At 58.9% G+C, this 57,671-nt stretch carries 47 protein-coding genes (1 of these 47 running past the window's edge); 16 read left to right on the top strand and 31 right to left on the bottom strand.

Annotated features, from left to right (window positions below; all coding sequences use genetic code 11):
- Nucleotides 1-51 precede the first annotated feature (51 nt).
- From AC6I1V_RS07690 to AC6I1V_RS07655, 8 genes are all read right to left on the bottom strand, one after another.
- The gene (locus AC6I1V_RS07690; protein ID WP_486854655.1) at nucleotides 52-471 is read right to left on the bottom strand and encodes a MarR family winged helix-turn-helix transcriptional regulator; all 420 of its coding nucleotides are present in this window, start codon (nucleotides 469-471) and stop codon (nucleotides 52-54) included.
- Between the two features lie 997 nt (nucleotides 472-1,468).
- Nucleotides 1,469-2,341 carry a DMT family transporter gene (locus AC6I1V_RS07685; RefSeq protein WP_486854654.1) on the bottom strand — a complete coding sequence of 291 codons (873 nt, stop codon included), beginning with the start codon at nucleotides 2,339-2,341 and terminating at the stop codon, nucleotides 1,469-1,471.
- Nucleotides 2,338-3,162 carry an AraC family transcriptional regulator gene (locus AC6I1V_RS07680; protein ID WP_302553479.1) on the bottom strand — a complete coding sequence of 275 codons (825 nt, stop codon included), beginning with the start codon at nucleotides 3,160-3,162 and terminating at the stop codon, nucleotides 2,338-2,340. Before AC6I1V_RS07680 ends, AC6I1V_RS07685 begins: the two co-directional genes overlap by 4 nt.
- Nucleotides 3,163-4,401: 1,239 nt before the next feature.
- Nucleotides 4,402-5,502: an ABC transporter ATP-binding protein gene (locus AC6I1V_RS07675; RefSeq protein WP_302553480.1), complete on the bottom strand. Its 1,101-nt coding sequence runs from the start codon at nucleotides 5,500-5,502 to the stop codon at nucleotides 4,402-4,404.
- 21 nt (nucleotides 5,503-5,523) lie between these two features.
- On the bottom strand, nucleotides 5,524-6,369 hold the full coding sequence (ugpE, locus tag AC6I1V_RS07670; protein WP_486854848.1) for a sn-glycerol-3-phosphate ABC transporter permease UgpE: 846 nt from the start codon (nucleotides 6,367-6,369) through the stop codon (nucleotides 5,524-5,526).
- Nucleotides 6,370-6,384: 15 nt separating this feature from the next.
- Nucleotides 6,385-7,278, bottom strand: a complete 894-nt coding sequence (gene ugpA, locus AC6I1V_RS07665) for a sn-glycerol-3-phosphate ABC transporter permease UgpA (protein ID WP_302553482.1) — start codon at nucleotides 7,276-7,278, stop codon at nucleotides 6,385-6,387.
- A 108-nt stretch (nucleotides 7,279-7,386) separates the two neighbouring features.
- Nucleotides 7,387-8,706 (bottom strand): sn-glycerol-3-phosphate ABC transporter substrate-binding protein UgpB, encoded by a 1,320-nt coding sequence (gene ugpB / locus AC6I1V_RS07660; RefSeq protein ID WP_302553483.1) that lies wholly within the window; start codon nucleotides 8,704-8,706, stop codon nucleotides 7,387-7,389.
- A 167-nt stretch (nucleotides 8,707-8,873) separates the two neighbouring features.
- On the bottom strand, nucleotides 8,874-9,719 hold the full coding sequence (locus tag AC6I1V_RS07655) for a glycerophosphodiester phosphodiesterase (protein WP_479859339.1): 846 nt from the start codon (nucleotides 9,717-9,719) through the stop codon (nucleotides 8,874-8,876).
- A 291-nt stretch (nucleotides 9,720-10,010) separates the two neighbouring features.
- Between AC6I1V_RS07655 and glpK the strand changes: the two genes are divergently transcribed.
- The 4 genes from glpK to ldhH all read left to right on the top strand — a co-directional run bounded on the left by glpK (nucleotide 10,011) and on the right by ldhH (nucleotide 16,257).
- Nucleotides 10,011-11,501: a glycerol kinase GlpK gene (gene glpK, locus AC6I1V_RS07650; protein WP_486849987.1), complete on the top strand. Its 1,491-nt coding sequence runs from the start codon at nucleotides 10,011-10,013 to the stop codon at nucleotides 11,499-11,501.
- A gap of 657 nt (nucleotides 11,502-12,158) precedes the next feature.
- Entirely contained in the window at nucleotides 12,159-12,410 is a 252-nt protein-coding gene (locus tag AC6I1V_RS07645; RefSeq protein ID WP_486854061.1) for a hypothetical protein, read from the top strand.
- A 1,052-nt stretch (nucleotides 12,411-13,462) separates the two neighbouring features.
- Nucleotides 13,463-14,050: a LutC/YkgG family protein gene (locus AC6I1V_RS07640; RefSeq protein ID WP_302554682.1), complete on the top strand. Its 588-nt coding sequence runs from the start codon at nucleotides 13,463-13,465 to the stop codon at nucleotides 14,048-14,050.
- 50 nt (nucleotides 14,051-14,100) lie between these two features.
- Entirely contained in the window at nucleotides 14,101-16,257 is a 2,157-nt protein-coding gene (ldhH, locus tag AC6I1V_RS07635; protein WP_302554681.1) for an L-lactate dehydrogenase (quinone) large subunit LdhH, read from the top strand.
- Between the two features lie 898 nt (nucleotides 16,258-17,155).
- Here ldhH and AC6I1V_RS07630 read toward each other — a convergent pair.
- From AC6I1V_RS07630 to acpS, 17 genes are all read right to left on the bottom strand, one after another.
- The gene (locus tag AC6I1V_RS07630) at nucleotides 17,156-17,470 is read right to left on the bottom strand and encodes a hypothetical protein (RefSeq protein WP_486854060.1); all 315 of its coding nucleotides are present in this window, start codon (nucleotides 17,468-17,470) and stop codon (nucleotides 17,156-17,158) included.
- Nucleotides 17,471-17,652: 182 nt separating this feature from the next.
- Nucleotides 17,653-17,994: a TIGR04076 family protein gene (locus tag AC6I1V_RS07625; RefSeq protein WP_486854059.1), complete on the bottom strand. Its 342-nt coding sequence runs from the start codon at nucleotides 17,992-17,994 to the stop codon at nucleotides 17,653-17,655.
- A gap of 185 nt (nucleotides 17,995-18,179) precedes the next feature.
- Nucleotides 18,180-19,568, bottom strand: coding sequence for a sigma-54 interaction domain-containing protein (locus AC6I1V_RS07620; RefSeq protein WP_302552111.1), 1,389 nt, complete (start codon nucleotides 19,566-19,568; stop codon nucleotides 18,180-18,182).
- Between the two features lie 190 nt (nucleotides 19,569-19,758).
- Nucleotides 19,759-20,694 carry a (2S)-3-sulfopropanediol dehydratase activating enzyme gene (hpsH, locus tag AC6I1V_RS07615; RefSeq protein ID WP_302552084.1) on the bottom strand — a complete coding sequence of 312 codons (936 nt, stop codon included), beginning with the start codon at nucleotides 20,692-20,694 and terminating at the stop codon, nucleotides 19,759-19,761.
- A 107-nt stretch (nucleotides 20,695-20,801) separates the two neighbouring features.
- Complete coding sequence (hpsG, locus tag AC6I1V_RS07610) at nucleotides 20,802-23,294, bottom strand: (2S)-3-sulfopropanediol dehydratase (RefSeq protein WP_302552085.1); 2,493 nt, start codon at nucleotides 23,292-23,294, stop codon at nucleotides 20,802-20,804.
- 726 nt (nucleotides 23,295-24,020) lie between these two features.
- Nucleotides 24,021-25,481: an acetaldehyde dehydrogenase AdhE gene (gene adhE / locus AC6I1V_RS07605; protein WP_337431904.1), complete on the bottom strand. Its 1,461-nt coding sequence runs from the start codon at nucleotides 25,479-25,481 to the stop codon at nucleotides 24,021-24,023.
- A gap of 151 nt (nucleotides 25,482-25,632) precedes the next feature.
- Nucleotides 25,633-25,929 (bottom strand): EutN/CcmL family microcompartment protein, encoded by a 297-nt coding sequence (locus AC6I1V_RS07600; protein WP_005024909.1) that lies wholly within the window; start codon nucleotides 25,927-25,929, stop codon nucleotides 25,633-25,635.
- A gap of 129 nt (nucleotides 25,930-26,058) precedes the next feature.
- On the bottom strand, nucleotides 26,059-26,337 hold the full coding sequence (gene eutM, locus AC6I1V_RS07595) for an ethanolamine utilization microcompartment protein EutM (RefSeq protein WP_005024910.1): 279 nt from the start codon (nucleotides 26,335-26,337) through the stop codon (nucleotides 26,059-26,061).
- 88 nt (nucleotides 26,338-26,425) lie between these two features.
- On the bottom strand, nucleotides 26,426-27,418 hold the full coding sequence (gene pta, locus AC6I1V_RS07590; RefSeq protein ID WP_486854058.1) for a phosphate acetyltransferase: 993 nt from the start codon (nucleotides 27,416-27,418) through the stop codon (nucleotides 26,426-26,428).
- Nucleotides 27,418-28,185: a cobalamin adenosyltransferase family protein gene (locus tag AC6I1V_RS07585; RefSeq protein ID WP_302552088.1), complete on the bottom strand. Its 768-nt coding sequence runs from the start codon at nucleotides 28,183-28,185 to the stop codon at nucleotides 27,418-27,420. The genes pta and AC6I1V_RS07585 overlap by 1 nt, the downstream gene beginning before the upstream one ends.
- Before the next feature lie 33 nt (nucleotides 28,186-28,218).
- Entirely contained in the window at nucleotides 28,219-29,145 is a 927-nt protein-coding gene (locus AC6I1V_RS07580; RefSeq protein WP_486854057.1) for a EutQ-related cupin domain-containing protein, read from the bottom strand.
- A gap of 92 nt (nucleotides 29,146-29,237) precedes the next feature.
- Nucleotides 29,238-29,642, bottom strand: a complete 405-nt coding sequence (locus tag AC6I1V_RS07575) for a BMC domain-containing protein (RefSeq protein ID WP_302552090.1) — start codon at nucleotides 29,640-29,642, stop codon at nucleotides 29,238-29,240.
- Nucleotides 29,643-29,660: 18 nt separating this feature from the next.
- Nucleotides 29,661-30,218 (bottom strand): BMC domain-containing protein, encoded by a 558-nt coding sequence (locus AC6I1V_RS07570; protein ID WP_009733378.1) that lies wholly within the window; start codon nucleotides 30,216-30,218, stop codon nucleotides 29,661-29,663.
- A gap of 61 nt (nucleotides 30,219-30,279) precedes the next feature.
- Nucleotides 30,280-31,617 (bottom strand): 4Fe-4S dicluster domain-containing protein, encoded by a 1,338-nt coding sequence (locus tag AC6I1V_RS07565; RefSeq protein ID WP_302552091.1) that lies wholly within the window; start codon nucleotides 31,615-31,617, stop codon nucleotides 30,280-30,282.
- Nucleotides 31,618-31,707: 90 nt separating this feature from the next.
- Complete coding sequence (locus AC6I1V_RS07560; RefSeq protein WP_302552092.1) at nucleotides 31,708-32,640, bottom strand: amidohydrolase family protein; 933 nt, start codon at nucleotides 32,638-32,640, stop codon at nucleotides 31,708-31,710.
- 601 nt (nucleotides 32,641-33,241) lie between these two features.
- Nucleotides 33,242-33,775, bottom strand: coding sequence for an ATP-dependent protease subunit HslV (hslV, locus tag AC6I1V_RS07555; RefSeq protein WP_302552093.1), 534 nt, complete (start codon nucleotides 33,773-33,775; stop codon nucleotides 33,242-33,244).
- Between the two features lie 36 nt (nucleotides 33,776-33,811).
- Complete coding sequence (acpS, locus tag AC6I1V_RS07550; RefSeq protein ID WP_302552112.1) at nucleotides 33,812-34,207, bottom strand: holo-ACP synthase; 396 nt, start codon at nucleotides 34,205-34,207, stop codon at nucleotides 33,812-33,814.
- A 167-nt stretch (nucleotides 34,208-34,374) separates the two neighbouring features.
- On the opposite strand from acpS, the gene AC6I1V_RS07545 reads away from it, so the two are divergent.
- On the top strand, nucleotides 34,375-35,703 hold the full coding sequence (locus AC6I1V_RS07545) for a UDP-glucose dehydrogenase family protein (RefSeq protein WP_486854056.1): 1,329 nt from the start codon (nucleotides 34,375-34,377) through the stop codon (nucleotides 35,701-35,703).
- Between the two features lie 994 nt (nucleotides 35,704-36,697).
- Here the strand turns inward: AC6I1V_RS07545 and AC6I1V_RS07540 are convergent.
- The gene (locus tag AC6I1V_RS07540) at nucleotides 36,698-38,956 is read right to left on the bottom strand and encodes a vitamin B12-dependent ribonucleotide reductase (RefSeq protein WP_486854960.1); all 2,259 of its coding nucleotides are present in this window, start codon (nucleotides 38,954-38,956) and stop codon (nucleotides 36,698-36,700) included.
- 439 nt (nucleotides 38,957-39,395) lie between these two features.
- A complete protein-coding gene (locus tag AC6I1V_RS07535) occupies nucleotides 39,396-39,578 on the bottom strand; it encodes a DUF8462 domain-containing protein (RefSeq protein ID WP_486854959.1) in 183 nt (60 codons plus the stop codon).
- Nucleotides 39,579-39,754: 176 nt separating this feature from the next.
- Between AC6I1V_RS07535 and AC6I1V_RS07530 the strand changes: the two genes are divergently transcribed.
- From AC6I1V_RS07530 to AC6I1V_RS07515, 4 genes are all read left to right on the top strand, one after another.
- On the top strand, nucleotides 39,755-39,991 hold the full coding sequence (locus AC6I1V_RS07530; RefSeq protein ID WP_302552097.1) for a hypothetical protein: 237 nt from the start codon (nucleotides 39,755-39,757) through the stop codon (nucleotides 39,989-39,991).
- A gap of 100 nt (nucleotides 39,992-40,091) precedes the next feature.
- Nucleotides 40,092-40,979, top strand: a complete 888-nt coding sequence (gene mutM / locus AC6I1V_RS07525; protein WP_486854958.1) for a bifunctional DNA-formamidopyrimidine glycosylase/DNA-(apurinic or apyrimidinic site) lyase — start codon at nucleotides 40,092-40,094, stop codon at nucleotides 40,977-40,979.
- Nucleotides 40,980-41,023: 44 nt separating this feature from the next.
- On the top strand, nucleotides 41,024-42,097 hold the full coding sequence (gene leuB, locus AC6I1V_RS07520; protein ID WP_302552099.1) for a 3-isopropylmalate dehydrogenase: 1,074 nt from the start codon (nucleotides 41,024-41,026) through the stop codon (nucleotides 42,095-42,097).
- Nucleotides 42,098-42,991: 894 nt separating this feature from the next.
- A complete protein-coding gene (locus AC6I1V_RS07515; protein ID WP_302552101.1) occupies nucleotides 42,992-43,792 on the top strand; it encodes a ZIP family metal transporter in 801 nt (266 codons plus the stop codon).
- Nucleotides 43,793-44,292: 500 nt separating this feature from the next.
- Here the strand turns inward: AC6I1V_RS07515 and AC6I1V_RS07510 are convergent, their stop codons facing one another.
- The 4 genes from AC6I1V_RS07510 to AC6I1V_RS07495 all read right to left on the bottom strand — a co-directional run bounded on the left by AC6I1V_RS07510 (nucleotide 44,293) and on the right by AC6I1V_RS07495 (nucleotide 50,599).
- Nucleotides 44,293-44,586, bottom strand: coding sequence for an integration host factor subunit alpha (locus AC6I1V_RS07510; RefSeq protein WP_302552102.1), 294 nt, complete (start codon nucleotides 44,584-44,586; stop codon nucleotides 44,293-44,295).
- Between the two features lie 1,636 nt (nucleotides 44,587-46,222).
- On the bottom strand, nucleotides 46,223-47,488 hold the full coding sequence (locus AC6I1V_RS07505; RefSeq protein WP_005024941.1) for a phenylacetate--CoA ligase family protein: 1,266 nt from the start codon (nucleotides 47,486-47,488) through the stop codon (nucleotides 46,223-46,225).
- Between the two features lie 104 nt (nucleotides 47,489-47,592).
- The gene (locus tag AC6I1V_RS07500) at nucleotides 47,593-48,978 is read right to left on the bottom strand and encodes a chloride channel protein (protein WP_302552103.1); all 1,386 of its coding nucleotides are present in this window, start codon (nucleotides 48,976-48,978) and stop codon (nucleotides 47,593-47,595) included.
- A gap of 571 nt (nucleotides 48,979-49,549) precedes the next feature.
- Complete coding sequence (locus AC6I1V_RS07495) at nucleotides 49,550-50,599, bottom strand: YIP1 family protein (RefSeq protein WP_486854514.1); 1,050 nt, start codon at nucleotides 50,597-50,599, stop codon at nucleotides 49,550-49,552.
- A 325-nt stretch (nucleotides 50,600-50,924) separates the two neighbouring features.
- On the opposite strand from AC6I1V_RS07495, the gene AC6I1V_RS07490 reads away from it, so the two are divergent.
- The 7 genes from AC6I1V_RS07490 to argB all read left to right on the top strand — a co-directional run.
- Complete coding sequence (locus AC6I1V_RS07490) at nucleotides 50,925-52,055, top strand: branched-chain amino acid ABC transporter substrate-binding protein (RefSeq protein WP_302552105.1); 1,131 nt, start codon at nucleotides 50,925-50,927, stop codon at nucleotides 52,053-52,055.
- Between the two features lie 199 nt (nucleotides 52,056-52,254).
- Complete coding sequence (locus AC6I1V_RS07485) at nucleotides 52,255-53,160, top strand: branched-chain amino acid ABC transporter permease (protein ID WP_302552106.1); 906 nt, start codon at nucleotides 52,255-52,257, stop codon at nucleotides 53,158-53,160.
- Nucleotides 53,157-54,158, top strand: a complete 1,002-nt coding sequence (locus tag AC6I1V_RS07480; protein ID WP_279140699.1) for a branched-chain amino acid ABC transporter permease — start codon at nucleotides 53,157-53,159, stop codon at nucleotides 54,156-54,158. Before AC6I1V_RS07485 ends, AC6I1V_RS07480 begins: the two co-directional genes overlap by 4 nt.
- Nucleotides 54,155-54,916, top strand: a complete 762-nt coding sequence (locus tag AC6I1V_RS07475) for an ABC transporter ATP-binding protein (RefSeq protein WP_009733393.1) — start codon at nucleotides 54,155-54,157, stop codon at nucleotides 54,914-54,916. The genes AC6I1V_RS07480 and AC6I1V_RS07475 overlap by 4 nt, the downstream gene beginning before the upstream one ends.
- Before the next feature lie 150 nt (nucleotides 54,917-55,066).
- Nucleotides 55,067-55,774, top strand: coding sequence for an ABC transporter ATP-binding protein (locus AC6I1V_RS07470; RefSeq protein WP_009733394.1), 708 nt, complete (start codon nucleotides 55,067-55,069; stop codon nucleotides 55,772-55,774).
- A gap of 343 nt (nucleotides 55,775-56,117) precedes the next feature.
- Complete coding sequence (gene hslU, locus AC6I1V_RS07465; protein WP_302552107.1) at nucleotides 56,118-57,419, top strand: ATP-dependent protease ATPase subunit HslU; 1,302 nt, start codon at nucleotides 56,118-56,120, stop codon at nucleotides 57,417-57,419.
- 17 nt (nucleotides 57,420-57,436) lie between these two features.
- Nucleotides 57,437-57,671: the 5' end (the start) of an acetylglutamate kinase gene (gene argB / locus AC6I1V_RS07460; RefSeq protein WP_308771871.1), read on the top strand. It continues 650 nt past the right edge of the window; 235 of the gene's 885 nt are visible here — the first part of the coding sequence; its start codon is at nucleotides 57,437-57,439; its stop codon lies beyond the right edge, outside the window.

Genomic DNA, 57,671 nt, shown 5'->3' with positions numbered 1-57,671 from the left:
TATTTTAGTTTGACATCGAACTAATTGAGCCTAAAAAAAGGCGTTTGCCCTTTAGCCGTTTACGCATTTGTCCAGAAGCCGATCCAAAAGTTCCGCCTCTTCTTTACTGAGCCGGTCAGTGATCAGCCGCTGCAGGCCGCTGGAAATCGTTTCAAAAGCCGGTTCCAGCGCGCGCCCCTTGTCCGTCAGGCGTACCAGCACCCCACGGGAATCAGCCGGATCCGGCATACGCAGGACATATCCGTTCCGCTCCAGTTTTTCCACCAGCGCCGTCACGGTGGATTTCGTCCGGCGCACCTGCTTGGCAAGCTCGCCCATGTTGCAGGTTTCGCAGGCCAGAAGCCGCACCAGAATGTCGCCGTGGCTGGGGGCGATGTCGCTGAGCCCGGCCTTTTCGAGTTCCGCAAGGATGAAACGGTTGCCCGCCTCGCGGAGCCGGCTGGCATGGGAGAAAATAGCGCTGTACGTCATGGAGGAACTTTTAGTTCGATATCGAATTATTGTCAAGTGCCCAAGAAGGGGACGCAGCCGAAAGTGGGACATTTTTTGTGTATACAATATAAACTAATAAATACAATGGATTAACTGCAATAAAAGGCAGTGTTAAAAAATGGTTGATGCTTCCTTGAAGTTCCAAAAGGATAACCGATAAAGTGCTTCGGGCATGGAGCCAGCCAACGGAAAAATCGGAGAAAAAGGCTGCATCATTACCGTATGGTGGAGACGAAACAGCCGCATTATGACGGGGCCGAATACAAGTTGTATTCCTTTCGGGAAACCCAAAAGCCGCTTTTCCTATAGGCTGTGTTTAAGTTTATGGTTGATACAAGATTCCAACTGGAAAGGAGATCTCTTTGGAGATTATCTGGAGGTCTCGCAACAATTCTTCAAAACTGGATTTCATGTAATGAACAAAAAATGAGAGAGGCCCACATCACCAGACGTGAAACGAGCTTTTATCTATTCATGATTTTCATTGAAAAAATCAGCAACCGTAAACTTAAACACAGCCTTCCTATATGGGAAAGGCGGCCGCAGGATGTGGCGGGGACATTTACTTGAAGGCTCTGTCATAGTACATGGTTGTTTTTGTTTCGGCAATATACTGAAAATATATGCTTTTTCTCCAAATTTTCCGCTGGTGGGCTTTGTGATTGGGGGATTTTATTGGTTATTTCTTTGGAATTTCAAGGAAATAAAGCATCAACCGTTTTCTATGACACAGCCTACCTGAAAAGGAAGAATACCGAGTGAAGGGGCCGTTTTCCAAGAAAAGCCCCATCTTTTTTGAACGGCTCTGTATAGCATATGGTTGTTTCATCTCCACAGCGCGGTGAAGATGCGGGCTTTTTCTCCAGCTTTCCCCTTGGCGGAATCCACGGCTAACGTATTTTGTCGGTTATTCCTTTTGAATTTCAAGGAAAAAACATCGGCCATCTTCTATGACGCAGCCTTTTGAAATCTTCCCTTACCGCTGTGAAAGGATGAGCCCCGTAAGGGTGAGGGCTGTCCCGGCAATGGCGAGGGGCGTGATCGTCTCGTGGAGGATGATCATCGAAGACACGACCGTCACCACAGGGACGAGGTAGATGTACACGGTAGTCTTGACCGCACCGAGAATCCTGACCGCCCAGTTCCACGTGACGAAGCAGAGGGCGGAAGCGCCGAACCCGAGATAGAGGAGGTTCAGCATATTGACCGGGGACGCGAAGCGTTCCGGCCCGATGCGGCAGTCAAAGATGAACAGCGCGGGAAGCATGAACAGCAGGCCGTAGAAGAACACCTTGCGCGTGCAGAACACCATATTCATGCGGAACGCGCCGATTTTCTTCATGAGGATCGAGTAGCAGGCCCAAACCACCGCCGCCAGCGTGGCGAGGATGTCCCCGACGGGGTTGAGCTTGAGGACGAAGTTGCCGTTCAAGCCGATGAGCACGATGCCCGTCAGCGCGGCGGCGAACCCGACGAAAAAGCGTTTCCGCAAGGGCTCGCCGTCCAGCAGCCAATTCGCCATGAGTGCGGTGAAGAACGGCGCGATTGAGATGATGACCCCCACGTTGGACGCGAACGTATAGGTCAGCGCGATGTTTTCCAGCAGGAAATAGAGCGTTACCCCGCACAGCCCCGCCGCCGCGAAGAACATCTCCTGCCGCAGCGTGCCGCAAGCGCCCTTTCGCGGATAGATGGCCCACAGCGAGAAGTAGCCGAGCGTGAACCGGAAAAACAGGATTTCGATGGGAGTGAACGCCTTAAGGAGCACCTTGGTCGAAACGAAAGTGGTGCCCCATATGATTATGGTCATGAGGGTCAGCACATGGCCGAGTATGGTTTCGTTTTTCATGCGTGCCTTCCGCCGAAGATTTCCGCGTATTGCCGGGGCGTGACCCCGATGAGCCGCTTGAAGAAGCGGGAAAAATGGCTCTGATCCGCAAAGCCCGTCTGGAGCGCCACCTCGATCATCGGCACGTTCCGTTCAAGCAGTTTCCGTGCCTTGGCGATGCGGATGGTTTCGAGATACCGGTACGGCGAGATGCCTTTCTGTTTGGTGAATGAACGCAGGAGGTAATACTTGCTCAGCCCCGCGACCTTGCCGAGCTGATCCAGCGAAACCGGCTCGGCGGAGTGCTCCTCAAGATAGGCGCATACGGCCCCGATGCCGGATTCGTCCCTACAGGCATCAGGCAGGGGCGATTCTCCGGCGTTGTCGCGCAGAAGCTGCCCCAAAAGCATCAGAAAGATTTCTTCCTTCCGAAACTCCTTGTCTTCCCGCACGATCATGGCGTGCAGGTCGCGCAGCGAACACGCCAGTTCGCTTTGGCTCAGGATGCGCTCACGGAATTGCGGCAGCATGGCCTGCCCCGTGATTTCCCGCATGGCCGCCCGCATGACGTCGGGCAGTACGCCGATGCCGCGGTAGCTGAACGGTTTTCCGTCATAGGAACGGCAGCCGTGCGGCTCGTGTGGGTTGAGGGTGAAGAGGTCGCCTTCAGTGGTGATGTATTTTTGTCCGCCGCAAGTCAGTTCCCGTGCCCCCTTCTCGATGAACCCGATCAGGTAGTAGTCGTGGAAATGATCAGGGAAGGGCTCCAGCACGTTCTGGAGCCAATAGGCTTCGATGGCGAGTTCCGCGTCGTAGTGTATGGTGCGTGTTTCTTTGATCATGGGCCTATGCTACTCGCCCCTGTCTTTGTGTCTTGCATGATATTGCGGTTTGGGAGGGGAAAAGAACCGGGGGAGAAACCTTTTCTTCAGAGAGGTTTCTCCCCCGGCTCCCTTTGCCAACGCCTTTCGGCTGCGGGGGAGCTGCACAGCGGGAATCCTGTGCCGGTGCCGTTTAGACAAAACAACAGCCAACCTTTCTTTTGAGCCGCATCATAGGAAATGGCTGATGCTTTATTTGGCCCTGCCATAGTCTGTTGTTTCATCTCCGCAGTGCAGTGAAGATACAGCTTTTTTCTTCAGCTTTTCCCTTGGCGGAATCCATAGCTAAGGCATTTTACTGTTTATTCCTTTGGAACTTCAAGGAAAAAGGCATCAACCACTTTCCATGACACAGCTTTTTTTGAAACTCTAACGGAATAAGCAATAAAGTGCTTCAGTTATGGAGCCCTTTAGCGGAAAAGCCGGAGAAAAAGGTTGCATTTTTCACCAAAAATGCAACCACATTTTATGGCAGGGCTTTTTTTCCAGTAACCCGCAAGAAAAATCAATCTCTTAATTATCAAGGAAAATGAAACAAGGAGACAAAGAAGGCCGCGTATCAATGATATATTGATACTTTTTGGCTCTGTTATCGTATGTGGTTGTTTCATCTTCACAGAGCGGTGAAAAATACAGCCTTTTTCTCCGGTTTTCCCCCTGGCGGAATCCATAGCTAAGGCATTTTGTCGGTTATTCCTTTGGAACTTCAAGGAAAAAGGCATCAACCACTTTCTATGACACAGCCTACTTTTTACTATATTAGGCTATGTCATAGAAAACGGCTGATGCGTTATTTCTTGAAATTCCAAAGAAATAAGCAATAGCATCCCCCAATCATGGAGCCCACCAGCGGAAAAATTGGATAAAATATATATTTTCAGTATGTTGCTGAAATAAAACAACCATATGCTCTGACAGAGCCATATGTTAAGCGGATAACCACCAAAAGGCCCCGTGCATGGAGCTCGCCGGAAGAACCGGCGAAAAAGGTTTCATCTCCACTACACTGTGAAGATGAAACAATCACACCCTCTGACAGAACCATCAAGGGAAATATATGCCTCTTTTCCCTACGCGGGGAAAGCCTGCATGGGGGATTCGATAAGGGCGAAAGTTTTAGGGGGATGGGGGTGGGGTTTGGGGAGGGGGAAGGGGGCCTTTTCCAAAAGGCTCCCTTCCCCCTCCCCAATCTTTTCCCCTCTACAAACAGCGCAAACCGCTGGCGGGATCGAAGACGTGGCCGTGGCCGGCACGGACGGAAAGGCGGATGACGTCGCCGGGCGCGGGGCGGCGCGTGCCGGGGAGACGCACGATGACGGAGCCCTGATCGGAAGCGCCGCCGCCCGCCTTCCCGGTGATGGGATGGCAGTAGGCCAGCGTGTCCGGGCCGAGCGCCTCGATGATGTCCACGGTGACCTGTACGGAACCTTCGGGATCGAGCAGCAGGTCTTCGCAACGCAGGCCGACGAGCACGTCCTTGGTGGGCGCGGCGGAAAGCCGGATGTCGGAGGCGGCGATGCCGGAAAGCGGCGTGCCGTCGGGCAGGATCAGCTTTTCGCCGTCCGTGGTCGCGGGGATCATGTTCATGGACGGGGAACCCATGAACTGCGCCACGAATACGGAGGCCGGATGCAGGTAGATGTCGTCCGGCGTGCCGTACTGCTCGATGTTCCCGGCGCGGAGCACAAGGATTTTCTCGGCGAGGGTCATGGCCTCCACCTGATCGTGCGTCACATAGATGCTGGTGGTCGCCAGACGCTGGTGCAGGCGGCGCAGCTCGATGCGCATCAGGTTGCGGAGGTTGGCGTCGAGGTTGGAAAGCGGTTCGTCGAAGAGGAACACGCTGGGCTCGCGCACGATGGCCCGGCCCATAGCCACGCGCTGGCGCTGGCCGCCGGAGAGCTGTTTGGGCATACGGTCGAGCAGGCCGTCAAGGCCGAGGAGCTTGGCGGCGTCCTCGGCGCGGCGCTTGCGCTCGTCCGCCGGGATGCCGCGCACCTTGAGCCCGTAGGTGATGTTGTCGAACACGTTCATGTGCGGGTAGAGGGCGTAGTTCTGGAACACCATCGCAATGTTGCGATCCTTGGGTTCCTTGCGGGTGACGTCCTCGTCGCCGATGAAGATGCTGCCTCCGGTGACTTCCTCAAGCCCGGCGATGCAGCGCAGGGCCGTGGACTTGCCGCAGCCGGAAGGCCCGACCATGACCATGAAGGAGCCGTCCGGGACTTCGACGTTGATGCCCTTCAGCACCTTATTCTTATTGAATGTCTTTTCTACGTTCTTGAGCTGGACGCGTGCCATGCTGGTATCCTTTTGGCGGGCTTATTTTTCGGTTTCCACGAGGCCACGGACGAAAAGCTTCTGCATGCCGAGCACCACCAGCAGGGGGGGCAGCATGCCCAGAAGCGCGACGGCCATGATGAGGTTCCACTCCGGCACGGCGTCGGGGATGTTCACCATGCGCTGGATGCCCATGACGATGGTGTACATGCCTTCCTGATTGGTGACGAGCAGGGGCCAGAGGTACTGGTTCCAGCCGTAGATGAACAGCACCACGAACAGCGCGGCGGTGTTGGTGCGCGAAAGGGGCAGCACCACGTCCACGAAGAAACGCCACGGCCCGGCCCCGTCGATGCGCGCGGCCTCAAGCAGTTCCGCCGGGATGGTCATGAACATCTGGCGGTACAGGAAGGTCGCCGTCGCCGAGGCGATGAGCGGCAGGACAAGGCCGAGGTAACTGTCGATGAAGTTGAGGTTCGCCGCCACCTGGAACGTGGGCACGATGCGGACTTCAACCGGCATCATCAGCGTGATGAAGATGAGCACGAAGCACAGCTCGCGGCCGGGGAAACGGAAATAGACGATGGCGTAGGCCGCCGTGATGGAGATGGCGATTTTCCCGATGGCGATGCCGAGGGCCATGACGAGGCTGTTCGCCATCATCACCCATACGGGGATGCCGCCCGCCGCCTTGAGGCCCTGCGTGAGGACGGTGGTGAAGTTCTTGAGGAACTCGCTGCCGAACCACAGCGGCGTGGAGCCGATGAGCACGTCGAACGTGTGGGTCGTGGCGACCAGCGCTATGTAAAGGGGAAAGAGCACTATGGCGATGCCGAACCAGAGCACGGCGTGGCCGACGGCTTTTCCCAATCCTTTCTTTTCTACCATACTGCGTTCCTTGGCCTAGTAGGTCACCTTGCGTTCCACGTAACGGAACTGGAGGAAGGTCAGGACCATGACGATGAGCATCAGCACCACGGACTGGGCCGAGGAGCCGCCGAAGTCGAGCCCGATGAAGCCGTCGTTGAAAACCTTGTAGATGAGGGTTTCCGTGGCCTTTGAGGGGCCGCCCTGCGTGACGGCATGGACGATGCCGAAGGTTTCAAACAGCGTATAGATCGTGTTCACCACAAGCAGGAAGAAGCTCGTGGGCGACAGAAGCGGGAAGATGATCGTGCGGAACCGCCGCCACGGGGATGCGCCGTCGATGGCCGCGGCTTCGATGAGCGAGCGGGGGATGGCGTGTAGCCCGGCGAGGAAGAACAGGAAGTTATACGAGATCTGTTTCCATGAGGCCGAAACGATCAGCAGGAACAGCGCCTGATTGCCGTTGATCTTGTGGTTCCACGTATACCCGAAGTGGTGGAGCAGCTCGGTGAGCACGCCCCCGGAAGGGTTGAACAGGAACAGCCAGAGCACGCCCGCGAGCGGCGGCGCGACGGCGTAGGGGATGATGAGCATGGATTTGTACAGCGTGCCGCCCCAGTTCACCTGATCGGCGAGGACCGCGAACAAGAGGGCTGTCCCCATCGTGAGGACGATGGTGGCGAGGCTGAACACGAGCGTCAAGCGCAGCGTTTCCAGATAGCTCGGATCGGAAAACAGCGTGGTGAAGTTGTCCAATCCTACGAATTCTTTGGAAAGACCGAAAGAGTCTTCCATGTAGAACGACCCCATGAGCGCTTCACCGGCGGGGTAGAAGAAAAACACCACCGTGATGGCGAGCTGGGGCAGCAGGAAGAGGAGGGGAAGAAGCAGGTGTTTCTTGCCCCTGAACGCGTAACGTCCATCCTGCATAGCGGCTCCTTGTGCGGTTGGGGGCGTCCCGTGCGGCGGAAAGGCCGGACGCCCCAAAAAGAACGGGGGAGGCCCGGCAGGGCCCCTCCCGTTGTGCTGCGGATCAGCCTACTTCCTGTTGGCCTTGGCAAAACGCGCCAGTTCGGCGTTGCCGCGCTCCACAGCGGCGTCGAGCGCCTGCTTGGCGGTCTTCTTTCCGGCCCAGACGCCTTCGAGCTCTTCGTCGATGATGTTGCGGATCTGGACGAAGTTGCCGAGGCGCAGGCCCAGCGAGTTGATGGTGGGCTTCTTGTCGGAAAGGGCCTTTACGGCGATGTCGGTGCCGGGGTTCTTGTCGTAGAAGCCCTGCTGCTTGGTCAGCTCGTAGCCTTCGAGGGTGACGGGCACGTAGCCGGTGAGCTGGTGGAAACGGGCCTGCACTTCAGGCTTGAGGAGGTAGTTCAGGAACGCGGCGGAGCCCTTTTCGGCGTCCTTGGAGTGTCCGGCCATGGCCCAGATGGCCGCGCCGCCGATCACGGTGTTCTGGGGGGCGCCCTTCACGTCGGGCCAGTAGGGGAGCAGCGCCACGCCCCACTGGAACTTGGCGCCGGCCTTCACGGCGGCGTAGGAGCCGGAGGAGTTCATGAGGATGCCGGCTTCGCCGGAGGTGAACGCGTTGATGGCTTCGGACTTGCGGCCCACGTAGACCATCACGCCGTCCTTCTGGAGCTTGGACAGGAAATCGATGTGCTTGACGTGCAGGGGGCTGTTGAACAGGAGCTTCGTATCAAGGCCGTCATAGCCGTTGTTGTTGGTGGCGAAGGGGACGTTGTGCCACGCGGAGAAGCTCTCAAGCTGCACCCAAGACTGCCAGCCGGAGGTGAAGCCATACTTGCACGCGCCGGATTCCTTGATCTTCTTGGCGAGTTCGGCCACTTCAGGCCACGTCGTGGGGAAATGCTCGGGGTCGCCGCCGGCCTTTTTCACGGCGTCCTTGTTGTAATAGAGGACGGTGGTGGAGGCGTTGAAGGGCATGGCGATGAGCTTGCCGTCCGTGGAGGAGTAGTAGCTGGCTACGGAGCCGAGGAGCTTGGAGGTGTCCACCGGGGTCCCGGCGGCTTCCATGATTTCATACACGGGGCGGACGGCGCCCTTGGCGGCCATCATGCTGGCGGTGCCCACTTCAAAAATCTGGATCAGGTTGGGGTGCTGTTTGGCGCGGAAGGCGGCGATGGCGGCGGTCATGGCTTCGTCATAGTTGCCCTTATAGACGCCCTTGACTTCGTATTTGTCCTGAGACGCGTTGAATTCCTTGATCATCTCGTCGGTGATTTCACCGAGTTCGCCACCCATGCCGTGCCAGAAGGTAATGGTGGTCTTGGCTTGGGCAGGCGCGGCCAACAACATCAGACACATGGCCAGCAGGGCCATCAGACGGAAGGAACGCATAGGCTCTCCTACATTGGCGGACGGAAGCCGTCCGGTTGTATCCCTCCGGGGCCAGTCCCCGGAACATCCGCCGGGACGGGCCCGGCAAGCAGGGCTCCCCTGTATGGGGAGTTTGAAAAGGGAGGAAAAACCTTCTCCAGAAAGTCTCTCCTCCCTCATTCAGTGCGTCATTCTCCGAGCGCCTTGCGGCAGGCCGCCGGAAAGTCGGTAATGATGCCGGTCGCGCCTTCGGCAGCGAGGCGTTTGGCTTCGCCCATGTCGTTGACTGTCCACACGTTGACGGCGAATCCGGCATCGCGCAGCGCGGCAAGGTCGCCGGGCGCGAGGATATGCTGATCCGGGTGGTAGGCATTGACCTGAAGCCGGCGGCACAATGCCACCGGATCGTCGGGGCGCACGTGCTCGACCAGCGCGCCGGTGGCCATTTCGGGGCACAGGGCCCGGCATTCTTCCAGATAGCGGTGCTGGAACGAGGAAATGATGACTTGATCCACCATATCAAGGCGGCGGATGAGGTCTAACACGTCCTTTGTTACGGTTTCGTGACCGATGAGGTGCGCGTGGTTCTTGATCTCGACGTTGACGTACCAGCCGTTGTCCTTGGTGAAGGCAAGGGCTTCCTCAAGGGTGGGGACGGTCAGGCCGTCAAAGCGTTTCAGCGTGTCGTCGTCGATCTCCCCGGCGGCGATGCGGCCGAACTGATCGCGCCCGGCATACCATGATCCGGCGTCAAGGCTCTTGATCTCGTCCAGCGTGAAATCGCACACGCGGTAGGAGGGGCGGCCGGGGAAGGCGGTTTCCACGTCGGTGGTGCGGGTGAGCGTGTCGTCGTGCATCACCACCAGCTTGCCGTCTTTGGTATAGTTGGCGTCGAGCTCCCAGAGATCGGCCTGAACGGCATAGCCGAGGGCGGCCGCGGTGAGCGTGTTTTCCGGGGCATGCCCGCGCGCGCCGCGGTGGGCGACGACCAGCGGGACGGGGGGACAGGTATGAAAATCAATGTATTTCTGCATGGAAAACGACCTGAAAAGGTTCTGCAATCACAATGTTTGAACGTGAAAAGGGAAAGGGCCTCTGCCGGAAAGGGAAATCTGAAGGCAAAATAGCCTGAAAGCAAAAAGTTGTCGAGATTTCCAGCGTCCCGCTGCTGTTTCATAAGGAAACGTGCTCTGTTGCAAAGGCACACGTTGCGGTTTCTTCCGCTTCAGGAAAACGCAGCCCCTTGGGAAATCCCTTTATCATGACGCCGGAAGATTGTATCTTCCATGTATCAGCTTTTGAAATCGAACGTGCAAGGAGTCCCCATGAGCCGTTATATTCTTGCCCTCGATCAGGGTACGACCAGTTCCCGCGCCATCCTGTTCGACCGCTCCGGCAACATCATCCAGATGGCACAGCAGGAGTTCACGCAGCACTACCCCCAGCCCGGCTGGGTGGAACACAACCCCAACGAACTGTTCGACAGCCAGTCTACGGTTGCCGCCAGATGCCTGCGTCAGGCCGGCATTACGGGTTCTGAAGTCGCGGCGGTGGGCATCACCAACCAACGCGAAACCACCATCGTCTGGAACCGCAGAACCGGCGCGCCCGTATGCAACGCCATCGTCTGGCAGGATCGGCGTACCGCCGGCTTCTGCGACAGCCTGCGCGCACAGGGGAAGGCCGGGCTGTTCGCGGAAAAGACGGGGCTCGTGCTCGACGCCTATTTTTCCGGCACGAAAGTCCGCTGGATTCTTGAAAACGTGCCCGGCGCACGGGAGCAGGCCGAGGCGGGCGATCTGCTGTTCGGAACCGTGGATTCGTGGCTCATCTGGAATTTCACCAAGGGCGCGGTTCATGCGACCGATCCCTCCAATGCCAGCCGTACCCTGATGTTCAATATCCACACCGGGGACTGGGACGACGAGCTGCTTGATCTGCTTTCCGTGCCGCGTTCCATGCTGCCTGAGGTGGTCCCCTCGTCCGGGATCATGGGGCACATGCACCCTGAGTTCCTTGGGCACAGCCTGCCGCTGGCGGGCGACGCCGGGGATCAGCAGGCCGCGGCCTACGGCAATGCCTGCATGCTTCCGGGCATGGCGAAGAACACCTATGGAACCGGGTGCTTCCTTCTCATGAACACCGGGGCCGAAGCCCGGCGCAGCGAGAACAACCTGCTTGCCACGGTGGGCTGGGATTGCGGTTCCGGCCTGCGTTACGCCCTTGAGGGCAGCGTGTTCATCGCCGGTGCGGTGGTGCAGTGGCTGCGCGACGGCCTTCAGATCATCAGCGACGCCGCCGAAATCGAGCCCCTTGCCTCCACGGTGGAGGACAACGGCGGGGTGTTTTTCGTGCCCGCGTTTGCCGGGCTGGGCGCACCCTACTGGGATCAGTATGCCCGTGGGACTCTTGTGGGGCTGACGCGTGGGGTGAACCGGGGCCATATCGCCCGTGCCGCCATTGAAGCCATTGCGCTCCAGACGCTGGACATCATGGACTGCATGAAAAAGGATTCGGGCCTGCCGCTTTCCACGCTCCGGGTGGACGGCGGGGCCAGCCGCAACAACATGCTCATGCAGTGTCAGGCCAACGTGCTCGGCGTGCCTGTCGAGCGCCCCGTGATCACCGAGACCACGGCCCTCGGCGCGGCCTATCTCGCCGGGCTTGCCGTCGGCTTCTGGGACAGCGAGGAAGAGGTATCCACCCTCTGGAAGCTGGATCGCCGCTTCGAGCCCGCTATGGACGAGGCCCGCCGCGCCGAGCTGCTCCACAACTGGCATCGCGCCGTGGGCCGCGCCGCGAACTGGATTGAATAGGGGGAGTGGGGGAGAACCGGGGGAGGGCGCTTTTTATAAAAAGCGCCCTCCCCCGGACCCCCACCCGCAAAAATTTTGACTGGTGGGGAGGCTGCGCGACAGGAGTCCGTCCCGGCGGGAAAAGGAAGGCTGTATCATAAAAAATGGTAGATGCTTTTTTCTTGCAGCCTCAAAGGAATAACCGGCAAAATACGTTAGCTGTGGATTCCGCCAAGGGGAAAACTGGATAAAAAGGCTGTATTTTTACAGCACTGTGGGGATGAAACAACCACATGCCATGATGGAGCCTTTTATAAAAAGCCCCCTCCCCGGCTCCACCCGCAAAAATTTCGGCTGGCGGGGAGGCTGCGCGGCGGGAGTTCGTTCCGTCGGGAAAAGGAAGGCTATAGCATAGAAAATGGTAGATGTTTTTTTCCTTGCAGTTTCAAAGGAATAACCGGCAAAATACGTTAGCTGTGGATTCCGCCACGGGGAAAACAGGATAAAAAGGCTGCATTTTCACAGCACTGTGGGGATGGAACAACCACATGCCATGATGGAGTCTTTTATAAAGGCTGTGTTCAATTTTACGGTTGATGATTTTTTCAATGAAAATCAATAGATAAAAGCTCATTCCACGTCTAGTGATGTGGGCCTCTCTCATTTTTTGTTCATTACATGAAATCCAGTTTTGAAGAATTGTTGCGTGACCTCCAAATCATTTCCAAAGAACTCTTCCTTTCCAGTTGGAATCTTGTATCAACCACAAACTTAAACACAGCCTTTATAAAAAGCCCCCTCCCCGGCTCCACCCGCAAAATTTCGGCTGGCGGGGAGGCTGCGCGGCAGGAGTTCGTTCCGGCGGGAAAAGGAAGGCTGTATCATAAGAAAATGGTAGATGCTTTTTTCCTTGCAGCTCCAAAGGAATAACCGGCAAAATACGTCAGCTATGGATTCCGCCACGGGGAAAACAGGATAAAAGGCTGTATTTTTACAGCACTGTGGGGATGGAACAACCACATGCCATGATGGAGCCTTTTATAAAAAGCCCCTCCCCGGCTCCACCCGCAAAAATTTCGGCTGGCGGGGAGGCTGTACGGCGGGAGTCCGTTCCGGCGGGAAAAGGAAGGCTGTATCATAGAAAATGGTAGATGCTTTTTTCCTTGCAGCTCCAAGGGAATAACCGACAAAATACGTTAGCTGTGGATTCCGCCACGGGGAAAACAGGATAAAAAGGCTGCATTTTTACAGCACTGTGGAGATGGAATAACCACATGCCATGATGAAGCCTTTTATAAAAAGCATCCTCCCCGGCCCCGCCCGCAAAAATTTTGACTGGTGGGGAGGCTGCGCGGCGGGAGTCCGTTCCTTCGGGAAAAGGAAAGCCTCCCAGTTTTTTCCAGCATGTTTTTTTGTAAGGTGTTCTTATAGTAAAGGGGGGATAGTTTGTTTTTTAGGTTGTGTTATAGGGATCGGCTGGTATTTTCTTTCTTGAAATTCCAAATACCTGATCAATGAACTCTCCCAACTATGGAACCATTCAAGAGAAGAACATAGAAACCCGTGTATATTCATGGTGTTGTAAAAATAAGTCGATCACATTTTATGACAGGGCCTTTCAGACGCCTTCTTTTCCCTTCAAAGAAGGCATTTTTCCACAAGGCTTGTATTGGAAACCTTTTTATTTATGCCTATAGCCTGAGGAGAAACTTTCAATAACCCCTGCGCTGTTGAATAAGGATTCGATAAAGGTGAAAGTCTTTGGGGGAAGAGGGGAGGGGGCTGGGGAGGGGAGGAGGCCCCTTTCTCCAGAAAGGGGCCTCCTCCCCTCCCCAGATTTTGCCTTTGGAAAAAAAGAACAAGAAGGCGGGGGCTTGCCTAATCGCAAAAAAATAAACATACTATTGAGAAACACTTCTTGTAGCGGGGCCGCCTCCGGGTTCGGGGGCGGGGGCCGCATCACCTGCAACCAGGAAAAAACAATGGAACAGACTCCTGCTGAACTCTGGAAACAACGGTCCATAGCCATTGCGGCTACGGTAAAGGAAGTCGCGTCGGTGGACGAGGCTTTGCAGTACGCCCTCGAACTGTGTCAGGCCGCTGAGCCTCATGAGCAGCTCATGGGTGCCGAGCCGGAACGCAAGGGCAATATCCTCGCCGCGCCCGGCCTGCCCGCTGAGCAGGCCGAGTTCCTCCGTAAGGGGTGCGAAGAGAAGGGCCTCGTTTTGGTTGAGGAGGGGCTGCGGGAATACGCCGGCGGCATGGAAGTCGGCATTGCGTGGGCCGCGTGCGGCCTTGCCGATACGGGGACCTGCGTGGTTGAGAGCACCAATGAAGACATCCGGCTGGCGACCATGCTCCCGGAAACGAGCGTGCTGCTCATCCGCCGTTCGACCATCCTGCCCGGCAATGAAAACGGCGCTGAGGTGCTCCAGAAATTCTTCGGCAAGGCCGAACCTGAATTTCTGGCCTTCATCAGCGGCCCGAGCCGTACCGCCGACATCGAGCGTGTGCTGACGCTGGGCGTTCACGGCCCGCTGTACCTGCATGCCGTGCTCATTAATGACTGATTTCCGTACGGGAACCCGCTTCCCAACCGATTTACCATAAGGATTGCCATATGAAAGAACCCGCACGCGATATAAAAAGCTACCGTACCGACCTGTCCGCCGCGTTGGAGGATACGTTCCAGCGCCGCGCCCTGGACAAGTTCGCGGTGGATTACCGGGCCAGCCGCGAGCGTATCTACTCCGGCCTGAACGACCGTGAGCTGATCGCCGAGGTTGCCGCCCGCAAGGACGAATCCGTCAAGCATCTTGATGAACTGTTCAAGCAGTTCAAGGCAGAGGCCGAAAAGCGCGGGGTGCAGGTGCATCTTGCCAGAGATGCCGCCGAAGCCAACCGCATCATCGCCAAGATTGCGGAAGACAACGGCTGTAAGATGGTCGTGAAGTCCAAATCCATGACCGTCGAGGAAATCCAGACCAACACGGCCCTTGAAGCCAAGGGCATGGAAGTGGTGGAAACCGACCTCGCGGAATGGATTATCCAGCTTCGCCATGAAGGGCCTTCCCACATGGTTATGCCCGCCATCCACCTGTCCCGCACGCAGGTTGCCGACACCTTCACCAAGGAAACCGGCAAGCACCAGACCGAAGACATCACCAGCCTCGTGCGTGTGGCCCGCCGTGAGCTGCGCCGCAAGTTCGCCGAAGCCGACATGGGCATTTCCGGCATGAACTTCGCCGTGGCCGAATCCGGCGCCATCGGCCTTGTGACCAATGAAGGCAACGCCCGCATGGTCACCACGCTGCCCCGCGTGCACGTTGCGGTGGGCGGCATCGACAAGCTGATCCCCTCGTTCGACGACGCGATGGCCACCCTCCGCGTGCTGCCGCGCAACGCCACGGGCCAGCATCTGACCTCCTACGTTACGTGGATTGCCGGAGGCGTGCCCACGGCTTCCGCGCCCGACGGCAAGAAGAGCATGCATGTGGTGTTCGTGGACAACGGCCGCAAAGCCGTGCTCAACGACCCTGTCCTGTCGCAGGCCCTGCGCTGCGTGCGCTGCGGCGCGTGCGCCAACGTGTGCCCCGTGTACCGCCTCGTGGGTGGGCACCGCATGGGCTACATCTACATCGGGGCCATCGGCCTCATCCTGACCTACCTGTTCCACGGCAAGGACCGCGCCAAGGCGCTCGTCCAGAACTGCGTGAACTGTCAGGCCTGTAAGAGCGTTTGCGCGGCGGGCATTGACCTGCCCGGCTTGATCGAGGAAATCCGTATGCGGTACATTGAGCAGGACGGCAACAGCCTGCCCATGAACCTGCTGGCGTCCACCCTCAAGAACCGCAAGGCGTTCCACTCGCTCCTGAAGTTCGCCAAGTACGCCCAGAGGCCGCTTACCGGCGGCGAGCAGTTTATCCGCCACCTGCCTTCCATGTTCGCCAAGGACAACGAATTCCGCGCCCTGCCCGCCATCGCGGACAAGTCGTTCCGCGATCGTTGGGAAAAGCTGGATCGTCCGGCCTCCGCGAACCCCTCGCTGCGTGTGGCCATCTTTGCGGGCTGCGTGCAGGACTTCGTGTATCCCGAACAGCTTGAAGCGGCCGTAAAGCTCATGCAGGGCCATAACATCCATGTGGACTTCCCGATGGATCAGTCCTGCTGCGGCCTGCCCGTGGTGATGATGGGCCAGCGCGAAACCGCCCGCGACGTGGCGCTCCAGAACATGGACGCCTTTGAAAAGGGCGACTACGATGTCATCCTGACCCTCTGCGCCTCCTGTGCTTCGCAGCTCAAGGAAGGCTATGTGGAGCTGTTCGCCGGGCAGCCCGGCCGCCAGGCCCGCGCAAAGGCGCTTGCGGACAAGGTCATGGACTTCAGCACGTTCGCCAAGGAAAAGCTCGGCCTGAATGCCGAAAGCTTCAACCACAGCGACGAAAAGGTTACCTATCACGCCTCCTGCCACCTTTGCCGTGGCCTTGGCGTGAAGGAAGCCCCGCGCGAGCTCATTGCGGCCGCCGCCGACTATGTCCCGGCTGCAGAAGAGGAAGTGTGCTGCGGCTTTGGCGGCACCTACTCCGCCAAGTTCCCCGAAGTGTCCGCTGCCCTGCTTCGCAAGAAGCTGGACGGCATCGCGGACACCGGCGCGGCCCGTGTGGTCATGGACTGCCCCGGCTGTGTGCTTCAGATTCGCGGCGGCGCGGAGAAGGACGGCAAGGGCCTCAAGGTGACGCACATTGCCGAGCTGCTGGCTGAAAACCTGAAGAAGTAAATGTCTCCCGGCGGGCTGGGGGGCATGATGCCCCCCAAGACCCCCTCGAAGCGAAAAGAAGCGGTTCCGTCTCCGGCTAAAGCCGAAAACGGAACCGCTTCTTTTCGCTCCAAGCCCGTCAGGAGTACCTTTATTGAAGTGGGTGCTGTTGCTGGGATGCTCTGAAAGCAGGCTGGGACGACCTTGTTTTTTCTTTAGGCCGTGTCACAGGAAACGGCTGGTATTTTATTTCTTGAAATTCCAAAGGAATGACCCAGAAAATGCCCCAATCATGGAGTCCATCTGCGGAAAAACTGGAGAAAGGTATATATTTTCAGTATGCTGCTGAAATAAAACAACCAAATACTCTAACAGAGCCTTTCTTTATTTGGTTATGCTTCAGCAATTGGCTGGCATTTATTGGAGCTGCATCAGCGAAAATGGTTCCTTATTTCTTGAAGTTCCAAAAGAATAACCAATAAAATGCCTCAGCTATGGAGACAGCCAACGAAAAAACGGATAAAAAGGCTGTATTTTCACCATACTGTGGAGATGAAACAACCACATCCTATGACAGAGTCTTTATTTTTTGGCTGTGTCATAGGAAGCGCTTGGTACTTTATTTCTTGAAATTCCAAAGAAATGCCCCATAAAATACCCCAATCATGGAGTCCATCGGTGGGAAAACTGGAGAAAAAGGCTCTACTCTCAGCACAATGCGGAAATAAAAGCAATCTATACTATGACAGGGCTTTTTTTTAGTTGCAAATAGATTTAAAATGGCTCTGTTATAGTTTGTGGTTGTTTCATCTCCACAGTGCTGTGAAAATACAGCCCTTTTCTTCGGTTTTCCTCTTGGCGGAATACAGGGCTAAGGCATTTTGTCGGTTATCCCTGTGGAACTTCAAGGAGAAAAGCATCAACCATTTTCTATAACACAGCCTTTAAAATACAATTCCCATAAAACCCGCCAACGGAAGATTAAAAAAAAATTCCGTATGTTACTAGGTTGTTGGGATAAAAACAACGCACGCTGTAACAGAGCCGTTTGCCTTGAAAGTGCGCCGCCTGTTTCCCTGTGAAAGGGCATCCGCCCAATGGCCATCTGCGCCAGAAAAGCTGTGAGCAGGGATTCGATAAACACAACGGTTCTGTTATATTGTGGTTGTTTCATCTCCACAGTGAGGTGAAAAATACAGCCTTTTTCTCCGGTTTTTCCCTTGGCAGGAGCCACGGATAAGGCATTTTACCGGTTATCCCTTTGGAGCTTCAAGGAAAAAGCATCAACCATTTTTATAACACAGCCAACACAAAAGTCTTTGAAGAGGAGAGGGTGGGGTTTGGGGAGGGGAAACTTTCTCCAGAAAATTTCCCCTCCCCCTCCCCAATTTTTTCCCGTTTCAAAATAAGCCTGCCCTAATCGTGATTCGGGATGTAGTTGATGGCCGCTTCTTCGTCGGTTCGTTCAACCTTGAAAATGACGGGGCGCAGGCCGTCGTTGCAGCTGCATATGGCTACGCCGGGCTTTTCGATCCAGTCGCCGTAATAAAACTGTCCGCTGCCGTGCGCCAAGGCGAAAACATACTGATAGATAGCCTTCCACGCCTCATCACAGAACCCGTCCGGCTTGGCGTAGTCGGCGTAAAAGATTTGCCCTTCCTTGAGCATCGGACACTTGCCGATCCCCTTGGAGCCGTATTCCTTGGCCAGTTCCTCATCAAAATGCCGCTTGAGGACGGTGATCCTACATCGTTTCATGTCTTTCTCCGTGGTGGGGTTGAAAAAGGCACCTCCGGGAAACTGCCGCCAAGGGACAGCCCCCGGCGATCCCGAAAACCTTATTCTGTCCCATTTGCGAAAGTCTTTGAAGAGGAAAGGGGGAGGTTTGGAGGGGGGAAGGGGAAACTTTCTCCAGAAAGTTTCCCCTTCCCCCCTCCAATTTCTCATTCCCCTCCATCCTTCTCAGAATGCAGCTTCCTGAAAATGGTACTGCGGTTGACCTTGAAGACTTCGGCAACCTTCTGGACGGAACCATGCACCTTGAGGGCCTTGCGGAGGATGCCGCGCTCGATGTCGGCCATGATGTCCTTGAGGGGGCGCTCATAGTTGATGCCGTCGTCAGGGAAAAACAGCTCCTCATTTTCGTTGCCGGTCATGTGCCGGGGCAGGTCCTTGACGGAGAGCGGGCCGTGATCCTTGGTGATTACGATGCTGTGCATGAGGTTCTGGAGCTCGCGCACGTTGCCGGGCCACGAGTACTGGCGCAGGGCTTCCATGAGGCCGGGCGTGAGGTTCATGTGCTTGCGGTACTTGGAGGTGAACACGTTCAGAAAATGCGTCACGAGGGGCTGGATGTCGTCGGGGCGCTCGCGCAGGGGCGGGATGTTCACTACGGCCACGTTGAGGCGATAGTAAAGATCGCGCCGGAAAAGGCCCTTTTCGACGCGTTCCGCAAGGTTGCGGTTCGTGGCGGCGATGATGCGGACGTTGACCTTGCGGGGCTTGGAGGAACCCACGCGCATGATCTCGCCGTCCTGAAGCACGCGGAGCAGGCGGGTCTGCATGGCAAGGCTCAGTTCGCCGATTTCGTCGAGAAATACCGTACCGCCGTCGGCCATTTCAAAATAGCCGCTCTTGCCCTTGTTGCCCGCTCCGGTAAAGGCCCCCGGCATGTAGCCGAAGAGCTCCGATTCGGTGAGGCTTTCGGAAATGCCGCCGCAATCCACCTTGAGGAACATCTTTTCCTTGCGCGGGCTGAGCTCGTGCGTGAGGCGGGCCACCACGTCCTTGCCGACGCCCGTTTCGCCGAGGATGAGCACCGTGGCGTCGGAACTGGCGAACCGTTCCACAAGGCTCATGACCTCTTTCATTTCGCGGCTTTCAAAGACGGGGACGAGTTCGCGGGTCTGTTCGCGGGCAAGGAAGGCGAGGCGGTCGTGGAACTGCTCAATGAGTTTCTTCTGGGCGGTCATCTCCTCCTGAAGCTGGGTCAGGACGGTGATGTCGCGGGCAAACGTCACGACAAGGCACAGCTGCCCCTTGTCGTCGAAAACGGGATGCCCGGTCAGAACCAGGCGTTTCCCGTTGGCGAGCTGCTGGACGTGGGTGGCCGGTTTTCCGGTCTCGACGATCTGCGGATTGACGACTTTGTCGAACGTCCCCTGCTGGACAAGCGTACGGATGTTTTTGCCCCGGATTTCCCCCTGCCGCAGCCCGGTCAGGGTTTCGTACATTTTGTTGACGAACAGGGTCGTCCCCTCCACGTCGCTGATGAAGACACCATCGGAGAGGGTGTCGAGGATGCTTTCAAAATGGGGGGCAAGGGACTTCATAGAAGCGTTTTCCATAGGCATCGCGGGAGAAATAAAATGATTGCAGGGGAATTGATTCCCCCATGCTAGTGCCTGCACGCAAGAACGTCAAGGTGTGCGCGGAAACGGGACGGGAAGATGGCAAGAAAAACAAAACCCCCGCCCGGCTTACCGGGCGGAGGCATCTTTTTCAAAGGGAGAGGGGCGGAAGCTATTTTTCTTCCGGCACGGCGCCGCGGGTTTCATCGACGATCCGCTGGATGCGCTGTGCGACGCCGTCGGGCAGGCTGACATCGCCCATGGCGTATTCGCGGCTCAGGAAGTCGTACTTCTGGGTTCCCAGACGGTGGTAGGGCAGGGCTTCATAGCCGACATTCTCATAGCCCTTGAGGAATTCGCCAAGGGCGTGGGCAAATTCGTCATTATCGTTGAAACCGGGAATGACGGGCGTACGTACTTGGACATGCAGGTTGGGGAACTCGGTGATCAGCTTCTTGAGGTTGCTGAGGATGAGCTCGTTGCCGACGCCGGTGCCTTCACGGTGCTTTTCGCTGTCCATCTGCTTGACGTCGAACAGGACATAGTTGAGGTACTGGGCGGCTTCCTTGAGGGTTTCCCACGGAACGCAGCCACAGGTTTCGACGGCGGTTTTGATGCGGCGATGGCGGGCCTCCCGGAGCAGCGGGAGAGCGATGTCGGCGTGCATGAGGGGCTCACCGCCGGAAAGGGTCATACCGCCGCCGGAGCGGGCATAGAACAGGGCGTCCTTTTCCACTTCCTTGAGGATCTGATCGACGGTTTTGTTTTCGCCGTAGATGATCATCCCCTGAGCGGGACAGGCGTGGGCGCAGTCGAGCGTCTTACAGGCGTCGCATTTGCTGCGGTCGAGCGTCAGCGTGCCGTCTTCGTTGACGGTGATGGCGTCGTGCTGGCAGGCCTTGATGCAGCGATGGCATCCGATGCAGCGGCCCTTGTTATAGGCGACCTGCGGGTGCGAGGCTTGGGATTCGGGGTTACTGCACCATTTGCACGACAGGGGGCAGCCCTTCAGGAAGACGATGGTCCGGATGCCGGGACCGTCGTGAACGGAATATTTCTGGATATTGAAGACGGTTCCGGTCGCCTTTCTATCTTCAAAGGAACCCATGGACTACCTCTTTTTTTCTGAGCGTTAAAGTTGGAAATGGCGGGCCAGATAACTCCGGCCCGCCATTTATTTAATCATTCATCCTGCGTACCGCAAGCGGCCCAAACTTACATCTGGTCGTGGCCGGTACGGGCGATGAGGTCGTTCTGCAGGTCGGGGGTCAGGTCGACGAAGTAGGCGCTGTACCCGGCGATGCGGACGATGAGGTTGCGATACTTCTGAGGATCCTTCTGAGCCTTCTTCAGCGTATCGGCGTTGATGACGTTGAACTGGATGTGCCACAGCTTCAGGTCGCACCACGTACGGATGAACTGCACCAGCTTTTCGGTACCGGCATCGCCTTCAACGCACTTGGGGGTGAACTTCACGTTGATCAGACGGGCAGCACGGGCGCGCATGCCGTAGTTCTTCGTGTTGTGGTTGGAGAGCAGGATGGCGGTGGGGCCATTGTGGTCGGCGCCGTGGGACGGGGAAGAACCGTCAGACAGCGGGAACCACGCCACGCGGCCGTTCGGGGTAGCGGAAACAACCTTGCCGAAGGGCACGTGAGAGGTGAAGGGCACGTAACGGGCGTCGTTGTTGATGCCCATTTCCTTGCCATACTTGGCGGCGAAGGCAACAGCCATGCGGTCGAGTTCACGGCCGATTTCGTCGGCGTATTCGTCGTCGTTGCCGTAGCAGGGAGCCGTGCGGAGAAGCTGCTGGATGTCTTCGTAGCCTTCAAAGTTGGCTTCGAGGGCGTCGATGAGCTGATCCATGGTGAGCTTCTTGTCTTCAAATACGAGCTTCTTGATGGCGGCCAAGGAGTCGATGACGGTGCCGAGGCCCATGAATTCAAAGTAGCCGAAGTTCAGGCCTTCGGGGATCTGGGGCTGATGCAGGTCGATGCAGTGCTTGCGGCAGAGGGCGTGCAGCACGGAACCCATGGGCTGGGCGAAGTGCTTGGCGCGGGTCTGGATAACAATGTACTGCTGGATGAACGTCGTGCGGAGCAGGAGCATATGCTGCTGCACGTAGGCGTTCCAGAATTCATCCCAAGTCTTGAACTTACGGGCGTCGCCGGTCGGGATGCCGAGCTGCACGTCGCCGTACTTCTTCATCTTGCCGTCATACAGGGTCATTTCAACGGCGGAAGCGAAGTTGGTGTAGGCGCCGCCGGAGGTGTAGGTGTCGCGGTTGGGCATACGGATTTCGATGCAGCCGGACACGGCGTAGTCAAGGGCTTCCTCAAAGGTAGCGCCCTTGGAGACGTACAGCGGGATGCATTCTTCGTCGTTGCACAGCTTGGGGAAGCCGGAGCCGAACTTGATGGTTTCGGCGACGTCCCACAGGTAGCGTTCAGGGGCGCGGCTGTGGATACGGGCGGCGAGGTCGGGGTAGTGCAGCGGGAATTCGCGCTTGGACTTCAGGAACAGATAGGTCAGATCGTTGGTCGCGTCGCGGCCGTCCGGGGTCTGGCCGCCAATGGTGACGGCTTCCCAGTGAGCGTAGCCTTCGTTGAAGGCGCCGCCGGCGGGGGAGATGTACATGTCGATGAACTCGGCCATGCCGACCCACATGCATTCCAAGTATTCCAGAGTCTTTTCATCGGTCAGGGTGCCGGCTTCCATGTCCTTCTTGTAGAAGGGATAGAAGTACTGGTCCATACGGCCGTTGGAAATGGTGGTGCCGGTCTTCTGTTCCAGACGAGAGAACATCTGGGTGAAGTACTGGGACTGAACGGCTTCGTAGAAGTCGCGGGCCGGGTTGGCGGGCACGTGTTCGGCGTTTTCAGCCATGCGGATGAGTTCGGCCTTACGAACCGGATCAGCGCAAGCTTCGGCGGCCTTGCGGGCAGCTTCGGCATGGCGCTTCGCCCACAGGATGATGGCGTCGCACACGAGGATGGTGGCTTCGATGAAGGGGCGCTTGTCCACCTGATCCACGGGGGAAGCGGGATCAAGAGCGGCCAGCTTTTCTTCCATTTCCTGCTTCAGGCCATTGAAGCCGCGCTTCAGCACCACTTCGTAGTCATGCACCCACTGGATGGAGGAACGGAACGAAGAGGTTTCGTTGACGATGAAGCGGGAGATGAGGCCGTCGGGATCGTCGTAGGTCAGCTTGTGAACTTCGGGGGGAAGAGCCTTGTTCAGGGCTTCATGATAGGTGCGGCCCTTCCAGAAGGGAGCGATCTGCTCAACCACGATCTTGGCGTCTTCGGGGCTGATGGAAGCCGGAGACTGCGGACGAGTGGGGAGGTCGCGCACGGCGATGTCGAGGAAGTCGCCGTCGAGTTCGGGATACAGGATACCGTAACGGCCGTCATGACCGCCGCAACGGCCGAGGAGGAGCTGATCGTCCTGCACCATGACGGTGATGTTCTTGGCAACGTTCATCAGAGCCTTGGCCCAGCGGAGAACCAGAGGCTGGCCCACGGTTTCAGACATGGACTGGGTGAAGTACAGGGCGCGTTCCACGTCGATAGCGGGCTTCTGGCCGTCGAAACGTTCCAGCAGCTTGAACACGCGCTTGTGGGATTCGCGATAGATATCTTCTTTACCGGCGATCTTGTCTTCGAGACGTTGCTCATGAGGCGATTTGATTTCAGCTACCTGAGTCATGTCACTTCTCCGTGTAGGAATTAAGGTTGTGTTATGATGTGTGGAGCTTTCCGGCGAACCGCTCGGAAGTTCTCGTTCCCTTCTTCACTTGTCTTGCTTAGAATAAAGCAAGGGCCGTGCCAGAAAGGTTAGAAAAAATGTTTTCCTGTTATTTTACATGATTGCGGAAGAGAGGATTTTGGAGCCTTTTTGTGTGAATGGGAGTAGTCGCAATTTTGCATCACTTATTAGGAATAAACCGCAAATAGCAGACATCTTATGTTGCATTTTTGCGACAGAGAGGGGTTTTCCTGCAACCTTTGCCCGTTTTCGGGCAGTGAACAGAAACAATTCCTGACAACAGTTTTTATCTAATTGATATTATATGATAAAAAACTCCCTTTGAAAGAGGAGGGGGAGGTTGGGATAGAAAAGATGATGCAAAAATGCGACACGGGAAAAGTTTGTTTTGTGAAAAAAAGAGTTTTAAAAAGCCTTCCCACAAGCTGGAACTATCGGAAAAGACAACCGATCCGAGCTGGGCCGCATCATTTCCCAAAGGCAATCTGTGCCGAGGAAGGGCATAAACAGGAGCCTTATAAGCGCAAAACCCTTTAAAACTAGACAAGTGGGCATGGAAAAAGGAAGAAAGGCTTTCTCCTCAAAGGCTCCCGCTGCCGTACATCCCCATAATAAGAAAGGGGGGAGAGGCCCAGCCCCTCCCCCCACAAAAGGCATACGCTACAATCAGACGATGCGGAAGTTGTCCACAACGCAGCAGCGGCGCAGACGCACGAACGAGCGGGCGCAGGTCACACCTTCACCGGTGGGGGTGGAGATGGTCATGGTCGTCCAGCCTTCGCCACCAGCGCCGAGGGCGGCGAGGTGCGGGCCGTTCTTGACGAACAGGCTGGTATTCATGGCACGGGCCATCTTGTCCATGTTGTCGATGTTGCGGGAGTGCATGCCGGCGGTGTGGGACAGGCCGCGTTCGAGGATGAGGGCCCATTCAATGGCCTCATCCACGTTGGCGGCGCGCAGCACCGGCACAACGGGCATCAGCTGTTCCACGCGGGCGAACACATGGTTGATGTCGCGCTTCACGTCCACGATGAGCAGACGGCAGCTGTCGGGCACGTCAATGCCGGCGGCCTTGGCGATGACGGCGGCGTCACGGCCGACCCATTTCGGGTTCGGGTTCGGAGCCTTGCCGCCTTCAACCTGGGGATAGTTGCGCAGAACCACGCGGGCCACGGCGTCAGCCTGTTCGAGGCTGATTTCCACGGCGCCGATGGCCTTCATTTCGGCCTTCAGCTGATCGGCGATGGAATCCACGGCGATGATTTCTTTTTCGTCGGCGCAGATGATGTTGTTGTCGAAGGAAGCGCCGTCATAGATGCTGCGGGCAGCGCGGGCGATGTTGGCGGTTTCGTCGACGACGACCGGCGGGTTGCCGGCGCCGGCGGCGATGAGGCGCATGGTGGCGACCTTGCGGGCCTGGGCCACAACAGCTTCACCGCCGGTCACCACGAGCAGCTTGATGCGGGGATGCGAGAAGAGCTCCTGAGCCACTTCGATGGTGGGCTCCTTCACAGCGACAAGCAGGTTGGCGATGCCGGTAGCTTCGATGATGGCCTTGTTCAGAACCTGAATGGCCGTCTGGGAAGCGCGCTTGGCGTTGGGGTGGGGAGCGAAGACTATGGCGTTGCCGCCAGCGATCATGCTGATGGCGTTGTTGATCACCGTGGCGGTCGGGTTGGTGGAGGGCGTCACGGAAGCGATCACGCCCCAAGGAGCGTTTTCGATGAGGGTCAGGCCCATGTCGCCGGAAATGGCCATGGGGGAGAGGCATTCGGTGCCGGGAGTACGCTCGCAAACGAGGATATTCTTGGCAATCTTGTCGCTCACGCGGCCCATGCCGGTTTCGTTGTGGGCGATTTCAGCGAACGACTTGGCGTTTTCAAGGCCGGCCTTGCGGATGGCGGCGATGATTTTGTCACGCATGGCGACGGTGCTGATCTTCTTCTGAGCGACTTCGGCGGCCTGCACGGCGTCTTCGAGGCGGTCGAAGAGGCCGAAGTCGCCGCAGTCGCAGCCGCAACCGCCGGCGGCGACAACGGTCGTAGCAGCCGCAGTGGGCTGATCGGACATCATCTTTTTCAGAACTTCAACGACAATGCGTTCCACATCTTGTTGGCGCACGTCCATATCTATACTCCTATGCTGGAAGCCGGACCCCGCGGGCCTTTGAGAACTGCCGGGCGGGGGGCCTGTTTTTTCTGTTTGTCACCCTCGTCAGAAAACGAGGCAGAGCGGAAAACCGCGGCTTTCCGTAGGGGCGGTGAGCCGCCCACAGGGGCTATTCCCCCTGATTTTTGCGATAAATAGCTGCCTTACCTGCATTTACATGGTCGACGATGCCGACAATGACCAGATCCAGAGGCGCATCTTTGTCGATGGCAAAACGTGCGGAACTGCCGCGGGACACGATAACCCATTCGCCCTCGCCCGCGCCGATGGGATCGGCGGCGACTTGGGAGCGGCCGATGGATTCACCCTTCTCATTGAGCAGATCAACGAGGAGCAGCGAGTTGTACGGCAAACCGGGGCACCGGACCGTGGAAACGACCTGACCAATGACTTTTGCAAGTTCCATGTATGTCTCCGTTCCCGGAAGACGGCCTTCCGGGAGCATTCCGTAAGGAAGCTGACGGCCGTGCCGGGGCATGAGGCCCCGGCAAGACCGACGAGCAGGGCTTAACCCAGCTTAAGTGCGCGGACGAGCTTACTTGCGGCTCAGGGGGAACACGGCTTCCAGGTCCTGATGGGGGCGAGGAATGACATGGACGGCCACGAGCTCGCCACCCACGCGCTGCACAGCGGCGGCGCCGGCGTCGGTAGCGGCTTTGCAGGCGGCCACGTCGCCGCGGACGAGGGCGGTCACATAGCCGCCGCCGATCTGTTCGTAAGAAACGAGCTGCACGCGAGCAGCCTTGACCATAGCATCAGCGGCTTCGATGAGACCAACCAGACCACGGGTTTCGATCATGCCAAGAGCGTCCATTGTGAACTCCTTTTAGGATTGTTGTTAGCTTGGTTACCCGGAACGGAACGATCGGGTAACGCGTTACCGTGTTGTGTGCCGTTCCGTTTTATTGCTGTCCTCCGCGGTTCATGCCCAAGCCGACGACACTGATTTTGTAGATGTCGTCGCTGCTGCATCCCCGCGAAAGGTCATGCCAACCGTGCGCAAAGCCCTGGAGCAGGGGGCCGAGGGCCGTCCAGCCGCCGAAGCGCTGCGCGATTTTATAACCGATGTTGCCGGCTTCAAGGGAGGGGAACACGAACACGTTCGCGCTCCCGGCGACCGGGCTTCCCGGCGCCTTGAGCCTGGCGACTTCGGGCTCGACGGCGGCGTCCAGCTGGAGTTCGCCGTCCACGAGCAGATGGGGTTCACGGGTCTTGATTTCCTCAAGAGCCGCGCGCACCTTGTCGACGCGTTCATGCTTGGCGCTGCCCTTCGTGGAGAAGGAAAGCAGGGCCACACGGGCGTCGTCGCCCATGACGCGCTTGTACACTCCGGCGGTGCTGATCGCAATGTCCGCAAGCTGCGCGGAGGTGGGTTCAGGAATGACCGCGCAGTCGGTGAACATGCAGACTTTGTTGTCCTTCAGCATGAAGAAGAAGCTCGACACGGTCTTGCTTCCGGCTGCGGTGCCGATCATGCGCAGGCCGGCGCGGATGACGTCGGCCGTGGAGGACAAGTTCCCGGCAACGCCGATTTCGGCTTCACCGCGGCGGACCATGAGGGCGCCGGCGGCGAGGGGGTTCTTGACGGCTTTGACGGCTTCCTCTTCCGAAATGTCCTTGCCCTTGGCCTTTTGGATCGCCATGTACTCCGCGGCGTTGTGCTGAAGCAGGGCCTGGTTGTACGGGTTGACGACCTGAAGGGAAACGCCGGTTTCGCCGCTTTCCTGCAGCGCGGTGCGTACCTTTTCGGGGTCGCCGATGAGGATGGGTTCGACGAGGCCTTCGCGGATCAGTTTGGCGGCGGCGGAAACCACGCGCCGGTCTTCACCGTCGGAGTAGACCACGACACCTTTCCGGGCGCGGCATTTTTCGAGGCAACGTTCGAACACGCTCATTACAGACCAACCTTGCTGATGTCGCGGCCGGATTCGGCAACGACGGTCAGGAGCATGAGGACATAGATGGCGCTGCTCAGGCGGTTCAGGGACGCGAGGATGTCTTCGCGTTCCATGCCGACCTGCACATAGGCCACTTCAACTTCACGGGCCTGGGCGCGCAGCCAGTTGAGCAGCGCGACGTTCGGGCCGAGGGCCACGTCAGGGACAATGTGGCCCTGACCGAGGTACTTCATGGGATCGTGGGAGACGAGGCGGATGGCTTCGGCGTTCATGCCGCACAGGGACTGCGCGGGCACGGCTTCGCCGGAGACTTCGGCCTGAAGGATCTGCCACAGCCACACGTTGATGTCGGAAAGGCCGTTCCTGAGGACGGCGGGGAGCTTGTTGTTGCCGTCGAATCCGGTCTGCACCAGCACCGTGCTGGAAATGAGGGTATCCAGCTTGCCGCGCAGGAAAATGCGCGGGTGGGACTTGGAGACGACCGTATCGGCGTCAAGGTAGGTTCCATCGGGGAACGAGGCCTGTTCGGCAGCCGGAGCGGCCGGAGCGGCGGGAGCCTCTTCCGCAGCGGGGGCCGCGGGTTTGGCTTCCTCGACAGGCGCCGCTTCCACGGTGCACTGACCGGGCAGGATCACGCGGCAGTTGCGGCTGCGCAACAGCTCCGTGGCCGCCGGAGTCAGGCGTTCGCCGGCCTGAAGGCGAAATTCGCCCCCCTGGCCCAGCTCGCAACGCTGTCTGACATCTTCTTCGGTAAGAAAGATCATGATTGTTTCCTTCGTTATGGTCTAGGAACGCGGCTAGGCGGCTACCGCGACCGTGGCGCACCGCACGTGCCCGGAAGAGGAGAGCTCCACTTCCGTGCCCGCAGGGATGCTGAACACGTCGCCGTGGACCGCGCTGAAGGTCGTGCCCTCAATGCTCAGGTTCAAGTCGCCTTCCAGCACGACGAGCACTTCCGTACGCCGGAACGTCCAGGAAAACGAGAGGTTTTCCCAATCCAGATAACCCACGGAGGCGGCATCCCCTTTGGCGGGGGAAAGCACGTCCATGACGGCCACACTGTCCTTCGCCGGGGAGCCTCCCCAATACTGGGCTTTGCTGTCGACGTGGGTGACGCCTCCAGCCTGCCTGACGCCGGGGCGCACCTCTGGAGCCGCACAAGCGCCCATCTCGGCAAGGACGGAGGCGATCAACCGATCGATCAACGCTTCGTCGGCGGTTCCCGCGGGAAGGGCCGACAGAACCCCGCGCCGGATGGCGACGAGGAGGTCATCGGAGCCCTGTTCCGCCGTACTGGGAGCCGCCACGGCCTCGGCGGCCATGGGGTTGCTGCCGGGCGTGAACACGACCGGAGGCACCGGCTGCGCCGCCGGAGCGGCGGACGCGGTCAGGGCCTGCGTCAGCGGAACCAGCACTTCCTGCAACTGCCGGGCGGCGGCCGCAAGCTGATCGGCGGCCAATGCCGGCGTGGGGACGTGTACAGGCTCCCGGTTGGCGGGCACTTCTGCCGGAACCGGGGAGATCGGCGGGACGGCCTCCGCCTCGTGCCCCGCCGAAGCGGAAGATGGGGCGGCGGGCGCTTCCGTCGTCAGGGTTATGCCGTAATGCCGGGCATCGTCCTGAGCCTGCTGGGTGACGATGTCGCCCTTGGCGTAGACGATGACCGACTCGCCGGCTTTCCATGCGAGCCGGACCGTTTCGGCGGTGATGATCTGTTTGGTCATGCCCCAATTCCTTTAGGTGGCGTGCGGCGTATCCTGTGCAGGGCGGCACCGTTTCCCGGAGCCTGCCGGCACGCCTCCGTTACGCGAAACGACTACTTCTTGGCCTTGCCCTTGGGGGCCTCTTCGGCGGCGGGAGCGGCTGCTTCGCCTTTGGCCGCGGCCATGCGGGCCAGCTTTGCGGCCTTGCGGGCGGCCTTTTTCCGCTTGATGTCCTCAAGCATGTCCATGAGGGAGTCGGGTTCCTCAGCGGGGCTGGGGATGATGTTGTAGCCGTTCAGGCCGTTGAGGCTCTGGGCGAGCAGGGCGCCGGTTTCCACGGCGGCCTGGCAAGCGGCCACGTCACCCTTGCAGATGACGCAAACGCGCAGCCCGTCGACCTTGTGCGCAGCGATGATTTCCACTTCGGCGGCCTTGGCCATGGCGTCGGCCACCTGAATGGCGATGACGAGGCCGGCGGTTTCGACGAAGCCGAGGGAAGGTTTATATTCCAAACTCATAGATTACTCCTGACTGCCTTAGGCAATCTGCTCGAAGACGGTTTCAGCCGGGCTCGGGATGACGACCTTGCTCACGAGGAGGCCGCTTTCGGCGGCGGCCGTGGAGCCGGCTTCGACGGCGGCGTTGACTGCGGCCACGTCGCCGGTCATGAGGGCATAGCCCTTGCCGCCGAGTCCGAGGGCCACGCGGACGTCAAGGAGCTGCACGTCGGCAGCCTTGACGGCGGCATCGGACGCCACCACGATGGAGGCGGCGGAGAAGGTTTCGATGATGCCGAGCGCGCCGCGTTCCGTGATGCCCGTGGCGCCGGCGAGGGCGCCGATCACATCCCGGTGGATGTTGGGGATGATGAACCAGTCCACCAGCGCATCGGCATGGGTTTCGCGTCCGGCGTTCACGGAAGCGGATACGGCAGCCACGTCGCCGGTCACGGCGGCCACGAACTTGCCGGGGCAAATCGTCTTGAAGAACAGCGGATCGACCTGAGCGGTTTTCACCATCTGGTCAGCCGCGTCGATACCAGCGGCAATGCTGTTGAATTCCACCATTCCTACGGCTGTGTATGATTCAGACACAGGGCCTCTCCTTTTTTGTCAGGGGGCGGGCCGGCCGCCCCTTTCCGTATCGTGTTGCAGGCTACTTGCCGATGACGACGGCGCCGTCGACGCTCTTGACCACGCCGTCCATGCTGGCGTGAATGCGGGCGCCGAGACCCTGTTCGGGGATTTCACCAATGACGTCGCCGCACTTGACGCGATCGCCGGCCTTCACCACGGCCTGAGCCGGAGCGCCGATGTGCTGCCGCAGCGGGATACGCACTTCAGCCGGGGAGAGCGAGCCCAGATCGTTGGTGGGCAGCTCCATGTAGCGGCTGATGCCGATTTTGTTGACCAGGCGGGGCACGGGCACCCGGCGGAATTCACGCCACTGGGTATAGGCTTCGTTCACGTCGCGGCTGCCTTCATACTTCATCCCGGCCGCGCGCAGCTCATTCTTGATGGCCTGATTGATGCGGCGGGGGGACAGGCCCATAGGACAGGCCACATGCTCGCACACGCCGCAGTCGCAGCAGAGGAGCGCGAGCCTGCCGGCTTCGGAGGTCAGCTCGGCGTTGCTGCCGAAGGCGCGCATGACGCGATGCGTTTCAAAGGGATGGCCGAGGAGATGGCGGGGGCACAGCTCGGAACAGCTGCGGCACTGGATACAGGCCGAAGCCGCGCGGCGACGCATGAAATTGAGGGGCGTGGTCGCGTTCCGGTGCAGGTAGTGCCCGCGGGGCAGGATGATGAGACCGCCGGAGGTCTTGGTGACCACTTCCTTGGCGAAGGCGTCGGCGCTGTCCACCATGCGGCCCATCATGGGGCCGCCGAGAACGAACACGGGATCGCTCACGGTGGGGCCGCCCGCGGCCTCAAGGCAGGCGGAAAGCGGAGTGCCGATCGGCACGCAGACGATGCCGGGCTTCTTCACTTCGCCGGTGACGGTCAAAAATTTGTGCGTGACGGGCTTGCCGTCAAGGGCGTGGGCCACGGACACGAGCGTGCCGACGTTGGCGACCACCGCGCCCACCATGAGGGGCAGGCCCAGCGGGGGAACGGAACGGCCCGTCACTTCGCGGACGAGGGTCTGTTCGTCCCCGGCGGGATAGAAGTTGGGGAGCAGCGCCAGCTCGATGGGCCGATTGCCGATGGCATCGGTCAGGATCTTGGTGGCTTCCTTATATTTTTTCTTCAATGCGATGACGCCGCGCTTGGCACCGGTGGCCTGCATCAGCTCGCTGAACGCCCGGACGATGTCGTTGGCGTGGTGAAGCATGTGATGCTGGTCGGTGTGCAGAAGGGGCTCGCATTCGCAGCCGTTGGCGATAACCGTGTCGGCGTCGGCGGCGTACTTGACGTGCGCCGGAAAACCAGCTCCACCTTCACCAACGATACCGGCCGCTTTCACCGCCGCTATGAACGCCTGTTTATCCATGCTATCCTCTCGTTACCCAAAACAGTTCGGCAGGCCGCGGCGCGTTTCCGCACCACGGCACTGCCCGGAATCTCAATTCACCGCAAAAGCCTAGCGTCCCATCGGGGCGAAGGGCTGGAACGGCAGCGGGAACTTGGCGTTGTTGAAGCCGTTGGGGGCCATGGGCTTCGTGGTGTTGAGGGAAACGCCCTTGTCGAGGCCGAGGATCTTCGCGGCGGTCTTGTACATGACCTTTTCGCGGACTTCTTCGCTGATGTTGAGCTTCTTGTAGATCTCGATGGCGTCGGCCTGTTCGATGAACGGGTGCGCGGAAGCGAAGATGACCTTGTCGCCGATCATCTTGTTCAGGGCGTCGACATATACGTCGGCCATGGGGGCCAGTTCGTATTCGGACAGGTCCATGTAGACGTTGGCGTTGCGCATGCAGGCGAAAATGGCTTCGTTGACGAAGGGATAGCCGCCGTGGCTCATGATCAGGATCAGTTCGGGGAAGTCGCGGGCGACGACGTCGATCTGACGGGGATCAATGTAGTCCATGATGGCGCGGGGAACCTGGGCGGGCGGGGCGGTGGTCACGAAGACCGGCACGCCGAGCTCCACGCACTTGGCGTAGATGGGGTAGTAGCGGGCGTCGCTCGGCGGGCAGTGGGCGAGGTACGGGTCGGTGGCGATGCCGCGCATGCCGAGATCCTTGATCACGTGTTCGACTTCGCGAACGGCGTCCATTCCCTTGTGGGGGTCGATGCCCCAGAAGCCGAGAAATTTGTTGGGGTAGGCGCGGCAGAATTCAAGGATGCTGTTGTTGTTCGCGGGGAAACCGTAGGTGGTTTCGCAGTCGCGGCCGGAAACGACGCACAGCTCAACGCCGCGGCGATCCAGGTCGGCCACGATTTCGGGCAGCGACTGGGGGACGCGCTTGTCGAAGCCGATGGCTTCGCAGGTGGCTTTGAACATCGAGCTGTTCTTGATGCCGTTGATGATTTCCGGCGTGTTCGGGCGGAAGCGGAAGTCGATTATTTTCATCAGTTGACTCTCCTGGCTTGGTGCACAAAAAGATTTGTGAGCATTAGAGCAAATGCCGTTCCAGTTTTGCACAGACAAGGAGATTCCCCAACGACAGCAAGGAAATGGGGGCTAACAAAAAACATTCCTGTTTAGATACAGGTAAGGATTGTTTTTTGTTGGAACCTATGCAACAGGCTGGAATACAAACTTTTTGTCCGCGTTATCGCCTTAAGGCCACAGCATTGCATGGTGCATAAATGCACCGTTGTTGCAAAAGTGCGACCAAGTCGATGCGCATGCGCCACCGGTTTTTTCAGTTGGTGCGTTTTTGCATCATCTGACTTGTGAATAAAAACGCAATCGGATCGCTCCTTGTGTCGATCCGCAGCACAAGGGCCTTTATGCCATGATTGCACCGGTGAAGCAAGGGGAATCCATATCTAGTGAGCGTTACAAGGAAAAACCAAAAGGCAGAAAACGGGTGGTGCCGCGCAGGGAGTGCGCAGCCAGATGGGGCCGGGAAGGGCGGGCGGGGACGATAGGCCGGGAGGGGGCAGACAGGGCGGCGGGAAGCGCAGCCAAAAGGGGCCAGCCATCGCCGCCGGCCCCTTCGCAGCGGCTACAGGACTTCCAGCGTGTACTGGTCGTTGGTGAACACGCAGAGCTCGGAGGCTATCTTCATGCTTTCCAGCGCGATGTGTTCGGCATCAAGATCGCTGTGGCGGACGAGGGCACGGGCGGCGGAGAGGGCGTAGGGGCCGCCGCTGCCGATGGAAGCGATGCCGTCGTCAGGCTCGATCACGTCGCCGGTTCCGGTGAGCACGAGCGTGTGATCCTTGTCGGCCACAAGGAGCATCGCCTCCAGCTTGCGGAGGAACTTGTCGCTCCGCCAGTCTTTGGCGAGTTCCACGGCGGCGCGGATCAGGTTGCCGCCGGTTTGTTCAAGGTGGGCGTCAAAGCGTTCAAACAGGGTAAAGGCGTCCGCCGTGGCCCCGGCGAACCCGGCGACGATTTGATCTTTATACATCCGCCGGACTTTCTTGGCGGTGTGTTTCATGACGATGCTCTGGCCCATGGTCACCTGCCCGTCGCCGATGAGGGCGACGTGGCCCTTGTGGCGCACGGCGAGGATGGTAGTTCCGCGAAGTTCCATGAAAGATCCTTTGTTCTCTGTAATGGGGTGGGGAAGCTATCCTTCCAGAATAACCACGGCGGCGGCATTGTCACGGGTATGGGTGAGCGTGAGGTGCAGCTTTTTTGCGCCGAGGGCATCGGCCTTTTCCCTGGCCTTCCCGGACAGGACAAGCTCAGGCTTGCCGGAGGGCAGCGAACGCACGGCCACGTCACGGGGGCCTATGCCTTCGGCGAAGCCCGTGCCCAGCGCCTTGACCGCGGCCTCCTTAGCGGCGAACCGCGCGGCCACATAGGAAACGGTACGCGCGGACGGGGAGGCGGGATCGCCGGGGACGGCGCTCCGTTCGTCGTCCGCCATGATGCGGTTGAGGAAATGTTCCCCGAAACGGTGCAGTGAACGTTCCACGCGGGAAAGTTCGATCAAGTCCAGTCCAATGCCGATGATTGCCATATGCGTCCTCTCAGGCGGCAGGTTGCCGTCAGCGCGGGACGAAGTCAAGTTGACGCTGTGCCGCCGGATGGTTACACGTTGGAAAAATGACGGGCCCCGCTTCCGTATCCTGCCGTACCCCCACCGCGCCCGGCGTCCCGTCCGTACTGTTTTGATAAGGAGCATCTATGCGCATATGCATTGTCGGCACCGGCTACGTCGGTCTTGTAAGCGCGGCGTGTTTCGCCGAAATGGGCAATGATGTCCGTTGCGTGGACGTCAACCCGGAAGTCGTGGCCCTGCTCGACAGCGGGCGTATCCATATTTTTGAGCCCGGCCTCGAAGACCTTGTCGGCCGCAACCGGCAGGAAGGCCGCCTGCGGTTTACGACCAGCCTTGCAGAGGGCTTGGACGGCGCCGAGTTCGCCTTCATCACCGTAGGCACGCCTTCGCGTCCCGACGGCTCCTGCGATCTTTCCTATGTGGAAGGCGTGGCCCGGCAGATCGGCGAGCAGATGCAGGGGCCGCTTATTGTCGTGGACAAGTCCACGGTGCCCGTCGGAACCGCCGACCGCGTCCGCGAGCTCGTCGCCGCCGCCCTTGCCGCCCGTGGCGAGGACATTGCCTTCGATGTGGTGTCGAACCCCGAATTCCTCAAGGAAGGCGACGCGGTTTCGGACTTCATGAAGCCTGACCGGGTTATCGTCGGCACGTCTTCTGAAGAGACCGCCGCCGCGATGCGGGAGCTTTACTCCCCCTTTGCCCGGAGCCGTGAAAAGCTCATCGTCATGGGCGTCCGCAGCGCCGAGATGACCAAATACGCGGCCAACTGCATGTTGGCGACCAAGATTTCCTTCATCAACGAGATTGCCACGCTGTGCGAGAAGGTCGGCGCGGATGTGCGCGATGTGCGCACGGGCATCGGTTCGGATCACCGCATCGGCTACCAGTTCATCTATCCCGGCATCGGCTACGGCGGCTCGTGCTTCCCCAAGGACGTGAAGGCGCTCATCCACACCGCCCATGAAGCGGGTATGCGCCCTGAACTTCTGGAAGCGGTCGAAGGCGTGAACGCCCGTCAGAAGCGCTCCATGGCGTTCCGGGTGGCGGAGTATTTCGAGCCGCAGGGCGGCGTGTTCGGCAAGGTGCTCGCCCTGTGGGGGCTTGCTTTCAAGGCCAACACCGACGACATGCGCGAATCCCCTGCGCTTTCCATCATTGAGGAACTGACCTCGCGCGGCATGCGCATCCGGGCCTATGATCCCATTGCCGGCTCCAACGCCCGTAAGCTGTTGGCGGATAACCCTCTGGTTTTCATCGAGGACGATCAATACGCCGTCTGCGAAGGTTCCGACGCCCTGCTCGTAGCCACCGAGTGGAACCAGTTCCGCAATCCCGATTTTGATCGCATAAAGGAATCCCTCGTCGCCCCCGTCCTTTTTGACGGGCGTAACCTTTATTCTCCCTCGGCACTCGGCAAGCGCGGCTTCGCGTATTTCTGCGTGGGCAAGAAGTAGGAAAGAGGCGAGGGATGTGAAGGCAGGGGGGAGGGAACCCTTCGGAAAAGGGCTTCCCAACCCTGCCGCCGATGCCCGTACCCCTCGAAGGCTCGCCGACGGGCACGGCCCCAATGTCGCCATCCGTCGCCTTCCCCTCTCTCAGCTCCCTCCCAAGGCTTTTGACAGGCGGGGAGGCCACGCGGCGGGAATTCGTTCCGTGCTTAGGTTGCCAGGGATGATGGCCTTTTTGAAAGAACGTCCGTTGAGAGATAAGAAAGCCGACTGGGAACTATTCAGTCGGCTTTCTTTGTTTTTTATTTGGCTCTGTCATAGTATGTGGTTGTTTTTTAACAAGATGCTGAAAACAGAGAGCTTTTTTCAAATTTTCCGCTGGCGGGTTCCATGACTGGGGCATTTTGTTGGTTATTCCTTTGGCATTTCAAGAAATAAAGCATCAACCGCTTCCTATGAGACAGCCTTTGGTTTTCTGAAAGGCCGCTCCCCTTGCCTCCGGGGAAAAATGACGAGAGGGATTCGATAAAGTTAAAAGTCTTTGAAGGGGTGGGGGAGGTTTGGAGGGGGCGGGGAAACTTTCTCCAGAAATTTTTCCGCCCACTCCAATAAGAGATAAGAAAGCCGACTGGGAACTATTCAGTCGGTTTTTGTTTTTTGATTTGGCACTGTTTTTGGCACTGTCATAGTATATAATTGTTTTATTTCAACAGGATGCTGAAAATAGAGGCGTTTTCTCCAAATTTTCCGCTGGCGGGTTCCATGACTGGGGCATTTTATTGGTTATTCCTTTGGCATTTCAAGAAATAAAGCATCAACCGCTTCCTATGACACAACCTTTGGTTTTCTGAAAGGCCGCTCCCTTTGCCTCCGGGAAAAAACGACAAGAGGGATTCGATAAAGTCAAAAGTCTTTGAAGGGGTGGGGGAGGTTTGGAGGGGGCGGGGAAACTTTCTCCAGAAAGTTTCCCCGCCCCCTCCAATCTTTTTCCTTCCCTACATCAGCCGCCGCACTTGGTGTAGGCGCAGTTGGGGCAGCGATGGCAGCCTTCCTGAAAAATGAGCTCGCCGCCGCAGTCGGGGCAAAGCTGGCGGTCGAAGGCCGAAACGGTGTGCGTGGGCACGGGGTTCCTGCCCTTGAGATAACGGTTTTCGAGTACCCATGCGATGGCGTCGGGAATCGAGAGCAGAAGCCCCTTCTTCTGCAATATGGGATGCTCGCCGCCGATCCCTTTGAGCTGGCCCACCACGTCGGCAACGTCGATGCCGGATCGGAAGGCCAGAGAAACGAGCCGCCCGATGGCCTCGGCCTTGGCGGTCACGGAATGCCCGGATTTGCCGATGGTCGCGAAAATCTCGAAAGGCTTGCCGTCCACCTCGTTCACCGTGAGATACATGCCGCCGAGCCCGGTCTGCACCTTTTGCGTGAACCCGGTTACGAAGTCGGGGCGCTTGCGCACGCGCACTTGCGGCTCTTCTGTCGGCTTTGCTGTTGCGGGGGCGCTCGTGGTCAGCACCTGCGTGGATTTGCTGCCGTCGCGGTAGACCGTCACGCCCTTGCAGCCTTCTTCATAGGCCATCCAGTAAATGGCGAAAATGTCGTCGCGCGTAGCCGAGTTGGGCAGGTTTACGGTCTTGGACACGGCGTTGTCCGTGTGGCGCTGGAAAGCCGCCTGCATACGGAGATGCCACTCGGGCGCGATGTCCATCGCGGTCACGAATACCCGGCGCAGGTCTTCGGGAAGCTGGTCGAGGCTCTGGATGGATCCGAGTTCCGCCACGCCTTCCAGAAGCGGCTGGCTGTAGCAGTCGATTTCGCGCAAGGCTTCCTCGAAATGCGGGTTCACTTCCACAAGGCGTTCGCCGTCCATGACGTTGCGGGCGAAGCTCAGGGCGAACAGCGGTTCCACGCCGGACGAGCAGCCCGCGAGGATCGACAGCGTGCCCGTGGGCGCGATGGTCGTGATGGTCGCATTGCGCAGGGGCGGGATGCCCTTGGTGGGGTAGACGGACGTTTCGTAGGCCGGGAAGGGCCCGCGTTCCGCCGCGAGCTGGATGGAAGCCGCCCGGCCGCGCGTTTCGATGAAGTCCATGATCCGCTCGGCCAGCGTGATGGCGTCCGCGGAATCGTAGGGGATGCGGAGCTGGTACAGGAGATCAGCCCAGCCCATGACCCCAAGGCCGATCTTGCGGTTGCGGCGCACCTGTTCGGCAATGCGTTCGAGGGGGAATTGCGAGGCGTCCACCACGTTGTCGAGGAAGCGGACGGCCAGCGCGATGGTCCGTTCGAGCCCCGCCCAGTCGATGCCCCGGTCGGCGGGGTTGGTTTCGTCGAGATGCCCCGGCACGAAGAAGCTGGAAAGGTTCAGCGAGCCGAGGTTGCAGGCTTCATAGGGCAGCAGGGGCTGTTCGCCGCAGGGGTTGGTGCTTTCGATCTCGCCCTGCGCCGGAGTGGGGTTGTCGCGGTTGATCCGGTCAAGGAAGATGATGCCGGGATCGCCGCTTTGCCACGCCTTGTCTACAAGCAGGTTGAACACTTCGCGGGCGTTGAGGCGCCCCTGCTCCTTGCCGCTGGCGGGGTTGACGAGGGGGTAGTCCCGATCCTGCTCCACGGCCTGCATGAAGGCTTCGGTAATGCCTACGGAGAGGTTGAAGTTGTTGAATTCGCCATCCTGCTCCTTGGCCCGGATGAATTCGAGGATGTCCGGGTGATCGATGCGCAGGATGCCCATGTTCGCGCCGCGCCGGGTGCCGCCCTGCTTGATCTGCTCGGTGGCGGTATTGAAGATGCGCAGGAAGGACACCGGGCCGGAGGCCACGCCGCCAGTCGTGCCCACGCGGGAGTTCTTGGGCCGCAGGCGGGAAAAGGAGAAGCCCGTGCCGCCGCCGGATTTGTGGATCATGGCGGCGAATTTTACGGCGTCGAAAATTTCTTCGATGGAGTCGCCGACGGGGAGCACAAAGCAGGCCGAAAGCTGGCCGAGCTCGGAGCCCGCGTTCATCAGCGTGGGCGAATTGGGCAGGAAGCGCCAATCGGTCATCATATCGTAGAACGCGCGGGCCAGCGCGTCGGGCTTCCACGGGGACTGTTCGTATTTGGCTTCCTCGGCGGCTATGGAGGACGCTACGCGCCAGAAGAGCCCGGTCGCGTCCTCGACGCATCGGCCGTTCTCGTCCTTGCGGTAATAGCGCTTGGAAAGGACTTTTTCCGCATTGGGATTGACGACGGGGGGAGTGAGATTGAGAGGCTTGTTCATCATGATGATACCAGCATTGTTTTGGGGCTTAACAGGTTCTCCACGATACGCGGGAGGGAAGGAAAAGGCTATCGCAGAAAATGAGGCCGGGACGGGAACTGCCGGGCATTTTTGGAAAAATCGGCAGGAGAAAGATTTTTATGGAAGGCTCTGCCAGAGTATGTGGCTGTTTGTGTTTGGCTCTGTCATAGTGCATGGTCGCTTTGTCTTGGCAATATGCTGAAAGTATGTGCTTTTTCTCCAGTTTTTCCGCTGGTGGACTCTGTGCTTGGGGGATTTTATTGGTTATTTCTTTGGAATTTCAAGGAAATAAAGCATCAACCGTTTCCTACGGCACAGACTTATGGAAAAACGCTATGTCAGATTCCCATCTTCCATAACGCGAAAAGCCCCCTGAGGCGACCCTCAGGGGGTGGAAGCGAGAAGTTGTTGACGGGAAGGGCTATTCGACCGGAGCGTAGTAGCAGCGCTTCGGGGACATGATCTTGCCCGACTTTTTCAGTTCGTCGATGGCCTTGGACACTTCTTTGGAATCGACGTCAAGGGCTTTGGCGACATCGCCGGGACGGACGGGCTTGCCCGCATCCTGCATGGCCTTGAGAACCTGTTCCGCTGTAACTGCCATAATGGACCTCCATGAAGCGGCTCTGCCGCCCGTATTTTTCTTAGGAACAATTCCTGATAATTAAAATTCCCTGTCCCTGTCAAGGATTTTATGTGCCCGACGCCGGAGAAGCGGGGCGGCAATCATCTGGATTTTTGCGGGAAAAGGCGCTACGTTCCGAGGAAAAGGACAGCGGTATGAAATATCTCATCATGGAAGATTTTGCGGGCCAGCCGGTCAGCTTCGTGTTCCCCAGCCGCGTGGATCACGGCGACATGCGCGAACAGCTCCCCTATGGGCGGGTGCTGGGGGCCGGTTATGTGGAGTTGCGCGACGGCGCGTTTCATTGCCACGGCGGATACGCCGAACTGGATATTGTGGCCCGTCCTGAGGATGAGGCCATTTTGATGAACGCTTTCCAGAAAGCCGACTAGGGCTTGCCTCCGGCAGGGCCGTGTGTCCCCGGAATTTTCCTAAAAAGCTCTTTCGGCGGCAAACAAGCGGATGCGGCCTGTCCCAGCCCTCGGAGATCCCATGCCTGAATTGCCCGAAGTCGAAACCATCGCCCGCACCCTCGCTCCGCAAGTCGAGGGGCGGCGCATTGTGGCTTGCGAGCTGCTCAACCCTTCCACCTTTGAGGGGACGATTCCGCTCGGCAAGGTCGTGGGCGGCGTCATCGGTCGTCCGGGGCGTCGCGGCAAGCTGTTGCTGCTGCCCCTTGCATTCGGTTCGGAACCGCTGCCTCCTGTAGACGGGGCGTGTCCGTCCGGTTCGCTGGCCCGGTGCCTTGCCTGCGGGAATGAACGCATCACCGGGCTTGGCTTCCACCTTAAAATGACGGGCCGCCTGTTCGTGTATCCTGCGGGTACGCCCCCGGAAAAACATACCCGGCTCCTTTTCGATCTCGACGACGGCTCGCGTCTTTTTTTCGATGACGCACGAAAGTTTGGCTACGTGCGGGTGCTTTCGCCCGCTGCGGTTGCGTGCTGGCCTTTCTGGAACAGCCTTGGCCCGGAGCCGTTGGAGATGGACGCCGATGCCTTCGCAGCCCGTTTTGCCGGGCGGCGGGGCAAGATCAAGGCCCTGCTCCTTGATCAGACCGTGCTGGCGGGGTGCGGGAATATTTACGCGGACGAAAGCCTGTTCCGCGCGGGCATCCGGCCCGATGCACAGAACGTGTCCGCCGACCGCCTGAAGCGGCTTCACGCGGCCTTGCGGGAAGTCCTGCTCGAATCCATTGACGCGTGCGGCAGCTCCATCCGGGATTACCGTACGGCGCGGGGCGACGCCGGGGCTTTTCAGAACGCCTTCCGTGTCTACGGGCGTTCCGGCGAGGCCTGCGTTGAGTGCGGGGTTCCTCTGGAAAGCTGCCGCATCGCGGGGCGGGCCACCGTTTTTTGCCCGAACTGTCAGCTTGCCTGACATTCGTTCATACAACCCTTTTACTAGACCGCAAGGATTGAAGAATGCAGAAGACGATCTGCCTGTTGCCGGGTGACGGCATTGGCCCTGAGATTGTTGCCGAAGCCGTGAAAGTGCTTCGCGCCGTGGAAAAGAAATTCGGTCATTCGTTCACCATGACGGAAGCCCTGCTCGGCGGCGCCGCCATCGACGCCGTGGGCGTGCCGCTGCCCGACGCCACCGTGGAGGCCTGCAAAGCCGCCGATGCGGTGTTCCTCGGCGCGGTGGGCGGCCCCAAGTGGGATACCATCGATCCCGCCATCCGTCCCGAACGCGGCCTGCTCGGTATCCGCAAGGCCCTCGGCCTGTTCGCCAACCTGCGTCCCGCGACCCTGTTCCCCGAACTTGCCGGCGCGTGCCTGCTGCGTCCCGACATCTCCGCCAAGGGCCTTGATCTCATCGTCGTGCGCGAACTGACGGGCGGCATCTATTTCGGCCAGCCCGCCGGGACCGAAGTGCGCGACGGCCTGCGCACCGGCTTCAACACCATGATTTACAATGAAGAGGAAATCGCCCGCATCGGCCGGGTGGCCTTCTCCACGGCCCGGAAGCGCCGTAAGAAGGTGTGCTCCGTGGACAAGGCCAACGTGCTTGCCGTGTCCCGCGTGTGGCGCGAAGTGATGATCGAAGTGGGCAAGGAGTTCCCCGACGTGGAGCTGACCCATCTCTATGTGGACAATGCCGCCATGCAGTTGGTGCGCGATCCTTCGCAGTTCGACGTCATCGTGACCGGCAACCTCTTCGGTGACATCCTCTCCGACGAGGCCTCCGTCATCACCGGTTCCATCGGGATGCTGCCTTCCGCTTCCCTCGGCACGGGCAACCCCGGCCTGTTCGAGCCCATCCACGGCTCAGCGCCCGACATCGCCGGGCAGGGCAAGGCCAATCCGCTGGCGACGATCCTGTCCGCCGCGATGATGCTCCGCCTTGCCTTCGACATGGACGCCGAAGCCGCCGCCATTGAAAGTGCCGTGCACAAGGTGCTCAGCGACGGTTTCCGTACCGGCGACATCATGGAAGCCGGGAAGGTGCAGCTTTCCACCGCCGCTATGGGCGACAAGGTTATTGAAAATCTGTAGGGGATAGGGAAAATTGGGGGAGGGGAGAGGGAACCTTTCTGGAGAAAGGTTCCCTCTCCCCTCCCCCAAGCCCCCTCCTCTCTCCCTCCCAAGACTTTTGACTTTATTGAATCCCTGTTGGCGTTTTTCCCTGATATGAAGGAGGAGAACGCTTATTTTTTGGGCTGTGTTACAGGAAGCGGCTGATGCTTTTTTCCTTGAAGTTGCAAAGGAATAACCCGCAAAATGCCTTAGCCTTGGATTCCGCCAAGGGGAAAACTGGATAAAAGGCTGTATTTTTCACCGCGTTGCGGAGGTGAAACAGCCACATGCTATGACGGAGCCTTTTCGGACGGGCTCTAAAACTCTGGTGTTTTCTTCGGCTTTATGGTTTTTCTGGGAGGAATTTCAAGTGTGGAAGAGGGTGGAGTGTTCCCTCTGTACGCGCTGGGATAAGCGCATAACTAAAATGGCGGGAATCATAGTCAGTGGTTCCTTCTGCGCGCAGGGATAAACGCGAGTCCACCCCACCGTATTGTGCATGCTGGAGTTCCTCCTACGTACGCGGGGATGAGCGTTCTGGGTTGGGCCACCGGGACGGGCTGGTGTTCCCTCTACGCGCGCGGGGATAAGTGACACAGGGGCATAAGACGCCATAGAGGGCTGCAGTTCCCTCTATGCGCATGGGGATAAGCGGTTTGGGGTTGGACACAGGGTGTTTTCGTAAGGCTCTGTTATAGTTTGTGGTTATTTCATCTCCACAGTGCGGTGAAAATACAGCCTTTTTATCCAGTTTTCCCCTTGGCGGGAGCTACGGATAAGGCATTTTGTCGGTTATCCCTTTGGAGCTTGAAGGAAAAAAGCATCAACCATTTTCTACAACACAGCCTTTCGTAATTGTCGGAGGCGGTATTTATGACGGATTTTTTGAGTTCACCGGTGGGGATGGCTCTGCTTGCGGGGTGCTGTACATGGGCGTTTACCGCATTCGGAGCGGGCATGGTCTACACCGCGAAATCGTTTTCCCGCCGGACGCTTGATGTGATGCTCGGTTTCGCGGCGGGTGTGATGGTCGCGGCCTCCTACTGGTCGCTGCTCGCCCCCGCTCTGGAGATGAGTTCCCATCTCGGCCGATTGGCCTGTATTCCCGTGGCGCTGGGTTTTCTTGCCGGGGCGGGGGTATTGCGTCTGGTCGACTTCATCCTGCCGCACATCCATCCTACGGAAAACGTCCCTGACGGCCCGCCTTCAAAGCTGCCCCGCAGCGCCTTGCTCGTGTTTGCCATTACCTTGCACAATATTCCAGAAGGGCTCGCCGTGGGCGTAGCGTTTGGGGCGGCGGCCTCCGGCGCTCCCGAAGCCAGTATAGCCGGGGCTATGACCTTGATGTTCGGCATGGGGCTGCAAAACATACCTGAGGGCGTGGCCGTATCCGTGCCTCTGCTTCGGGAGGGCTTTTCCAAAAATCGCGCCTTCTTCTTTGGGCAGTTTTCCGGCATCGTCGAACCTATAGCCGCTGTTTTCGGGGCGCTGGTCGTGGGTATTGCCCAGCCCATTCTGCCCTTTGCGCTGGCTTTTGCTGCTGGGGCCATGATTTTTGTGGTCGTCGAAGAAGTGATCCCCGAATCCCATGCTTCCGGGCACGGGGATGCGGCCAGTCTCGGCGTCATCATTGGGTTTGTGGTGATGATGTGCCTTGATGTGGCGTTGGCTTAGAGGTTGATTGGGGAGGGGAAGGGGCCCCTTTTTTCAGAAAGGGGCCCCTTCCCCTCCCCAAACCCCTCCCTTTCCCCTCCAAAGACTTTTGACTGGTGGGGAGGCCGCGCGAAGGGAGTTCGTTCCCTTTTTGGTTCGCTCTTGGTAAGAAAAGGCTGTGTTATAGAAAATGGTTGATGCTTTTTTCCTTGAAGTTCCAAAGGGATAATCGGCAAAATGCCTTGGCCGTGGATCCCGCCAAGGGGAAAACCGGAGAAAAAGGCTGTATTTTCATCGCACTGTGGAGATGAAACAACCACAAACTATAACAGAGCCTAAGAAAAACAGCCTGAACGGGGTTCGTTCAGGCTGTTTCTTTAGTCTGCGGAATGGCTTTCAAGAGGGATTCGATAACGTCGAAAACCTTTGAAGAGCGCGGTGGCAGTTTGGAGGAGGCGGGAGAAACTTTCTTTAGACAGTTCCTCCCGCCCCCCTCCAAAGAGCTTTATGACGCCCTGAAATTACTGTTCGGAGTTCATAGCGGCCTTGAACTTGCGCGAGATGCGGAAGGCAAGCACATCGTGGGCGTCAAGGGTGATTTCTTCGCCGGTCTGGGGGTTGCGGCCCTTGCGGTTCTTCTTGGTGAAGGCTTCAAACTTGCCGAAACCGCTCAGCAGCATTTCCTTCTCCTCTTTGAGGGCTTTCTTCATGATTCCGAGCATGGCGTCCAGCACCTTCTTGGCGTGTTGCTGTTTCATGTCGGACTGGGCGCAAATCGACTTGGCGATATCTGCTTTGGTGACGGTTTTGCTCATGGTTTCTTCTCCGGGATCTCGCTGTGCTAGCGACATATTTTGGTGCGGCCCGTCCGGTACATACCGTTTGCGAGGACGGCGGAATAGGCGCTGTGGAAGAACAGCGGTCGTGTGCCGCACTGTTTTGAGACTATGCCCTATCTGAGTTCGTATTTCAATTCCCCTTTTTCGCTATCGTCATAAAATGACGCTTTTTTTTGTCCAATGCGTGGAAAAATCCCTGCGCTGGGGAAATATATTTTTTTATTTGTTTGTGAAAGTATGTATTAATTGATATTATTACTTAATATATTGATTTTATTATTAAAATTAATATATTGAAAAGAGTGCGGCTACTGGTGCCCAACGGGTTTGTTCTGTTGTAATGACAAGTATTTTAAAAAAACTAACAGGATATAGAGTTAAAATCTGTTTTTATTGTGAAAAAAAGAATTATTATTCCGTACAGAATGAAGAAATAAAACCAAAAAAAAATCGTCACATCTTTTCTGGGAGTTCCATTTTTAGAGGAAAAATGGCCTTATGAGGAATTGTAGAGGCGTTTTTCCACGTTTCCGCAACAGGGCCACTGTCTTTCTGTATGGCTCTGTCGTAGGGGGAATTGCTTTATCGTCATCGCATAGTGACAATACAACCTTTTTCCTCAGCCTTTCCGTGGGCTGATTTCATGATTGAAGTGTTTTCCTCGTTATCCATTGGCTCTGTTATAATTTGTGGTTGTTTCATCTCCACAGTGAGGTGAAACTACAACCTCTTTCTCCGGTTTTCCCCTTGGCGGGATACACGGCTAAGGCATTTTGCTGGTTATCCCTTTGGAGCTTCAAGGAAAAAAGCATCAATCATTTTCTATAACCCAGCCTATCCATTTGAGACCTCAAAAGGTTGTGTCCTGGGCCGTGTCGTCAATTTAATATAATCTATTGAAACTATTTAACTGTTTTTAATTCACGAAAAGATTGTTTTTAAGGCTGTATTATAGAAAATGGTTGATGCCTGATTTTTTGAAATTCCAAAGGAATAACCAATAAAATATCCCAAGCATGGAGTCCACTAACAGGAAAACTGGAGAAAAAGCCTTTATTTTTCACTATGCTGTGGAGATGAAACAACCATATGCTATGACAAGGCCATGCTTTTTTCTTTGAAGTTCCAAAGGAGTAACCGACAAAATGCCTTGGCTATGTATCCCGCCAAGGGGAAAACTGGAGAAAAAGGCTGTATGTCCATCGCGCTGTGGAGATGAATCAACCGTTATAACAGAGCCTTTCAAAAATAAAACATCAATTGCTCACTGTGACGGAATCTTCGTATTCATCTCGTGTTCGCCATTTGGGATGTTCCCAGATAGGGCATCCAGGGGGGAACATGGTTCCTCCGTGAAATGCTTTCAGCCGTGAAGTGTTTTCAGCCTGTTAAATCCGCACAGCGTCCATAGCGCCGGGCAGAGCAAGGTACAAAACAAACAATGCTCAAACGGAAGAGCCCATTCCTGCAAAGCAAGACCAGCCGGGATGAGGGATTCGATAAAGGCGAAAGTCTTGGAAGGGAGAGGGGTGGGGGCGTGGGGGAGGGGAGAGGGAAACTTTCTCCAGAAAGTTTCCCTCTCCCCTCCCCCACATTCAACACGCTACGGCAACTAATCCCATTCGCGCTTGTCTTCGATGGGCTTGATCTGCGGGGGCAGCGTGCCGGGGGCAAGCACCTTGAGTTCCGGGCGCAGCTTGATGCGCTCGCGGAAGAGGTGCAGCAGCTCGTCTTCCTGATGGAAGTTGCTGGCTTCCACATAAAGGATCATCTCGTCGATGCCGCCGGGGTTGATGACCTCGATCTGCCAACGCTTGATGTCCTCGAAGCGGGCCATGACCTGCTCCACCTGATGGGGGTAGACGAACATGCCCTTGATGCGGGCGGTGGTGTCCACGCGGCCCACGATGCTGCCGAGGCGCGGGCTGGTACGCCCGCAGGCGCAGGGGGCGCGGTCGATGTAGGAGAGGTCGCCCGTGGCGAGGCGGATGAGCGGGTACGTCTTGTTGAACGAGGTCACGACGATTTCGCCCACTTCGCCGTCCTTCAGCGGGATGCCGGTGTCGGGATGGCAGATTTCCACGTAGCAGCGGTTCGAGATGTGCAGGCCGGTCTTGTGGAAGCACTCGTAGCCGATACAGCCCACATCTGCCGTGCCGTAACCTTGGCGCAGGATGATGTCGAACTTCTTTTCGAGCTGGTTGCGCATCTTTTCGGAGAGGCGTTCGCCGGTGACGAAAGCCACTTCCTGAAAGAGATCCTTACGCAGGTTGATGCCCTTTTCCTCGGCTTTCTGGGCGAGGTGCATCAGGTAGCTCGCCGTGCCCACGTAGCCGGATACGCGCAGCTTCTGCATGATGTCGAGCTGGGTGCCGGGATCGGTCGGGCCCGCCGGGATGGAGGCGCAGCCGAGGTTGCGCAGGGGCTCTTCAAACATCAGCCCCGCCGGGGACAGGTGGTAGTTGAAGGTCACCTGAACCACGTCGCCGGGACGGAAGCCCACGGAATAAAAGGCTTCGGTGTATCCCCAGTAGTCGTCCATGCGGTCTTCCGGGTCGAAGATGGGGCCGGGCGAAAGGAAGATGCGCTTCAGTTCGCCGATGTCCTTGGTCAGCAGGCCGCCGAGACGGGGGCCGATGGACTGGAGGAAGATGAGCTCTTTCTTCTTCAGCAGCGGGATGTGCTTGATGTCGGAAAGGGTCTTGAATTTCTCCACATTGAACTGGGCGCGGTCAAAGCGTTTTTTGACGTCCTCAGAATATCTGTAGGCGTAGGAGAGCAGATCCTTGAGCTGGATCAGGCAATACTGGCGGCGTTCGCTCTCGTCGAGCACTTCGCGGCGGTTGTAGATGCCTTCGGTGCGGTCTTTGCGGGTCATGTCAGCATGCTCCGTACTGTTTGGAATTCAGGGAAAGGCATTGCTTAGCGTATTTGTTTGGAATAATGCAAGCCTTTTTTTAAAAAATATATTATTTCAATATGTTAATTGATATTGGACGAGGCGTTTCGGTTCACGAGGATACGGCGTTTCAGGGAGTCGTACACCGGGGGCGAGCCGGCCCTGTTGGCGACGACCGTGGAGATGAAGGCGGCGATGGCCATTTCGGGCAGGCACTGGAACGCGCCGGACATTTCCGCGACCAGCGCCGTGCCGGTGAGCGGCGCGCGTACCGTGCCTGAGAACAGGCCCGCCATGCCGAGCACGAGATAGGCGGGAAGCTGCGGTTCGGCTGAAAAGCCGTTTCCGATGAGCAGGGTTCCGCCCACGGCTCCGACCATGCTGCCGATGGCGAGCATGGGCATGAGCAGGCCGCCGGGCACGCCGGAGGCGAAGCTCAGGATGGAGAAGATGATTTTGACGCACAGGAGGAGCGCCACCGGGCCGAGCAGGAGCGGGCCGTTGGGCGTGAGGCCGCCGAGATCGGCTGTGGAATAGCCGATGCCCACGAGCACCTGCGGATAGGCGTACAGCAGGACGCCGCTGAGCAGGAAGGGCAGGAGCGGCTTGAGGGGGGCCGGGATCAGCTTCTGGCGGTCATGGAGTTCCGTCACGCGGATCAGGGCGGCATTGTAAAGGGCGCTGAACAGCCCCGTCCCCACGCCGAGCAGTGCGGGGATCCAGATCTGCCCCCAGTTCAGGGAGGGGATGGAGGCGAAGGGGAAGACCAGCCCGAAGCCGAACAGGATAGTGACGACAAACCATGCGGAAAACGAGGCCACGCCGGTGAACAGCAGGAGCGGCACGGTCACGATGGTTTTGACTTCCTCAAAGGCGAACAGCATGCCCGCGAACGGCGCGCCGAAGGCGGCGGCAAGGCCGGCGACGCTGCCCGCGATGAGGAAACGCGGGGCATGGCCCGGATCTTCTCCGGCGAGCTTTTGGAAGATCCGCCCGAATCCGCAGCCCACAGCCGCGCCCATCTGGATGCTTGGCCCTTCGCGGCCCACGGAGAGGCCGCCGGACAGGGACAGCAGGGTTCCGACGAACTTGGCGGCCACGATGCGGAATCCCGGATAGGGAAGCAGCCCGGCCAGCGCCAGTTCCGTCTGGGGGATGCCGCTGCCGCTGATGAGGGGCTCCTTCCTGACCATCTGGCCCACGATGAGCGCCAGCAGGATGAGCGTGCCGAAAACGATCAGCGCGGTGGCGGGATCGTCCGCGCCGTGCCTGAGCGTGGCGGCGATCCACGCATTGCCGTGATCATAGAGCCAGCGGAATACGCCGATGACGCCTCCGGTGCAGCCGCCGACGAAAGCCGCCTGCACGATAAGGCGGAGCACGCTTTCATTGCGCAGGGCCTGCGTTTCGCGCAGGATCGGCACTTGGCGGGTGAATCTCGCGATCCGGGCTTTCGTTTTTCTTTTCATGGCAATGGCGGGGAGGAACGCTTCCCCTGTCTCCTTCCGAGGGGCGTTATGGGCGTCAGGCGCCGTTTTGGGGGCGGCGTTTGCGTCCGGGGGAACCTGTTATGCCGAAAAGCGGAAGAAAAGGCTATCCCCCTTGAGAAAAGGGAGAAAACGCCCGCCCGCAAGCCTTCGGAGGGCGGCCTGCCGTTGTTCAAGGCCCGGAACGGTTTGAAGAAGGAAAAAGAGGCGTGAGCGGCGGTGTTATGCAGGGACGAAACGCGCTGGCATTTTCCCCGCGGCAATGCGGGGTATTCTGTCCAAAAGCCGCGATTGTTTGACGCGAGAAGGTTTTTCCCGCGGCAATGCGGGATATTCCCGGAAGGGCGCGTTTCGGGGCATCGGGGCAGGGTGTGGCCGCTTTGGGAAAGGGCGGGAAGGGGGAGGATGGGGGAGGGCGTTAGGCCGACAGGCTTGGGAAGGGAAAAGGCGCTGCACCCGTTGGGCGGCGCTGCTTATGTCGGCAGAGGGGAGGGGAAAGCGCGGGGCTCCTCCCCTTTCTTCGGAAACGCCCTCCCTTCCCCCAAACGGTTTTTTAGGCGCTCATGCTCAGGAACTGCCGGATAAGCTGCATGCCGATGGCGAACGCGATGAGGTAGAGCGGGCCGAGGGCCAGCCCGGTGCGCGACCACGGCAGGCGCATGGAGTACTTGCAGCCGATGAAGCAGCAGACGCCGAACCAGATGCTGCCCACGAGCGGGCCGACCAGCGGGACGATGCAGACCACGGTGGGCGCGGCGCTGTAGGCGATGACCCGGAACACCGTGCGGAACTGGACGTTTTCCGGCTGCACGAGCCGCAGCATGAGGTAGAAGACCGACGCGAAGAAGCAGAGCTGGATGGCGAGGATGCCCGGCGTCAGGAGGATGGTCAGGGGCAGGCTCATGCTCTGGGCCATGTCGCCGAGGACTTCCTGCAATTTGGGATCGGTGATGGAAGGCCCGCTGGCCTGGATGCTCATGAGGTACCACATGCGCTCGACGAGGGTCTGGAACAGGCCGAGGATGAGGTAGAACACGAGCGGGCGGGTCAGCTTGCCGTTGCTGGCGGGCAGGGCGGCGAAGAAGCGGGGCGCGTTGAACATCACCCGCAGGATGGTCTGGTAAAGGGCCATGAAGGGGTTGCAGCGTTTATCCTCCCACGGGACGTCGGTGCCGTCGGCATGCATGGCGGCTGCGATGCCGCCCTTGCCCTTGTTTTCCCCGTCGCGTTTCTTCTGGAAGTTGTTCCAGAAGTCGGAACGGTTCTCCGCGGCGTTTTGCGGGGGTTCCGGCTGGCCCTTTTCGGGTTCGGTTTCGGGGGCTTCGGGAGCCGGTGAGGAGACGTCATGGTCGCCCGGAATACGGGGAACCATCGCTCCGGGCGGCAGGGGATCGTCGCCCTCCACGTCCGGGGGCAGGGGGCGTCCGGCGGGGGCCGTTTGCGGGGCGGCTGCGGGCGTCTCGTCGATGACGGGCGTCCCGTCCGGGTTACGGAAACGGAAGCGGCATTTGCAATGCGGGCAGGTCGCCACCGCCGCATTGGCGGGAATGGCGTTTTCGTCTATCTGGCGTTCAAACCGGCATTCGGGGCAACGGATCAGCACAGGGCACCTCTAAGGGAAAATCGTACATTGCACTGAACATATAGTCTCATTTTCTACAAATCAAGGGACGAATTTTTGTACTCCCACGCCGCCTTCCGGCGGCGCGTCGGCCCGGCCTGTTCCTTTTTGCCCCGCCCGGCGCGGCGATCCCGCGAAAAACGGGGGGGATGACGCGTCCGGGGCGGGTTCCGTTTTCCCTTATTTTGTTGTACGGTAGACGCTTGGCACCATGCGGGATGCCGTCTGTTTCTTTCGGAAAAGCAGGGCCCCGGCCGTCCCGCCCCGTCGTCCCATCCGAAAAACGTTCCATTTCTCAGGGGAAAGCATGAACAAACTTGTGAAAAAACTGATGCTTGTCGCCGCCACGCTCATGCTGGCGGCCGGTCCCTCCTTTGCCGCGGACGCTGTCCGCATCGGCCTGATGTGCCCGCTTACCGGCAAGTGGGCCAGCGAAGGGCAGGACATGCAGCAGATCGTGAGCCTGCTCGTTTCGGAAGTGAACAAGGCGGGCGGCGTCAACGGCAAGCAGATCGAGCTGGTCGTGGAAGACGACGCGGGCGATCCGCGCACGGCCTCCCTCGCCGCCCAGAAGCTGGCCTCCGCCGGGGTGATGGCGGTCATCGGGACGTACGGCTCCGCCGTGACCGAGGCTTCCCAGAACATCATCGACGAAGCCGAAATCATGCAGATCGCCACGGGTTCCACCAGCGTGCGCCTGACGGAAAAGGGCCTTCCCCTTTTCTTCCGCACCTGCCCCCGCGATGACGAACAGGGCCGCGTGGCCAGCAAGGTCATTGCCGCCAAGGGCTTCAAGAAGGTCGCCATCCTGCACGACAACTCCTCCTATGCGAAGGGCCTCGCCGAAGAAGCGCAGAAGGGCCTCAAGGGTGCGGGCGTGCCCGTGGTGTTCTACGATGCCCTGACTCCGAGCGAACGCGACTATACCGCCATCCTCACCAAGCTGAAGGCCGCCGATCCCGACCTCATCTTCTTCACCGGCTATTACCCCGAAGCGGGCATGCTGCTCCGCCAGAAGAAGGAAATGCACTGGGATGTGCCCATGATGGGCGGCGACGCCGCCAACAACACCGACCTCGTGAAGATCGCGGGCAAGGATGCAGCCAAGGGCTATTTCTTCATCAGCCCGCCGTCCGCCCACGACTTCGACACCCCCGAAGCCAAGGATTTCTTCTCCCGCTACAAGGCGCAGTACAACAGCCTGCCGAGTTCCGTGTGGTCGGTGCTGGCCGGCGACGCCTTCAAGGTCATCGTCGCGGCGCTTCAGGCCGGGACGGATGCCGATCCGGAAGCCGTGGCCAAGTACCTCAAGAAGGATCTCAAGGAATACCCCGGCCTGACCGGCAAGCTCGGCTTCAACGAAAAGGGCGACCGCATCGGCGACCTTTACAAGGTCTACGAAGTGGACGGCAACGGCGGGTTCGTGCTCCAGAAGTAAGGTTTCCGGCTCCCGGAAGGACGCTTTCCGGGAGCCTCCAGAAGTTTCGGCTTCTTTTTTCGGGTACGGTGACGGGGTTTTCCGGTCGCCGTGCTTCCGTGTCCGGGGCCTCCGGCACGGCGGGCCGGGTCCATGAAGCCCCGGTGCAGGGAACCCCCTTTCCCGCCCGCCTCAATCCTTTATCAAACCCCCTGATGATATGAACGAATTTTTACAGCAGCTCATCAATGGCCTTGCCGTGGGCGGCATTTATGCCCTCGTCGCGCTCGGCTATACGATGGTGTATGGCGTGCTGAAGCTGATCAACTTCGCGCACGGCGACATTTTCACCATCGGGGCGTATCTTGGAATGACTCTGCTTGTGTCCGGCGGCCTCGCCGGGAGCATGACGCCCGTGCTGGCGGTGGGGCTTGTGGTGCTCATCGTGTTCGGGCTGGTGGCCCTGCTCGGCGTCGCGCTGGAGCGGGTGGCCTACCGCCCGCTGCGCAAGGCAAACCGCCTTGCCGCCGTGGTGTCCGCCCTTGGCGCGTCCATCGTCTTCCAGAACGCGGTCATGCTCATCTACGGCGCGCGCGTCTACGTCTACCCGGAAAACCTCATTCCCACGCTGACGTTCAATATCTTCGGGCTGAACGTGCCCGTGATGCGCGTCATCGTCATCGTCAGCTCGCTGGTGCTGATGCTGGCCCTGTACGCCTTCATCAACCGCACCCGCATGGGGACGGCCATCCGCGCCGTCGCCATCGATCAGGGCGCGGCCCGGCTCATGGGCATCAACGTGGATCGCGTGATCTCGCTGGTGTTTTTCATCGGCGCGGGGCTCGGCGGCGTCGCCGGGGTCATGGTGGGCACGTACTACGGGCAGATCGACTTTACGATGGGCTGGTCTTACGGCCTCAAGGCGTTCACGGCGGCCATCCTCGGCGGCATCGGGAACATCCCCGGAGCCATGATCGGCGGGCTGCTGCTCGGCGTGATCGAGGCGCTCGGCGCGTCGTACCTCGCCATGGCATGGAAGGACGCCATTGCCTTCCTCGTGCTCATCCTCATCCTCATCATCAGGCCCACCGGCCTCCTCGGTGAAAGGGTGGCCGACAAGTTATGAGCCTGTTCAAACGCTATTACCCCGTGCTGGTCGCCGTCCTTGTGGCGGTGCTGCCGCTCGGCATGAACACCTATTGGACTGAAGTGGCCGTCAACGTGGGGCTGTACGCGCTGCTGGCGCTCTCCCTGAACGTCATCCTCGGCCAGGCGGGGATCTTCCATATGGGACACGCGGCGTTCTATGCCGTGGGCGCGTATGTGACCGCCATCCTGAACACGCACTACCAGATCCCCATCCTGCTGCTCATCCCCGTGGCGGGCGCGGCGGCGGCGCTGTTCGCGCTGGTCGTGGCCCGGCCCATCATCCACCTGCGCGGCGACTACCTGCTCATCGTGACCATCGGCATCGTGGAAATCGTCCGCATCGCCCTGATCAACGACGTGTTCGGGCTGACCGGCGGCGCGAACGGCATCTTCGGCATCGCGCGCCCGGAAATCTTCGGCATCAAGATCCGCAAGGCCATCCAGTTCTATTATCTCATATGGATTATGGTCGGCGTCACCGTGCTGCTGTTCCATTGGCTTTCCGAGTCGCGTTTCGGCCGCGCGCTGAACTGCATCAAGGAAGACGACACCGCCGCCGAGGGCTGCGGCATGGACGTGGCGAACCTGAAGCTCATGGCCTTCGTCATCGGCGCGTTCTGGGCGGGCATGGCGGGGAACCTCTTTGCCGCCAAGATGACCATCATTTCACCGAGTTCCTTTACTTTCTGGGAATCGGTGGTGGTCTTTGCCGTGGTCATCCTCTCCGGCGGCAGCCAGATCGGCGTGCTGCTCGGCACCTTCCTCATCGTGGCCCTGCCGGAAATGTTCCGCGACTTCGCCAGCGCCCGTATGCTGGTCTTCGGCCTTGCCATGATGATCATGATGGTGGTGCGCCCGCAGGGGCTTCTGCCGCCTTCGCCGCGTCGGTACGATGTGCGACGGCTGTTGCGGCGCACGCGTGATTTCAGCTCGCCGGTCGCTCCCCGGACGGCCCGGAAGGAGGGCGCGGCATGAGCCTTCTCTCTTTGCAGACAGTGACCAAGATTTTCGGCGGGCTGACCGCCGTGAACGAAGTCTCTTTTGACGTGGAACAGGGCAGCATCGTGGGGCTCATCGGGCCCAACGGCGCGGGCAAGACGACGGTGTTCAACCTGATCACGGGGAATTACGTCCCGGACGGCGGCGACATCCGTTTTGCCGGGCAGTCCATCAAGGGCATGAAGCCGCACACCATCGTGAGCCTCGGCATTGCCCGGACGTTCCAGTCCATCCGCCTGTTCCCCACGCTGCCGCTGGTGGAAAACGTCCTTGCGGGCCGCCACTGCCGGATGCACAGCGGGATCATCGGCTCCATGTTCCACACTCCGGCGCAGCGCCGTGAGGAACGGGCCGCCCTTGAGCGGGCCATGAACGAACTGGAGTTCGTCGGCCTTGCCGACAGCTATGCTGAAGAGGCCGGGAGCCTGTCCTACGGCAACCAGCGCCTGCTTGAAATCGCCCGCGCGCTCGCCTCCGATCCCAAGCTCATCATTCTTGACGAGCCCGCCGGGAGCATGAACGACCCCGAAACGGCTGTGTTGATTGAGCTTATCTACGCCATCCGCCAGCGCGGGGTGACGGTGCTGCTCATCGAGCACGACATGGGCCTTGTCATGAAGGTGTGCGAGAAGCTCCTTGTGCTTGAGTACGGTTCGCTTATCGCCAGCGGTTCGCCCGACGTCGTGCGCCGCGACCCCAAGGTCATTGAAGCCTATCTGGGGCAGGATGATTGATACGAGTCGGGGAGGGGGGAAGGAACCCTTCTGAAGAAGGGCTTCCTTCCCCCCTCCCCGAACCCCTCCCCTCATCCTCCTAAGACTTTTGTAATGGAGGCGGGGGGGATATGTTTTTCCCGTCTGTAAACGGACGATCCGGGAGTTCGGATGTTTCTGGAAGTCGAAAATCTGCAAGCCGGGTACGGCACGGAAGAAGTGCTGCACGGCGTGAGCCTGCGCGTTGACGAAGGCGAAATCGTGAGTATCCTTGGTGCGAATGGCGCCGGAAAAACCACGACCCTGCTGACCATCAGCGGGCTTGTGCGGGCTTCCGGCGGCGCGGTTCGTTTTCAGGGGGAGGATCTGCACACCCTGCCGAGCCATGAAGTGGTGCGGCGCGGGCTGACGCAGTCGCCCGAAGGCCGCCGGGTGTTCGGGGTGCTCACCGTGCTCGAAAACCTGCGCCTCGGTGCGTTCACCGTGGGGGACAAGGAAAAGGCCGAACAGACGCTGGACTGGATTTTTGATCTGTTCCCCCGCCTGCACGAGCGCAAGGATCAGCTTGCCGGGACGCTTTCCGGCGGCGAACAGCAGATGCTGGCCATCGGGCGTGCGCTCATGGGTCAGCCCAAGCTGCTGTTGCTGGATGAGCCTTCGCTCGGCCTCGCCCCCCTGCTTGTGAAATCCATCTTCGAGACGATCCGCGCCATCAACCAGTCCGGCGTGACCATTCTTATTGTGGAACAGAACGCCCGCGCCGCGCTCAAGCTGGCGACCAGGGGGTATGTGCTGGAGCTTGGCCGCGTCGTCATGGAAGACACCGCCGCCCATCTCCTTGCCAACCCAAGCATTCAGGAAGCCTATCTCGGGGCGTAGGGCGAAGCCCTTGGGGAGGGGGAAGGGCCCTTTGGGGAAAAGGGGGTCTTCCCCCTTCCCAAACCCCACCCTCATCCCCCTAAAACGGTTGCAATGCGGTTGCCCTGTTATAAAAGTTTGGGGGACGGGTGGGCCTCCTGATGGTTCGGGCGGTATTTTTTAGGCTGTGTCATAGGAAGCGGTTGATGATTTATTTTTTTGGGATTCCAAAGGAATAACCAATAAAATGACCCCATCATGGAGCCGCTGGCGGAAAACTGGAGAAAAAGTCTGTATTTTCACCCTGCTGTGGAAATAAAACAACCATATCCTATGACAAAGGCTTTTTTAAAGAGGAACGCACATGAGTGACTTGACGCCCCGCGAAATCGTCGCGGAACTGGACAAATACATTATCGGGCAGAATCAGGCGAAGCGCATGGTTGCCGTAGCGGTTCGGAACCGTTGGCGCCGCCAGCGCCTTGCGGCGGAACTGCGCAACGAGGTGGCGCCCCGCAATATCATTATGATGGGCCCCACGGGTGTGGGCAAGACTGAAATCGCCCGCCGCCTCGCCAAGCTGTGCTCGGCCCCGTTCATCAAGGTCGAGGCCACCAAGTATACGGAAGTCGGCTATGTGGGCCGCGACGTGGAATCCATGATCCGCGACCTTATGGAAATCGGCATCAACCTTGTGCGGGCCGAAGAGGCCGAAAAGGTCAAGGGCCGCGCCGAAGCCGCTGCCGAGGAGCGCCTGCTCGATCTGCTTCTGCCCTCCGGCGACGGCAGGGAGAACACCCGCGAGAAGCTGCGCGAGCTTTTCCGTCAGGGGTTCCTTGATGACCGCGAGGTCGAGTTCGAGGTGAAGGAACAGTCGCAGCCCATCGGTATGTTGGGCGTGCCCGGCATGGAGCAGCTCGGCGATCAGATGAAGGGCGCGTTCAGCAAGCTGTTCCCCCAGAAGACGCACCGCAAGAAGATGAAGGTCGGCGCGGCGTGGCGCCATCTCATCGAAGACGAGTCCTCCAAGCTCGTGGACGAGGACAAGATCACCGATCTCGCCCGTGAGCGCGTGGAGCAGATGGGCATTGTGTTCATCGACGAAATCGACAAGCTCGCCAGCGGATCGCAGCAGCGTTCCGCCGACATTTCCCGTGAAGGCGTCCAGCGCGACCTGCTCCCCATTGTGGAAGGCAGTGCCGTGAACACCAAGTACGGTCTTGTGAACACGGATCACATCCTGTTCATCGCGGCGGGTGCGTTCCATTTGTCCAAGCCTTCCGATCTTTTCCCCGAACTGCAGGGCCGTTTCCCGCTCCGTGCGGAGCTGGAACCCCTTGGGAAGGAAGAATTTTACCGCATCCTGACCGAGCCCCACAATTCGCTTACCCGCCAATACGAGGCCATGCTTGAGACCGAAGGCGTGCGCATCGAATTTACGGATGACGGCCTGCGGGAAATCGCGGCCTTCGCGGAAGACGTGAACTCCCGCACCGAGAACATCGGGGCTCGGCGGCTGCACACGATCATGGAAAAAATCCTTGCCGACATTTCGTTCGACGCCTCGGAAAAGCGGGGCAGCACGCTGGTCATCGACCGTGAGCATGTGGTTGCCCAGCTTGCCGACGTGCGCGCCGATGCGGAACTGAGCCGGTTCATTTTGTAAGACGCGGAGTCTGTCACATGGACGCAAAACTGCAATCTCAGGTTCTTATCGAAAGCCTTCCCTATTTGCGCAAGTTCCACGGCGAAACCGTCGTCATCAAATACGGCGGGCATGCCATGAAGGATGAGGCGCTCAAGGCCGCCTTCGCCCGGAACATCGCGCTGCTCAAGCTTGTGGGCATCCATCCCGTGGTGGTGCACGGCGGCGGCCCCCAGATCGGGAATATGCTGGAGAAGCTGGAAATCCATTCGG

The sequence above is a fragment of the Bilophila sp. T19-St14 genome, assembly GCF_059728385.1.
Note: the sequence above shows the minus strand (reverse complement) of the source record. Positions and strands in the feature narration are given on the sequence as shown.

Bases quoted from the DNA above. Each gene is read 5' to 3' on its own strand.
- AC6I1V_RS07585 (WP_302552088.1), bottom strand. From the start codon at position 28,185: ATGATCTTTCTTACCGAAGAAGATGTCAGACAGCGTTGCGAGCTGGGC.
- glpK (WP_486849987.1), top strand. From the start codon at position 10,011: ATGAGCCGTTATATTCTTGCCCTCGATCAGGGTACGACCAGTTCCCGC.
- AC6I1V_RS07600 (WP_005024909.1), bottom strand. From the start codon at position 25,929: ATGGAACTTGCAAAAGTCATTGGTCAGGTCGTTTCCACGGTCCGGTGC.
- AC6I1V_RS07540 (WP_486854960.1), bottom strand. From the start codon at position 38,956: ATGATGAACAAGCCTCTCAATCTCACTCCCCCCGTCGTCAATCCCAAT.
- AC6I1V_RS07510 (WP_302552102.1), bottom strand. From the start codon at position 44,586: ATGAGCAAAACCGTCACCAAAGCAGATATCGCCAAGTCGATTTGCGCC.
- eutM (WP_005024910.1), bottom strand. From the start codon at position 26,337: ATGGACGCTCTTGGCATGATCGAAACCCGTGGTCTGGTTGGTCTCATC.
- AC6I1V_RS07625 (WP_486854059.1), bottom strand. From the start codon at position 17,994: ATGAAACGATGTAGGATCACCGTCCTCAAGCGGCATTTTGATGAGGAA.
- AC6I1V_RS07640 (WP_302554682.1), top strand. From the start codon at position 13,463: ATGGAACAGACTCCTGCTGAACTCTGGAAACAACGGTCCATAGCCATT.
- AC6I1V_RS07480 (WP_279140699.1), top strand. From the start codon at position 53,157: ATGAGCCTGTTCAAACGCTATTACCCCGTGCTGGTCGCCGTCCTTGTG.
- AC6I1V_RS07575 (WP_302552090.1), bottom strand. From the start codon at position 29,642: ATGAGTTTGGAATATAAACCTTCCCTCGGCTTCGTCGAAACCGCCGGC.
- AC6I1V_RS07580 (WP_486854057.1), bottom strand. From the start codon at position 29,145: ATGACCAAACAGATCATCACCGCCGAAACGGTCCGGCTCGCATGGAAA.
- ugpE (WP_486854848.1), bottom strand. From the start codon at position 6,369: ATGGTAGAAAAGAAAGGATTGGGAAAAGCCGTCGGCCACGCCGTGCTC.
- acpS (WP_302552112.1), bottom strand. From the start codon at position 34,207: ATGGCAATCATCGGCATTGGACTGGACTTGATCGAACTTTCCCGCGTG.
- AC6I1V_RS07470 (WP_009733394.1), top strand. From the start codon at position 55,067: ATGTTTCTGGAAGTCGAAAATCTGCAAGCCGGGTACGGCACGGAAGAA.
- hpsH (WP_302552084.1), bottom strand. From the start codon at position 20,694: ATGGGTTCCTTTGAAGATAGAAAGGCGACCGGAACCGTCTTCAATATC.
- ldhH (WP_302554681.1), top strand. From the start codon at position 14,101: ATGAAAGAACCCGCACGCGATATAAAAAGCTACCGTACCGACCTGTCC.
- AC6I1V_RS07485 (WP_302552106.1), top strand. From the start codon at position 52,255: ATGAACGAATTTTTACAGCAGCTCATCAATGGCCTTGCCGTGGGCGGC.
- hslU (WP_302552107.1), top strand. From the start codon at position 56,118: ATGAGTGACTTGACGCCCCGCGAAATCGTCGCGGAACTGGACAAATAC.
- AC6I1V_RS07560 (WP_302552092.1), bottom strand. From the start codon at position 32,640: ATGAAAATAATCGACTTCCGCTTCCGCCCGAACACGCCGGAAATCATC.
- AC6I1V_RS07490 (WP_302552105.1), top strand. From the start codon at position 50,925: ATGAACAAACTTGTGAAAAAACTGATGCTTGTCGCCGCCACGCTCATG.
- AC6I1V_RS07475 (WP_009733393.1), top strand. From the start codon at position 54,155: ATGAGCCTTCTCTCTTTGCAGACAGTGACCAAGATTTTCGGCGGGCTG.
- AC6I1V_RS07565 (WP_302552091.1), bottom strand. From the start codon at position 31,617: ATGGATAAACAGGCGTTCATAGCGGCGGTGAAAGCGGCCGGTATCGTT.
- AC6I1V_RS07535 (WP_486854959.1), bottom strand. From the start codon at position 39,578: ATGGCAGTTACAGCGGAACAGGTTCTCAAGGCCATGCAGGATGCGGGC.
- AC6I1V_RS07515 (WP_302552101.1), top strand. From the start codon at position 42,992: ATGACGGATTTTTTGAGTTCACCGGTGGGGATGGCTCTGCTTGCGGGG.
- AC6I1V_RS07680 (WP_302553479.1), bottom strand. From the start codon at position 3,162: ATGATCAAAGAAACACGCACCATACACTACGACGCGGAACTCGCCATC.
- ugpB (WP_302553483.1), bottom strand. From the start codon at position 8,706: ATGCGTTCCTTCCGTCTGATGGCCCTGCTGGCCATGTGTCTGATGTTG.
- AC6I1V_RS07500 (WP_302552103.1), bottom strand. From the start codon at position 48,978: ATGAAAAGAAAAACGAAAGCCCGGATCGCGAGATTCACCCGCCAAGTG.
- AC6I1V_RS07675 (WP_302553480.1), bottom strand. From the start codon at position 5,502: ATGGCACGCGTCCAGCTCAAGAACGTAGAAAAGACATTCAATAAGAAT.
- ugpA (WP_302553482.1), bottom strand. From the start codon at position 7,278: ATGCAGGATGGACGTTACGCGTTCAGGGGCAAGAAACACCTGCTTCTT.
- AC6I1V_RS07690 (WP_486854655.1), bottom strand. From the start codon at position 471: ATGACGTACAGCGCTATTTTCTCCCATGCCAGCCGGCTCCGCGAGGCG.
- hpsG (WP_302552085.1), bottom strand. From the start codon at position 23,294: ATGACTCAGGTAGCTGAAATCAAATCGCCTCATGAGCAACGTCTCGAA.
- AC6I1V_RS07655 (WP_479859339.1), bottom strand. From the start codon at position 9,719: ATGCAGAAATACATTGATTTTCATACCTGTCCCCCCGTCCCGCTGGTC.
- hslV (WP_302552093.1), bottom strand. From the start codon at position 33,775: ATGGAACTTCGCGGAACTACCATCCTCGCCGTGCGCCACAAGGGCCAC.
- pta (WP_486854058.1), bottom strand. From the start codon at position 27,418: ATGAGCGTGTTCGAACGTTGCCTCGAAAAATGCCGCGCCCGGAAAGGT.
- adhE (WP_337431904.1), bottom strand. From the start codon at position 25,481: ATGGACGTGCGCCAACAAGATGTGGAACGCATTGTCGTTGAAGTTCTG.
- leuB (WP_302552099.1), top strand. From the start codon at position 41,024: ATGCAGAAGACGATCTGCCTGTTGCCGGGTGACGGCATTGGCCCTGAG.
- AC6I1V_RS07645 (WP_486854061.1), top strand. From the start codon at position 12,159: ATGAAATCCAGTTTTGAAGAATTGTTGCGTGACCTCCAAATCATTTCC.
- AC6I1V_RS07685 (WP_486854654.1), bottom strand. From the start codon at position 2,341: ATGAAAAACGAAACCATACTCGGCCATGTGCTGACCCTCATGACCATA.
- mutM (WP_486854958.1), top strand. From the start codon at position 40,092: ATGCCTGAATTGCCCGAAGTCGAAACCATCGCCCGCACCCTCGCTCCG.
- AC6I1V_RS07530 (WP_302552097.1), top strand. From the start codon at position 39,755: ATGAAATATCTCATCATGGAAGATTTTGCGGGCCAGCCGGTCAGCTTC.
- AC6I1V_RS07620 (WP_302552111.1), bottom strand. From the start codon at position 19,568: ATGAAGTCCCTTGCCCCCCATTTTGAAAGCATCCTCGACACCCTCTCC.
- AC6I1V_RS07505 (WP_005024941.1), bottom strand. From the start codon at position 47,488: ATGACCCGCAAAGACCGCACCGAAGGCATCTACAACCGCCGCGAAGTG.
- AC6I1V_RS07545 (WP_486854056.1), top strand. From the start codon at position 34,375: ATGCGCATATGCATTGTCGGCACCGGCTACGTCGGTCTTGTAAGCGCG.